The 57,671-nt window shown below is 34.3% G+C and carries 64 protein-coding genes and 2 riboswitches (1 of these 66 running past the window's edge); of the genes, 12 read left to right on the top strand and 52 right to left on the bottom strand.

The window, feature by feature from the left end; translation table 11 throughout:
- From pstB to Q0F04_RS02000, 4 genes are all read right to left on the bottom strand, one after another.
- Nucleotides 1–512, bottom strand: partial view of a phosphate ABC transporter ATP-binding protein PstB gene (pstB, locus tag Q0F04_RS02015; protein ID WP_118114322.1) — the 5' portion only. Its footprint begins 241 nt before the window's first position; 512 of the gene's 753 nt are visible here — the first part of the coding sequence; it begins with the start codon at nt 510–512; its stop codon lies off the left edge, out of view.
- An 11-nt stretch (nt 513–523) separates the two neighbouring features.
- Nucleotides 524–1,402 carry a phosphate ABC transporter permease PstA gene (pstA, locus tag Q0F04_RS02010; RefSeq protein ID WP_295749545.1) on the bottom strand — a complete coding sequence of 293 codons (879 nt, stop codon included), beginning with the start codon at nt 1,400–1,402 and terminating at the stop codon, nt 524–526.
- Between the two features lie 2 nt (nt 1,403–1,404).
- Nucleotides 1,405–2,298 (bottom strand): phosphate ABC transporter permease subunit PstC, encoded by an 894-nt coding sequence (pstC, locus tag Q0F04_RS02005; protein WP_295749542.1) that lies wholly within the window; start codon nt 2,296–2,298, stop codon nt 1,405–1,407.
- 63 nt (nt 2,299–2,361) lie between these two features.
- Nucleotides 2,362–3,240 carry a phosphate ABC transporter substrate-binding protein gene (locus tag Q0F04_RS02000; RefSeq protein ID WP_295749539.1) on the bottom strand — a complete coding sequence of 293 codons (879 nt, stop codon included), beginning with the start codon at nt 3,238–3,240 and terminating at the stop codon, nt 2,362–2,364.
- A gap of 219 nt (nt 3,241–3,459) precedes the next feature.
- Here Q0F04_RS02000 and serC point away from each other — a divergent pair, with 219 nt between their 5' ends.
- From serC to Q0F04_RS01985, 3 genes are read left to right on the top strand one after another with little or no spacing between them, the layout of a single operon-like run.
- Nucleotides 3,460–4,545 (top strand): 3-phosphoserine/phosphohydroxythreonine transaminase, encoded by a 1,086-nt coding sequence (serC, locus tag Q0F04_RS01995; protein ID WP_295749536.1) that lies wholly within the window; start codon nt 3,460–3,462, stop codon nt 4,543–4,545.
- Nucleotides 4,538–5,692 carry a 3-phosphoglycerate dehydrogenase family protein gene (locus tag Q0F04_RS01990; RefSeq protein WP_295749533.1) on the top strand — a complete coding sequence of 385 codons (1,155 nt, stop codon included), beginning with the start codon at nt 4,538–4,540 and terminating at the stop codon, nt 5,690–5,692. Before serC ends, Q0F04_RS01990 begins: the two co-directional genes overlap by 8 nt.
- Before the next feature lie 9 nt (nt 5,693–5,701).
- Nucleotides 5,702–6,478: a histidinol-phosphatase HisJ family protein gene (locus tag Q0F04_RS01985; protein ID WP_295749530.1), complete on the top strand. Its 777-nt coding sequence runs from the start codon at nt 5,702–5,704 to the stop codon at nt 6,476–6,478.
- Nucleotides 6,479–6,515: 37 nt separating this feature from the next.
- Here Q0F04_RS01985 and Q0F04_RS01980 read toward each other — a convergent pair whose 3' ends face one another.
- Both Q0F04_RS01980 and Q0F04_RS01975 read right to left on the bottom strand, forming a co-directional pair.
- Complete coding sequence (locus Q0F04_RS01980) at nt 6,516–7,436, bottom strand: DMT family transporter (RefSeq protein WP_295749527.1); 921 nt, start codon at nt 7,434–7,436, stop codon at nt 6,516–6,518.
- A gap of 13 nt (nt 7,437–7,449) precedes the next feature.
- Nucleotides 7,450–9,192, bottom strand: a complete 1,743-nt coding sequence (locus tag Q0F04_RS01975) for an ABC-F family ATP-binding cassette domain-containing protein (protein WP_295564943.1) — start codon at nt 9,190–9,192, stop codon at nt 7,450–7,452.
- 47 nt (nt 9,193–9,239) lie between these two features.
- Here Q0F04_RS01975 and iadA point away from each other — a divergent pair, with 47 nt between their 5' ends.
- Nucleotides 9,240–10,301: a beta-aspartyl-peptidase gene (iadA, locus tag Q0F04_RS01970; protein ID WP_295749524.1), complete on the top strand. Its 1,062-nt coding sequence runs from the start codon at nt 9,240–9,242 to the stop codon at nt 10,299–10,301.
- A 40-nt stretch (nt 10,302–10,341) separates the two neighbouring features.
- Here the strand turns inward: iadA and rplQ are convergent, their stop codons facing one another.
- The 31 genes from rplQ to Q0F04_RS01815 form a co-directional block, all read right to left on the bottom strand.
- Entirely contained in the window at nt 10,342–10,704 is a 363-nt protein-coding gene (gene rplQ, locus Q0F04_RS01965; RefSeq protein WP_117571636.1) for a 50S ribosomal protein L17, read from the bottom strand.
- Nucleotides 10,705–10,715: 11 nt separating this feature from the next.
- The gene (locus tag Q0F04_RS01960; RefSeq protein WP_295749520.1) at nt 10,716–11,672 is read right to left on the bottom strand and encodes a DNA-directed RNA polymerase subunit alpha; all 957 of its coding nucleotides are present in this window, start codon (nt 11,670–11,672) and stop codon (nt 10,716–10,718) included.
- A 24-nt stretch (nt 11,673–11,696) separates the two neighbouring features.
- Nucleotides 11,697–12,086, bottom strand: a complete 390-nt coding sequence (rpsK, locus tag Q0F04_RS01955; protein WP_003866326.1) for a 30S ribosomal protein S11 — start codon at nt 12,084–12,086, stop codon at nt 11,697–11,699.
- Between the two features lie 19 nt (nt 12,087–12,105).
- Nucleotides 12,106–12,471 carry a 30S ribosomal protein S13 gene (rpsM, locus tag Q0F04_RS01950; protein ID WP_117573903.1) on the bottom strand — a complete coding sequence of 122 codons (366 nt, stop codon included), beginning with the start codon at nt 12,469–12,471 and terminating at the stop codon, nt 12,106–12,108.
- 16 nt (nt 12,472–12,487) lie between these two features.
- Nucleotides 12,488–12,604: a 50S ribosomal protein L36 gene (gene rpmJ / locus Q0F04_RS01945; RefSeq protein WP_003866328.1), complete on the bottom strand. Its 117-nt coding sequence runs from the start codon at nt 12,602–12,604 to the stop codon at nt 12,488–12,490.
- 134 nt (nt 12,605–12,738) lie between these two features.
- Complete coding sequence (locus Q0F04_RS01940; protein WP_117572748.1) at nt 12,739–13,389, bottom strand: adenylate kinase; 651 nt, start codon at nt 13,387–13,389, stop codon at nt 12,739–12,741.
- 19 nt (nt 13,390–13,408) lie between these two features.
- Entirely contained in the window at nt 13,409–14,704 is a 1,296-nt protein-coding gene (secY, locus tag Q0F04_RS01935; RefSeq protein ID WP_295749517.1) for a preprotein translocase subunit SecY, read from the bottom strand.
- Between the two features lies 1 nt (nt 14,705).
- Nucleotides 14,706–15,143 carry a 50S ribosomal protein L15 gene (rplO, locus tag Q0F04_RS01930; protein ID WP_117572744.1) on the bottom strand — a complete coding sequence of 146 codons (438 nt, stop codon included), beginning with the start codon at nt 15,141–15,143 and terminating at the stop codon, nt 14,706–14,708.
- Nucleotides 15,144–15,158: 15 nt separating this feature from the next.
- Nucleotides 15,159–15,662, bottom strand: a complete 504-nt coding sequence (rpsE, locus tag Q0F04_RS01925; protein WP_186998863.1) for a 30S ribosomal protein S5 — start codon at nt 15,660–15,662, stop codon at nt 15,159–15,161.
- A 17-nt stretch (nt 15,663–15,679) separates the two neighbouring features.
- Nucleotides 15,680–16,036: a 50S ribosomal protein L18 gene (gene rplR / locus Q0F04_RS01920; protein ID WP_003864828.1), complete on the bottom strand. Its 357-nt coding sequence runs from the start codon at nt 16,034–16,036 to the stop codon at nt 15,680–15,682.
- A 21-nt stretch (nt 16,037–16,057) separates the two neighbouring features.
- Nucleotides 16,058–16,603, bottom strand: a complete 546-nt coding sequence (gene rplF / locus Q0F04_RS01915) for a 50S ribosomal protein L6 (RefSeq protein ID WP_117572741.1) — start codon at nt 16,601–16,603, stop codon at nt 16,058–16,060.
- Nucleotides 16,604–16,628: 25 nt separating this feature from the next.
- Nucleotides 16,629–17,024: a 30S ribosomal protein S8 gene (gene rpsH / locus Q0F04_RS01910; protein WP_117572739.1), complete on the bottom strand. Its 396-nt coding sequence runs from the start codon at nt 17,022–17,024 to the stop codon at nt 16,629–16,631.
- A 15-nt stretch (nt 17,025–17,039) separates the two neighbouring features.
- On the bottom strand, nt 17,040–17,225 hold the full coding sequence (locus tag Q0F04_RS01905; protein WP_003864831.1) for a type Z 30S ribosomal protein S14: 186 nt from the start codon (nt 17,223–17,225) through the stop codon (nt 17,040–17,042).
- Nucleotides 17,226–17,238: 13 nt separating this feature from the next.
- Nucleotides 17,239–17,778 carry a 50S ribosomal protein L5 gene (rplE, locus tag Q0F04_RS01900; RefSeq protein WP_003864832.1) on the bottom strand — a complete coding sequence of 180 codons (540 nt, stop codon included), beginning with the start codon at nt 17,776–17,778 and terminating at the stop codon, nt 17,239–17,241.
- Between the two features lie 11 nt (nt 17,779–17,789).
- Complete coding sequence (rplX, locus tag Q0F04_RS01895) at nt 17,790–18,110, bottom strand: 50S ribosomal protein L24 (RefSeq protein WP_117572737.1); 321 nt, start codon at nt 18,108–18,110, stop codon at nt 17,790–17,792.
- A 13-nt stretch (nt 18,111–18,123) separates the two neighbouring features.
- Nucleotides 18,124–18,492 carry a 50S ribosomal protein L14 gene (gene rplN, locus Q0F04_RS01890; protein ID WP_003864834.1) on the bottom strand — a complete coding sequence of 123 codons (369 nt, stop codon included), beginning with the start codon at nt 18,490–18,492 and terminating at the stop codon, nt 18,124–18,126.
- Between the two features lie 18 nt (nt 18,493–18,510).
- Nucleotides 18,511–18,768, bottom strand: coding sequence for a 30S ribosomal protein S17 (gene rpsQ, locus Q0F04_RS01885; RefSeq protein ID WP_117572735.1), 258 nt, complete (start codon nt 18,766–18,768; stop codon nt 18,511–18,513).
- Nucleotides 18,769–18,781: 13 nt separating this feature from the next.
- On the bottom strand, nt 18,782–18,982 hold the full coding sequence (gene rpmC / locus Q0F04_RS01880) for a 50S ribosomal protein L29 (protein WP_003864836.1): 201 nt from the start codon (nt 18,980–18,982) through the stop codon (nt 18,782–18,784).
- A complete protein-coding gene (gene rplP / locus Q0F04_RS01875; RefSeq protein ID WP_003864837.1) occupies nt 18,982–19,398 on the bottom strand; it encodes a 50S ribosomal protein L16 in 417 nt (138 codons plus the stop codon). Before rplP ends, rpmC begins: the two co-directional genes overlap by 1 nt.
- Complete coding sequence (gene rpsC, locus Q0F04_RS01870; RefSeq protein ID WP_118114944.1) at nt 19,398–20,210, bottom strand: 30S ribosomal protein S3; 813 nt, start codon at nt 20,208–20,210, stop codon at nt 19,398–19,400. Before rpsC ends, rplP begins: the two co-directional genes overlap by 1 nt.
- A gap of 10 nt (nt 20,211–20,220) precedes the next feature.
- Entirely contained in the window at nt 20,221–20,556 is a 336-nt protein-coding gene (rplV, locus tag Q0F04_RS01865) for a 50S ribosomal protein L22 (protein ID WP_117572731.1), read from the bottom strand.
- Between the two features lie 14 nt (nt 20,557–20,570).
- Nucleotides 20,571–20,846, bottom strand: a complete 276-nt coding sequence (gene rpsS / locus Q0F04_RS01860) for a 30S ribosomal protein S19 (RefSeq protein ID WP_117572729.1) — start codon at nt 20,844–20,846, stop codon at nt 20,571–20,573.
- An 18-nt stretch (nt 20,847–20,864) separates the two neighbouring features.
- Nucleotides 20,865–21,698, bottom strand: coding sequence for a 50S ribosomal protein L2 (gene rplB, locus Q0F04_RS01855; RefSeq protein WP_295749513.1), 834 nt, complete (start codon nt 21,696–21,698; stop codon nt 20,865–20,867).
- 58 nt (nt 21,699–21,756) lie between these two features.
- On the bottom strand, nt 21,757–22,050 hold the full coding sequence (gene rplW / locus Q0F04_RS01850; RefSeq protein WP_295749510.1) for a 50S ribosomal protein L23: 294 nt from the start codon (nt 22,048–22,050) through the stop codon (nt 21,757–21,759).
- The gene (rplD, locus tag Q0F04_RS01845; RefSeq protein ID WP_117572723.1) at nt 22,050–22,679 is read right to left on the bottom strand and encodes a 50S ribosomal protein L4; all 630 of its coding nucleotides are present in this window, start codon (nt 22,677–22,679) and stop codon (nt 22,050–22,052) included. Before rplD ends, rplW begins: the two co-directional genes overlap by 1 nt.
- Nucleotides 22,679–23,371 carry a 50S ribosomal protein L3 gene (gene rplC, locus Q0F04_RS01840; protein ID WP_040466218.1) on the bottom strand — a complete coding sequence of 231 codons (693 nt, stop codon included), beginning with the start codon at nt 23,369–23,371 and terminating at the stop codon, nt 22,679–22,681. Before rplC ends, rplD begins: the two co-directional genes overlap by 1 nt.
- 14 nt (nt 23,372–23,385) lie before the next feature.
- Nucleotides 23,386–23,697 carry a 30S ribosomal protein S10 gene (rpsJ, locus tag Q0F04_RS01835; RefSeq protein ID WP_003864845.1) on the bottom strand — a complete coding sequence of 104 codons (312 nt, stop codon included), beginning with the start codon at nt 23,695–23,697 and terminating at the stop codon, nt 23,386–23,388.
- A gap of 335 nt (nt 23,698–24,032) precedes the next feature.
- Nucleotides 24,033–24,896: a proline iminopeptidase gene (gene pepI, locus Q0F04_RS01830; protein WP_295749508.1), complete on the bottom strand. Its 864-nt coding sequence runs from the start codon at nt 24,894–24,896 to the stop codon at nt 24,033–24,035.
- A 15-nt stretch (nt 24,897–24,911) separates the two neighbouring features.
- Nucleotides 24,912–25,706 carry a glycoside hydrolase family 25 protein gene (locus Q0F04_RS01825; protein ID WP_295749505.1) on the bottom strand — a complete coding sequence of 265 codons (795 nt, stop codon included), beginning with the start codon at nt 25,704–25,706 and terminating at the stop codon, nt 24,912–24,914.
- Complete coding sequence (locus Q0F04_RS01820) at nt 25,703–26,590, bottom strand: Gfo/Idh/MocA family oxidoreductase (RefSeq protein ID WP_295749503.1); 888 nt, start codon at nt 26,588–26,590, stop codon at nt 25,703–25,705. The genes Q0F04_RS01825 and Q0F04_RS01820 overlap by 4 nt, the downstream gene beginning before the upstream one ends.
- Before the next feature lie 135 nt (nt 26,591–26,725).
- A complete protein-coding gene (locus Q0F04_RS01815) occupies nt 26,726–27,865 on the bottom strand; it encodes a GDSL-type esterase/lipase family protein (RefSeq protein ID WP_295749500.1) in 1,140 nt (379 codons plus the stop codon).
- Between the two features lie 140 nt (nt 27,866–28,005).
- Between Q0F04_RS01815 and Q0F04_RS01810 the strand changes: the two genes are divergently transcribed.
- Complete coding sequence (locus Q0F04_RS01810) at nt 28,006–28,770, top strand: class I SAM-dependent methyltransferase (RefSeq protein ID WP_295749497.1); 765 nt, start codon at nt 28,006–28,008, stop codon at nt 28,768–28,770.
- 21 nt (nt 28,771–28,791) lie between these two features.
- Here Q0F04_RS01810 and Q0F04_RS01805 read toward each other — a convergent pair whose 3' ends face one another.
- Together Q0F04_RS01805 and Q0F04_RS01800 are read right to left on the bottom strand one after the other, a co-directional pair.
- Nucleotides 28,792–29,094: an AzlD domain-containing protein gene (locus Q0F04_RS01805; protein WP_295749495.1), complete on the bottom strand. Its 303-nt coding sequence runs from the start codon at nt 29,092–29,094 to the stop codon at nt 28,792–28,794.
- On the bottom strand, nt 29,087–29,773 hold the full coding sequence (locus tag Q0F04_RS01800; protein WP_295749492.1) for an AzlC family ABC transporter permease: 687 nt from the start codon (nt 29,771–29,773) through the stop codon (nt 29,087–29,089). Before Q0F04_RS01800 ends, Q0F04_RS01805 begins: the two co-directional genes overlap by 8 nt.
- A gap of 91 nt (nt 29,774–29,864) precedes the next feature.
- On the opposite strand from Q0F04_RS01800, the gene Q0F04_RS01795 reads away from it, so the two are divergent.
- Entirely contained in the window at nt 29,865–30,764 is a 900-nt protein-coding gene (locus Q0F04_RS01795; protein WP_295749489.1) for a LysR family transcriptional regulator, read from the top strand.
- Between the two features lie 69 nt (nt 30,765–30,833).
- A riboswitch (M-box (ykoK) riboswitch) is annotated at nt 30,834–31,000 on the top strand.
- 121 nt (nt 31,001–31,121) lie between these two features.
- Nucleotides 31,122–32,462: a magnesium transporter gene (gene mgtE / locus Q0F04_RS01790; protein ID WP_295749486.1), complete on the top strand. Its 1,341-nt coding sequence runs from the start codon at nt 31,122–31,124 to the stop codon at nt 32,460–32,462.
- Between the two features lie 86 nt (nt 32,463–32,548).
- On the opposite strand, the gene pta is transcribed toward mgtE, so the two are convergent.
- Nucleotides 32,549–33,520: a phosphate acetyltransferase gene (gene pta, locus Q0F04_RS01785; protein WP_295749483.1), complete on the bottom strand. Its 972-nt coding sequence runs from the start codon at nt 33,518–33,520 to the stop codon at nt 32,549–32,551.
- A gap of 254 nt (nt 33,521–33,774) precedes the next feature.
- Between pta and Q0F04_RS01780 the strand changes: the two genes are divergently transcribed.
- Nucleotides 33,775–35,481 (top strand): ABC transporter substrate-binding protein, encoded by a 1,707-nt coding sequence (locus Q0F04_RS01780; protein ID WP_295749478.1) that lies wholly within the window; start codon nt 33,775–33,777, stop codon nt 35,479–35,481.
- Between the two features lie 54 nt (nt 35,482–35,535).
- Nucleotides 35,536–35,633: riboswitch (THF riboswitch) on the top strand.
- Between the two features lie 68 nt (nt 35,634–35,701).
- Nucleotides 35,702–36,253, top strand: a complete 552-nt coding sequence (locus Q0F04_RS01775) for a folate family ECF transporter S component (RefSeq protein ID WP_295749475.1) — start codon at nt 35,702–35,704, stop codon at nt 36,251–36,253.
- Between the two features lie 14 nt (nt 36,254–36,267).
- Here Q0F04_RS01775 and Q0F04_RS01770 read toward each other — a convergent pair whose 3' ends face one another.
- The 4 genes from Q0F04_RS01770 to Q0F04_RS01755 all read right to left on the bottom strand — a co-directional run bounded on the left by Q0F04_RS01770 (nt 36,268) and on the right by Q0F04_RS01755 (nt 40,471).
- Complete coding sequence (locus Q0F04_RS01770) at nt 36,268–36,885, bottom strand: flavin reductase (RefSeq protein WP_295749472.1); 618 nt, start codon at nt 36,883–36,885, stop codon at nt 36,268–36,270.
- 61 nt (nt 36,886–36,946) lie between these two features.
- Nucleotides 36,947–37,336 carry a MarR family transcriptional regulator gene (locus Q0F04_RS01765; protein WP_295749469.1) on the bottom strand — a complete coding sequence of 130 codons (390 nt, stop codon included), beginning with the start codon at nt 37,334–37,336 and terminating at the stop codon, nt 36,947–36,949.
- A 251-nt stretch (nt 37,337–37,587) separates the two neighbouring features.
- Nucleotides 37,588–39,120, bottom strand: a complete 1,533-nt coding sequence (locus Q0F04_RS01760; protein ID WP_295749466.1) for a hypothetical protein — start codon at nt 39,118–39,120, stop codon at nt 37,588–37,590.
- A gap of 190 nt (nt 39,121–39,310) precedes the next feature.
- On the bottom strand, nt 39,311–40,471 hold the full coding sequence (locus Q0F04_RS01755) for a Mur ligase family protein (RefSeq protein ID WP_295749464.1): 1,161 nt from the start codon (nt 40,469–40,471) through the stop codon (nt 39,311–39,313).
- Between the two features lie 36 nt (nt 40,472–40,507).
- Here Q0F04_RS01755 and Q0F04_RS01750 point away from each other — a divergent pair, with 36 nt between their 5' ends.
- Nucleotides 40,508–41,167, top strand: a complete 660-nt coding sequence (locus Q0F04_RS01750; protein WP_295749461.1) for a uracil-DNA glycosylase — start codon at nt 40,508–40,510, stop codon at nt 41,165–41,167.
- On the opposite strand, the gene Q0F04_RS01745 is transcribed toward Q0F04_RS01750, so the two are convergent.
- From Q0F04_RS01745 to Q0F04_RS01720, 6 genes are all read right to left on the bottom strand, one after another.
- On the bottom strand, nt 41,151–42,455 hold the full coding sequence (locus Q0F04_RS01745) for a TIGR02679 domain-containing protein (RefSeq protein ID WP_295749458.1): 1,305 nt from the start codon (nt 42,453–42,455) through the stop codon (nt 41,151–41,153). The two genes, Q0F04_RS01750 and Q0F04_RS01745, sit on opposite strands and share 17 nt — an antisense overlap.
- Entirely contained in the window at nt 42,452–46,435 is a 3,984-nt protein-coding gene (locus Q0F04_RS01740; protein WP_295749455.1) for an SbcC/MukB-like Walker B domain-containing protein, read from the bottom strand. Before Q0F04_RS01740 ends, Q0F04_RS01745 begins: the two co-directional genes overlap by 4 nt.
- A complete protein-coding gene (locus tag Q0F04_RS01735) occupies nt 46,422–47,555 on the bottom strand; it encodes a TIGR02678 family protein (protein WP_295749453.1) in 1,134 nt (377 codons plus the stop codon). Before Q0F04_RS01735 ends, Q0F04_RS01740 begins: the two co-directional genes overlap by 14 nt.
- Nucleotides 47,556–47,560: 5 nt before the next feature.
- Complete coding sequence (locus Q0F04_RS01730) at nt 47,561–49,033, bottom strand: TIGR02677 family protein (protein WP_295749450.1); 1,473 nt, start codon at nt 49,031–49,033, stop codon at nt 47,561–47,563.
- Between the two features lie 64 nt (nt 49,034–49,097).
- A complete protein-coding gene (locus tag Q0F04_RS01725) occupies nt 49,098–49,955 on the bottom strand; it encodes a DegV family protein (protein WP_295749447.1) in 858 nt (285 codons plus the stop codon).
- 2 nt (nt 49,956–49,957) lie between these two features.
- Nucleotides 49,958–50,818 (bottom strand): DegV family protein, encoded by an 861-nt coding sequence (locus Q0F04_RS01720; protein WP_295749444.1) that lies wholly within the window; start codon nt 50,816–50,818, stop codon nt 49,958–49,960.
- Nucleotides 50,819–50,909: 91 nt separating this feature from the next.
- Between Q0F04_RS01720 and Q0F04_RS01715 the strand changes: the two genes are divergently transcribed.
- Together Q0F04_RS01715 and Q0F04_RS01710 are read left to right on the top strand one after the other, a co-directional pair.
- Nucleotides 50,910–51,614 carry an ABC transporter ATP-binding protein gene (locus Q0F04_RS01715; protein ID WP_295749441.1) on the top strand — a complete coding sequence of 235 codons (705 nt, stop codon included), beginning with the start codon at nt 50,910–50,912 and terminating at the stop codon, nt 51,612–51,614.
- Nucleotide 51,615: 1 nt separating this feature from the next.
- A complete protein-coding gene (locus Q0F04_RS01710) occupies nt 51,616–54,873 on the top strand; it encodes an FtsX-like permease family protein (RefSeq protein WP_295749438.1) in 3,258 nt (1,085 codons plus the stop codon).
- Nucleotides 54,874–54,926: 53 nt separating this feature from the next.
- On the opposite strand, the gene pyk is transcribed toward Q0F04_RS01710, so the two are convergent.
- Both pyk and pfkA read right to left on the bottom strand, forming a co-directional pair.
- Complete coding sequence (gene pyk / locus Q0F04_RS01705) at nt 54,927–56,345, bottom strand: pyruvate kinase (RefSeq protein WP_295749562.1); 1,419 nt, start codon at nt 56,343–56,345, stop codon at nt 54,927–54,929.
- 20 nt (nt 56,346–56,365) lie between these two features.
- On the bottom strand, nt 56,366–57,328 hold the full coding sequence (pfkA, locus tag Q0F04_RS01700) for a 6-phosphofructokinase (protein ID WP_295560691.1): 963 nt from the start codon (nt 57,326–57,328) through the stop codon (nt 56,366–56,368).
- Nucleotides 57,329–57,671 lie beyond the last annotated feature (343 nt).

The following is a 57,671-nucleotide window of genomic DNA, read 5'->3' as shown; positions in this document are numbered from 1 at the left end:
TCCATCAACAAGACTTCCGGCTGCATAGCCAAGGCTCTTGCGATACATAAGCGTTGTTGTTGACCACCTGACATTCCTAAAGCTGATTTATGTAGACGATCTTTTACTTCATCCCAAATGGCAGCTTGTCTTAAACTTCTTTCAACAATTTCATCCAATTCACTTTTCTTTTTGATTCCAAAAATTCTTGGGCCATACGCAATATTGTCATAAATACTTTTTGGGAATGGATTAGGCTGTTGAAATACCATTCCCACTCTACGTCTTAATTCAATCGCATCCATATTTTTGTAGATATCCGTTCCATCTAGACAAATATCACCTGTGATTTTAGTACTTTCCACCAAGTCATTCATTCGATTCAATGTTTTTAAAAATGTTGATTTACCACATCCACTAGGACCGATGAATGCTGTAATTTCTTTTTCTTTGATATCCAAATTTATATTTTTTAAGGCATGAAAATCACCATAATATAAATTCAAATCATTCACTGTAAATTTATTATTCATACGTAACCTTTCTATTTCTCTAATCCAGCTTGTTTTTTGGAAATGTGTCTTGACCAGACATTGGCTCCAATACTAAATGCCAATACTAAAATCATCAACACAGCACTGGATAAATTAGCCAATGCTCGATCTTGTCCATTGGTTTGTAAGTTCCAGATTTGGATGGATAATGTTTCAGCTGGTCTAAGCACATTAATTGGCGATGTTGGAGATGTAAAACTAAAATTATTCCAACGCAAATCGCTTCCTGAACCAGTTGTATAAAGTAATACAGCAGCTTCACCAAATCCACGACCAGCCGCCAAGATAACTCCAGTCATAATACGAGATAGGCATGCTGGCAATAGTACATGGAATATAGTTTGCCACTTTGTTGCTCCAAGTCCCATACTTCCATGATAATAGCCTTCAGGCAAACCTTTTATCGCATCTTCTGTAGTTGTTGTAATCAAAGGTAAACTTAGAATTGATATAGACAGGGCTCCTGCCAATAAACTTTTTGATAGTCCTAATACAACTAAGAAAATCAAATATCCAAATAAACCTACAACAATACTTGGTAAAGAAGACAATGTTTCAATACAAGTTCTTAAAAAGCGTGTTACAAGACCTGGTTTTGCGTACATCGCCAAATAAATGCCGGCTAATATCCCAATTGGCACTGAAACAAGTAAAGATATGAATACTAAATAAATGGTATTGAAAACTTGATTTCCAATGCTGCCAGATCGAGTAAAGCCAAACATTTCTGGTTTAGCCCCTAACAAGCCCCCAATAATAACTTTACCGGCAAAGCCTACAAGAAGTAAAAAGAAGAATAAGGCGATACCATAGAAGACGATTGACATGAATTGATCAATCATTTTTGCTCTTTTAATTCTAGAATCCATCTCTATTCTCCTTTCGGTTTTGAAAACTTATGAATAATAGTAATAAACAATAACGAAATCAAGAACAACAATAAAGCCATTGTCCATAGGGCTGCCTTCATTTCTCCACCTTCCATCGCATTTCCCATTTGAGCTGCAATTTCTGTTGTTAATGTTTTTGAAGTAGAAAAAATACTCTTAGGCAAAGCTGTTGTTTGCCCAATAACCATCGCAACAGCTAATGCTTCTCCAAACGCTCTTGCAAGTCCTAATACAATTCCTGAAATGACTCCAGGTAATGCAGCAGGAATTACGACACGATATATCGTTTGCCAGCGTGTTGAGCCAAGTCCATATGCTGCCATTCGCGTTTCTTTTGAAACAGCTCGAATCGCATCACTGGCAACACTTGTAATAGATGGGAAAATCATAATGGATAAGACTAAACTTGCAGCTAGAATTGAGTGTCCTACCTGCAAATCAAATACTTTTTTTAAGAACGGAATCAATACCGTTAATCCAACCCATCCATAGACAACGCTAGGAATTCCGGCAAAAATTTCTACCATAGGACGATAGAATTTTTCACCAAACTTAGGTGAAATTTCTGTCATAAAAATAGATGATCCTAACGCAAATGGCGTGGCAATCAATAAGGCCAAGCCACAAACACATAGTGATCCAACAATGAAGATCAATGCACCTACATGTCCTTTGGAACTGGCATTATCCATGGGTGCAAAGTTTGCACTACCAAGAAATTCTCCTAGAGTATGATGAAATTTAAAAAATGTATCCGAACCTTTATAAATTAGAAAGGCTCCAATTAACAGAGTTACAAATATCACAAACAGACCGCCTATTGTAACGAGAATCTGCCAGAAATATTCTTTACAAAACATGCTTTTACGACTCATCAAATTCCTCCAAACTAAATGAATAACGGACATATATTTCAATGTCCGTTAAAGAACTAGTAATTAGTGATCTGTTTTTTCCATTTTACTAGAAACACCATAGCCTAATGATTCCATTTTCTTACCGAATTTTTCGCCCATGATGTAATCTAAGAATGCCTTTGTTGCTTTGTCTGGTTCTCCATTTGTATACATGTGTTCAAATGTCCAAACTTTGTAGTCACCACTGTAAGTATTTTCCAATGTTGATTCAACGCCATCAATTGCGATTGTATCCACATCTTTATTGTCTACTAAGTAAGATAATGCTACATAACCGATTGCACCTTTTGTATCTGTTACATTTTGTAACAATACACCTGAATCATCTGTTTCCATTGAAGCGTTGCTTGCTTCTTCATTTCCATCTAATGCATATTTTTGGAATGTAGCTCTTGTTCCTGATGAAGTTGGACGAGTTACTAAGACGATATCTTCATCTGGTCCACCAACCTCTTTCCAGTTTGTTGTTTTTCCTGTGAAGATGTCAATTAATTGTTGTTTTGTTAAATCTTTAACACCAACATCTTTATTTACGATTGGAGCCATTGTTACAACACAGACTTGGTGATCTACTAAATCTTTAGCTTGATCCTTGTCTAATTTTTCTTCAGCTGCAACATCAGAGTTTCCTAATGTAACTGTTTTATCAGCTACCTGTTTTAAACCTTCTCCTGAACCACCCGCATCAACTGTAATAGAAACATCTGGGTTTTCGTTTGAGAATTGTTCAGCTGCAACATCAACCAATGGTTTCAATGCACTTGAACCTGCTGCTGTAATTGTTCCACTTAAACTTTCACTTTTTGACTCACTGTCATTTGATGCAGTACTACCTGAACTACATCCTACCATAGCTGCAGATAATCCTACGACCATCGCACCTTTTAAAAACTTATTCATATTTTCCTTGTCCTCTTTTCTTTTGACACACATATCATAATGCATGTTTGTTAAACAAAAAGAATGGTTCTGTTAAGGTTTTGTTAAATGATTTGTTTCGGTTTTGAGCACACTTGAATTCATTTTATGAACAAATTTGTTGAAATTAAATGTAAATAAATGTATAATCATGAAACATATAGAAGGGAAAGGTGGAAATGTTTTCACCGAGGTAACGAAATGACACGTGTATATAACTTTAGTGCCGGTCCCGCATGCTTACCAGAATGGGTCTTAACCAAAGCTGCGAACGAAATGTTAGATGCTCATAATAGTGGAATGAGCGTTATGGAGATGTCCCACCGTTCCAGTGAATTCCAGGATATTATAGATACTTGTAAAGCAAGATTAAAAAGATTGATGAACATCCCTGATGAATATGAAATTTTATTCTTACAAGGAGGTGCTTCTTTACAATTCACTATGATTCCTTTAAATCTAGAAAAACATAACGTAGATTTGATCAATACCGGTCAATGGACAAAGAAAGCTTTAAAAGAACATGAAAAATTGGGAAAGGTAAATGTTGTCGCATCCAGTGCAGAGGATAACTTTACTTATATTCCAAAAATCAAACAAGAAGATTTAAGTGAAGATTCTGATTATGTATATATTTGCGAGAACAACACAATCTATGGAACTAAATATAAAGAGCTTCCTCCACATGAAGGAAAGTTATTAGTTGCAGATTTATCAAGTTGTATTTTAAGTGAAAGAACAGATGTTTCTAAATACGATTTAATTTTTGCCGGTGCCCAAAAGAATATGGGGCCTGCTGGTTTAACTGTCGTTATTATTAAAAAAGATTTGATTGGTTTGGCTGATGAAAAAACACCAAGCATGTTAAATTACAAGACATATGCGGACAATGATTCTATGTTTAATACGCCTCCTACTTATGCCATCTATATTTGTGGTTTGGTGCTTGAATGGTTAGAAACACAAATTGGTGGATTGGAAAATATGGAAAAGATCAATCGTCAAAAAGCTAAATTACTATATGACTATATCGATGCTTCTAAACTATATTCAAATCCTGTAACAAAGGAAGATCGTTCTTATACAAATGTTCCTTTTGTGACGGGTGACAAAGATTTAGACGCTAAATTTGTTAAGGAAGCAAAAGAAGCAGGAATTGTGAATATTAAAGGTCATAGAACGGTTGGTGGTATGCGTGCAAGTATTTATAATGCCATGCCACTTGAAGGTGTAGAAGCCTTAATTGCATTTATGAAGAAATTTGAAGAGGAGAATTATAATGCCTAAAATAAAACTCTATAACAATATTGCACAAATTGGTTTAGATCAATTTACGCCAGATTATGAAGTAAACGAAAACCTTGAAGATGAAGATGAAGATGCCATTCTAGTTCGTAGTGCCAATCTTCATGAGATTGATTATGGCGAAAACTTAAAAGCCATCGCTCGTGCAGGTGCTGGCGTCAACAACATTGATATTGATACTTGTACTAAAAAAGGGATTGCCGTATTCAATACTCCAGGCGCAAATAGTAATGCCGTAAAAGAACTTGTATTTGCGGGTATGTTACTAGCAAGTCGTGATATTTATCATGGTATTGAATGGATTCAAACGCAAAAAGAAAATGAGAACATCGTAAAAGATGTAGAAAAACAAAAAAAGAAATATGCTGGACATGAATTAACCGGTAAATCATTAGGAGTCATTGGTTGTGGTGCCATTGGTATCCAAGTTGCCAATCTAGCCTTACGCTTTGGTATGAAAGTTTATGGATATGATCCATACATGTCAGTTGATGCTGCATGGAACTTATCTCGTTATGTAAATCATGTCACAAATATTGATGATTTATATCGTCAATGTGATTTCATTACGATTCATGTGCCTTTAAATGATGCTACTAAAAATTTCATCAATAAAGATAGTTTTGACAAGATGAAAGATGGCGTCAAATTACTAAACTTTGCCCGTGGCGGCCTAGTAGATGAGGATGCACTATTAGATGCATTGGATGCAAATAAAGTAGCTGCCTATGTAACTGATTTTCCTAGTTTAAAAGTCATTCAAAATGATAAAGTTATCGCCATCCCTCATTTAGGTGCTTCAACCGAAGAAAGTGAAGAAAACTGTGCTGTAAAAGCTGCACAAGAATTGATGGATTATTTAGCTTATGGAAATATTTCAAATTCTGTCAATTTACCAAATGCGAAGATGGATATGAATTCTCCTTTTAGAATTACTTGTATTCATGAAAATAAGCCTAAAATGATTTCTCAAATCACAGATATTTTAAAGGATGCCAATATCGAAAACTTGATGAATAAATCAAAGAAAGATATTGCGTACACAATTATTGATTTAGATTCAGAAGTCGATACAACACCAATCGAAAAAATCAATGGTATAATTAGAGTATCTACTTATAAGAAATAGGATGGTACTATGATTGATGCACATACACATTTAGAAAATGGTGATTTAAGCACTGAATATGTTCATAAGTTTATTGATGCTGCCAAAGAAAAAGGAATTACTCAACTTCAAATATTAGATCACACACATAGATTCTTTGAATTTAAAGACTGTTATAAAAGAGTTTGTGAAGTATCTAAATTACAAGAAGAGTGGTTTCTAAAGAAACAAAAAAACTCCATAGATGATTATTTGAAATTAATTGAAGCATTAAAAAAAGAAACTTTTGACATAGATGTGCGTTTTGGTCTTGAAGTTTGTTATACGCCTGAAACAGAAAGTCTATTATCCTCCATCCTTAAAAACTACCATTTCGACTTTCTAGTAGGCAGTGTGCACTCTGTAAATGGCTATCTATATGACATGGATGCCTTTTCTAAAAAATTACTTTGGAACAAAAATGATCCTTCTGATATTTATAAATCCTATTATGACTCTATTGAAAAACTGATCCAATCCAATCTCTTTGATCAAGTGGGTCATCCAGATGTGATCAAATTGTATTCGATTGATCCAGGCTACGATTTACATCCTACCTACCATCATATCGCTCGTCTGGCAAAAGAATACAACATTAAAATGGAAGACAACACGAAAGCTCATTATTCATATCATCATCCTGATATTGGCTTAAATGCTGATTTTAGAAATATTCTAAAAGAAAATAATGTACAAATTGTTACTGCAAGTGATGCTCATTATCCAAGTGATGTAGGACGATGCTTTGAACTATTAGATCCTAGATAAGCCTAGGATCTTTTTTATGCAAAGAAAAAGACAGAAGTTAATCTGTCTGCGTCTCTTTATTCACTAAAAATACACTTAAACTTACTAGTAACAATGCAATTAAACTTGATAGTTGGAATGCCTGATTCGATTCATGTAAAACAACACTTGATAAAATCACACCGATGATAGGTGTTACACACATATAAACACCAATCTTGCTGACAGGATTTACAGATAATAATAATCCCCAAATCGTATAAGCAATAGCGGACACAAGGGCTAGATGAATCAATACAAGAAGGCCTAGATTAAATCCAAATGTAATGTGTCCTCCCATTAAACAACCTATTACAGCTAATAAAATACCTCCTAAAGAGAATTGATATCCACTTAGTAATACGGCGTTTTGATTTTGTGTAAACTTCTTAATAAAAGCAGCGGATATAGATCCGCATAATTGTGACATCAACACAAATCCTTCACCTATAAATGAAAACCTAGCACTAGCTCCACTAATATTCATAAACAGAATACCCAAGAATCCGATAAAACAGCCTAAAGCTTTTCGTACTGTTATTTTTTCATAATGAAATATTAAACTAGCTACTAATAAAGATATAAAAGCGCTAGTTCCTGAAATAATTGAACCATTTACGCCTGATGTATGTGAAAGTCCAATATAATAGAAAAAATATTGTCCAGCCGTTTGAAAGAGAGCTAGTGTACATATACCTTGAATATTTTCTTTTTTTGCCACTAATACTTTTTTCTGTAAGAAAGAACCAAATAGTATGACTAAAAGACCTGCTAGTGTAAAGCGAATGCCCGCAAACATCAATATACTTGGTACGCCTTCAATGTTGAATAATTTATATCCCCATTTAATAAAGGGTGCAGCACTTCCCCATAGTGTACAACATAACATGGCTAGTAAAAACACATGCAATGGCTTTTTAAAAAATTCCCTGTTCTCCATATCCAATAAAAACTTATCCTTCCTTTTTTTCCTCTAATTCCATCCAACGATTGGTTAAATTTTCAAGTTCTTCTTCTTTTTGTGTTCTTAAATCACTTAATTCTTTTAATTTCGCAAAATCACTTTGACACTCATTCATCTGATGGTCTAAATCTTCCATTTCCGTTTCTAATAATTCCATTTTTTCTGGCAATTGTTCTAGCTCTTTTTTCTCCATATAGGATAATAAAGATCTTTTCTTCTTTTCAATCGGCTTTTGAACAACAACTTTCTTATTCTCATCTTTTGATTTCACTAAATAATCACTATATCCACCACTATATTGTTTAAATGTTCCATCTTCTTGATGGACAAATACTTTATCCACAACACGATCCAAGAAATATCGGTCGTGACTTACGGTGATTATAGCTCCTTGAAAATTGTCTAGATAATCTTCTAAGACATCCAATGTTAAAATATCCAAATCATTGGTTGGCTCATCCAATAAAAGGATATTGGGTTCCTGCATCAAAACTCTTAATAGATAGAGTCTTCTTCTTTCTCCACCGGAAAGTCTTGATAGTGTAGTATAGTGCATATTTCTTGGAAATAAAAACCTTTCAAGCATTTGTGCTGCACTCAGTGTCATCCGATCATATTCAATAACCTTAGAAACTTCTTCAATATAATCAATAACACGCATATTTAAATCTACACCTTGATCTGCTTGTCTAAAGTATCCAATTTTAACTGTAGATCCATATTCGATTGTTCCGTAGGTTGGCTGTTTTAATCCTGCAATAACATCGAGTAATGTAGATTTTCCACAACCATTCTCACCTATGATTCCAATACGGTCTTGGCGTAATAATACATAATTAAAATCATGGAATAATACTTTTTCAGGATATGTGAAACCTAAATTTGTACATTCAATTGTTTTGTTTCCTAAACGCTGCATAGCAGCATTGATTTTCAAAGACTCTTCTTGTTGTTTAAAACGTTTCTGACGCAATTCTTCAAATCTTTGAAGTCGACTATTCGATTTTGTACCACGCGCCTGTACGCCCGCTCTAACCCACTCTAATTCCTTTTTATATAGGTTCTTGTGTTTTTGTGCAGCCACCTTTTCTTGTTCGATACGCGTCTCTTTATTTTCTAAATACACTTCATAATTCCCATTATGAATATATAGATCACCTTGGTCTAATTCAATCATTTTTGTGCAGACACGATCTAAAAAATAACGATCATGTGTAACCATAAAAATTGCACTTTTAGAACGAATTAAATAGTTTTCCAGCCATTCGACCATATCATTATCCAAATGGTTTGTCGGTTCATCCAAAAGCAACAAATCACAACTAGTACATAGTGCTAACGCTAGTGCAACTCTTTTTCTTTGACCACCTGACATATTTGACATCGCACTTTGATAATCTGTAATACCAAGTTTCGTTAGAATCGATTTTAATTCAAACTCTGCTACAGGATGTTCATTTTTAGAATTAACCAATTGAATTTCATCCCATACACAATCCGTTTTAAATTCTGGATTTTGAGGTAAATAATGAATCTTAATTCCATTCTTCTTAATAATGGTTCCTGAATCATAATTTTCAATTCCTGCAAGAATCTTTAACAATGTACTTTTCCCTGTACCATTGACTCCAATCAACGCAATTTTATCTGTATCTTCGATTGTAAAACTTGCATCTTTTAAAATGCATTTTTCATTTATATTCTTTTTTAAACTTTCTGTTGAAATTAACATAACATCACCTTGTGTTATATTATATAATAAATTTCGAGGTGACACGTATGAAACTTATAAAAAACATTCAAATCTATGCACCAGAAAATCTAGGTGTAAAAGATGTATTAATTTCAGATTCTAAAATCGAAAAAATTGATGAACATATCGAATATACTTACCCAATCGAAACAATTGATGGTACGGGATGTGTTTTAATACCAGGACTAATTGACCGACATGTTCATATTACTGGTGGTGGTGGTGAAGCTGGATTTATTTCTAGAGCTAGACCGATTGAAGTGAAAGAAATATTGGATGCAGGAATCACAACTGTTGTTGGACTATTAGGAACGGATGGTTATACGAGAAGTACAAAAGAATTATTTGCGAAAGCTAAAGAATTAACACAGAAAGGTGTACATACTTATATCCTAACAGGTAGCTATGCATATCCAAGTAATACACTAACAAATTCTATGGAAGATGATATTGTGTTTATTGATAGTATTCTTGGAGTGAAACTAGCTTTAAGTGATCATAGATCGAGTCATATAACTGAAGAAGAACTTACAAGATTAGCTTCTAGAATTCGTACAGCTAGCTTAATTGCAGGAAAACAAGCTAACTTAACAATTCATATGGGTGATGAAAAACAAGCCTTAGATCTAGTTTTTAACGTCTTAGAAAAAGCAGATATTCCTGTTTCGTTATTCCAGCCTACGCATTGTTCAAGAAATACTCATTTATTTGAACAAGCCATTCAATTTACAGAAATGGGCGGTACAATTGACATCACGTGTGACGGAAATGGTAAAACATTAAATTATATCCGACAAATCAAAAATACAGAAAAAGTAACCATTTCAAGTGATGCTCAAGGATCTTGGTCTACATACAATGAAGATGGATCTGTTAAAGAGATTGGTATTACACCAATTTCCAACTTAAAGAATGAATTTATTTATCTTAAAAATGAACTTGGGTATGAAAAAGCTTTACCATTCTTCACAAAGAATGTTGCGAATGTATTAGGATTCAAATCTATTGGACAAATCAAAGAAGGATTTGATTGTGATCTTGTCATTTGGAAAGAGGATAAAATTCAAAAAGTCATCACAAAAAAATAGGCACTGATTCAAAAATCAGTGCCTTTATTCATTAAATGAATTACTTAACGAATTGTACAATTGCCATTGGAGCTGCATCTCCACGACGGATACGTGTTTTAACTACACGAGTGTATCCACCATTACGATCTGCATATGCTGGTCCAATTTCATTGAATAATTTTTGAAGAGCTGTTGTTCCCTCTTCATCTACTTCTACATTACGAACATAAGCTGCTGCTTGTCTACGTGCATGTAAATCTCCACGTTTTGCTAATGTAACTAATGAGTCCATTACAGCGCTTAATTCTTTTGCTTTCATTTCTGTTGTTTCGATTTGTCCGTTTTCAATCAAAGATGTTGCCATGTTACGCAACAATGCTTTACGATGATCGGCTTTACGTCCCAATTTACGATTCCACATGGTATTTCCTCCTATCCGTTATTTTGTTTAAAAGACAATCCTAATTCTTTAATTTTGTCTTTAACTTCTTGTAATGATTTCTTTCCTAAATTACGAACGTGAATCATTTCCTCTTCTGTTTTTTGAGTTAATTCATCCACTGTCGCAATACCAGCACGTTTTAAACAGTTATAAGAACGAACTGATAATTCTAAGTCTTCAATCATTTTGTGAGTAGTGTGTGCTACAGGTTCTTCTGAAACTTCAACTTCTTTTTCTTTCACTTCAAGACTAGCTTCATCAACTGATGCTAAAATTGATAAGTGATCACGTAAGATTTTACCTGCCACAGCTAATGCTTCGCTTGGTTTAATTGTTTCGTCTGTAGTAATTTCTAACTCTAATGAATCATACATACTTCCATCTTCACCTTTAATTGGTGTTGATACATAGCTAACATTTTTAACTGGTGAATATAGAGAGTCTGTATAAATAATACCAAGAGGTTGTCCTTCATTTTGATACATTCTTTTATTTACATCAGAACGTACGAATCCACGGCCTAAACGAGCCTGAAGTTCCATATGCATAGAACCTCCTTCAGACAAAGTACAAATTGGTAAATCTTTGTTTAATACAATAACTCCTGTTGGACATTCGATATCACCAGCTACGACTGTTTTTGGTCCTTCCTGGTCGATACGAAGTGTATAAACTTCATTGTCATGAATATCAATATCTAAAATCAATTGTTTCAAATTTAAAATAATTGAAGCAACATCTTCTTTTACACCTTTAATACCTGTAAATTCGTGGTATACGCCGTCAATACGAATACTGAAGATCGCACCTCCAGGAATTGAAGATAATAATACACGGCGAAGTGCATTACCTAATGGTGTACCATAACGATATTCTAATGGTTCTAATAAGAATTTACCTACATTTGTTGTTTCTTCGATAGTCGAAATTGTATACTTTGTGCTCATTTGGACACCTCCTTAGTATGGTGACTATCCACGAGGTCGTTTTGGTGGACGACATCCGTTGTGTGGAATTGGTGTTACATCATTGATCATTGTAATTTCTAAACCAGCTACCTGTAATGCTCTGACAGCTGCTTCACGTCCAGGTCCAGGTCCTTTTACATCTACGGATACTGTCTTCATTCCGTGATCCATTGCTGCTTTTCCAGCTGCTTCTCCTGCTAACTGTGCTGCATATGGTGTTGATTTACGACTTCCCTTAAATCCTAATGCTCCTGCACTGCTCCATGCTACTGCATTTCCATTTTCGTCTGTGATTGTTACGATTGTATTATTGAAAGTCGAGTGAATGTGTGCACATCCTCGCGCAATATTCTTTTTAACACGTCTTTTACGTGTCTTCTGTACTTTTGCCATTCTTTACTCTCCTTCCCTACTACTTCTTCTTGTTAGCCACTGTCTTGGCTTTTCCTTTACGTGTTCTTGCGTTTGTCTTTGTTCTTTGTCCACGTACTGGCAATCCTTTTCTGTGACGCATTCCTCTGTAGCATCCAATTTCCATCAATCTCTTGATGTTTAATTGTACTTCTCTTCTTAAGTCTCCTTCGACTTTGATTGCATCGATTGTTTTACGAATTGCATTTAATTGTTCTTCAGTTAAATCTTTTACTCGAACATCTTCACTGATGCCTGCTTCTTCCAATACTTTCTTTGATGTTGTCAATCCAATACCATAGATGTATGTCAATGAAATGACAACTCGTTTATCGTTTGGAATATCTACTCCTGCTATACGAGCCATTTAGTTTCCTCCTACTTTAGTTTCCTTGTCTCTGTTTGTGTTTTGGGTTTTCACAAATTACCATCACACGTCCTTTGCGTCGAATTACTCGACACTTGTCGCAGATTGGTTTAACAGATGGTCTTACTTTCATCTTTCTTCCTCCTACGTAATGATTCACGTATTTTAATGGCCCTGCTAAAATGCGTATGTGTACATGCGGATTTTAACAGAAACGTGAATGTATAAATCGCAAGCAAAGTTGCGCTTATATATTATAAGCGCAACTTACTTGTTTTTCAAGGCTTCTTTTAATTCTGGCCAAATTTCTTCCATAGATTTTGACGCATCGATTCTAGAAACCATATTTTTTTCTTCATAATATGCAATTACTGGTTCAGTATTCTTAGCATATTCATCTAAACGAACCTTTAAGCTTTCTTCGTTGTCATCCTTACGTTGTGTTAATTCACCACCGCAAACATCACATACACCTTCAACTTTTGTTGGTTTTGAATAGATGTTGTAGATTTCTCCACAATTTTTACAAGTACGACGACCTGTAATACGACGAGTTAATTCGTCAAATGGAACATCCATATAAACAATTTTTTCAACTGCTAAATCAGTTCCATTCGTCATTTCTTCAAAAGCTTTTGCCTGAGCTAAAGTTCTTGGATATCCATCTAATAAATATCCGTTCTTTTTATCTTCCAAAGTGTTTAAGTAATCCTTAACCATTTTGTTTGTGATTTCATCAGGTACTAACAAACCTTTTTCAGAATATGCTTTTGCTTGTAGACCTAATTCAGTTCCACCAGCTATATTTGCACGGAAAATATCTCCTGTAGAAATATGATTCAAATTGAATTCTTCTTTGATCTTAGTAGAGAATGTACCCTTACCAGAACCAGGAGCTCCCATAATAAATATATTCATATCTATTCTCCTGAAGATCTTAGTCTTCGTAATATTTCTTGTAAGATTTTTGAGTAATCAATCCTTGTACTTGACGTACTGTTTCAATAGCAACACCAACAACGATAATCATTCCTGTACCACCCAAAGCCATTGAGCTTGGAAGATCAGGCCAAATTAATGGCATGACATGTGGCATAACAGCAATAAATGCTAGAGCAACAGATCCTAATACTGTAATTCTTGATAAAACTCGGTTAATATAATCTTTTGTTTCCGAACCTGGGCGAACACTAGGAATATAAGATCCGGATTTACCTAAGTTTTCAGCAACCTTTTCTGGATTGATTTGCATCTTCGTATAGAAGAATGTAAAGAACAAAATCAATAATACATAAATAACAAGTGAATACCAAGTTTGCAATCCTAACCATTTTTGCATTTCTTTAATGAAATCATTTGATGGGAAGAATGAAGCAATTTGAATTGGTGCCATCATCAATGAACTAGCAAAGATGACAGGAATAACACTTGCTGAATTGACTTTCAATGGCAAGTAGTTCGCTTCACTCGGTTTACTCAATGAAATTGAACTTGATGTATATTGAATTGGAATTCTTCTTTCCGCTGTATTGATCAACGTAACAAAGATAATAATTAATAAGTATATTAATATATACGCAGCAAATAACCAAGCTCCATAGGTAGGTGCAGACTCCCCTGAAATCAAGCTTGACCATGCACTAGAGAATTGTTGAGGCATACGCCCTACAATACCAGCCATAATTACCATGGAAATACCATTTCCAATGCCTTTCATGGAAATTTGGTCTCCAATCCACACTAAAAACATGCTTCCTGCTGCAAATATTGTTGCAATATATAAAATCTTACTGATTGTAACACCGCCGACAATCAAACCTGTATATGCTTTTGAAAAACCATATACTAATGAGAATGATTGCACAAAGGCAAACACGACCGCAAGATATCTTGTATACTTGTCTAATGTTTTACGACCATTAGCTCCTGCTTTACTCAATTCTGTTAAATGTGGAATAACATCCATACTTAATAACTGAATAATGATAGAAGCTGTAATATATGGAGTAACACCTAAAGCGAAGACAGAGAACTGTTCTAGTCCTCCACCTCCTAATAGATTTAACATCGCGAACAATGAGTTTTCTCCTAGACCATTAACTAAATCTGCTGTGTTTACATCAGGTACAGTAATGGCTGATCCCAAACGATAGACAAGAAAGGCAAATAGGGTGAATAGAATCCTATTGCGGATATCCTTATTCGTCCACATTGCCTTTATCTTGCCTGCCATATTATAGAACCTCTACTTTTCCGCCTGCTTTTTCAATTGCTTCTTTAGCTGACTTAGAGAATTTAACTGCTTCAACAGTTAATTTTTTAGTTAACTCACCGTTACCTAAAACTTTAAGTCCAGAAAGTTCTTTATTGATAATACCAGCTTCAATTAAAGCTGCTGCATTAACAGTTGCTCCATCTTCGAAACGATTTAATGTTTCAACGTTAACGATAGCATATTCTTTACGGTTGAAGTTAGTGAATCCACGTTTTGGTAAACGTCTTGCTAATGGTGTTTGACCACCTTCAAAACCTAAGCGAACTCCTCCACCTGATCTTGATTTTTGACCTTTTTGTCCACGACCGCTAGTTTTTCCGTTTCCGCTTCCAGGTCCACGACCTACACGGTTACGTTCTGTGCGAGTTTCGGCTAAATTCATTGTATGTAATTTCATCTGATTTACCTCCTATTACCCGCGAATTTCTTCTGGCTTCTTACCACGAAGCGCAGCAACGCTTTCTACAGTTCTTAAGTTCTGTAATGCATCAACTGTTGCACGAACAACGTTGATTTTTGTACGTGATCCTAAACATTTAGTTAAGATATCAGAGATACCTGCAAGTTCAAGGATTGCACGAGTTGCACCACCAGCGATAACACCAGTACCTTCGATAGCTGGACGCATGTAAACAGATCCTGCACCATATCTACCAGTGATTTCGTGAGGGATTGTAGTACCAATTACTGGTACTGTGAAGATGTTTTTCTTAGCATCTTCAACGGCTTTTTTGATTGCATCAGGAACTTCGTTAGCTTTTCCTGTACCAATACCTACACGGCCTTTACGATCTCCAACTACAACTAATGCAGCAAAACGGAAACGACGTCCACCTTTAACTACTTTAGTTACACGGTTGATTGAGATTACTTGTTCTTCAAATTCTTTTTGGTCTCTTTTTGGTTTTCTATCCATTGCCATTGTGCGACCTCCTAAAATTCCAAGCCAGCTTCACGAGCTGCTTCTGCTAAAGCTTGTACACGACCAGCATAAACATATCCACCACGGTCAAATACAACCTCTTTAATATTCTTTTCTAGTGCGCGCTTAGCAATTTCAGTTCCTACCAAACGAGCTGCTTCCACGTTTCCACCATTTTCTAATTTCATGTCAACACTTGAAGCACTGACCAATGTGTTTTGGTTAACATCATCAATGATTTGAACATGGATGTGTGCGTTACTTCTGAATACGCATAAACGTGGGCATTCTGGAGTTCCGCTAATTTTTGTACGTACACGTTTGTGACGACGTACACGAGTTTCATTACGTGATACTTTAGTAAACATTTTTGATCTCCTTTCCCACTACTATTTCTTACCTGCTGTTTTACCTTCCTTACGACGGATGTTTTCACCAACATAGCGAATACCTTTTCCTTTGTAAGGTTCTGGTTTACGAACAGCACGAACATTTGCTGCAAATTCTCCAACTTCTTGTTTATCGATACCTGCAACTTTGATAGTTGTAGCAGTTGGACAAGTTACTTCTAAGCCTTCTTTAACTGGCATCTCAACTTGGTGAGAATATCCAACGTTCATAGTTAATACGTTTCCTTTCATTGCTGTACGGAATCCGATACCAACTAATTCTAAGTCTTTAGTGAATCCTTCAGATACACCAACTACCATGTTGTGTAACAATGCACGAGTTGTTCCGTGTAATTGTTTTGTGTGTTTTTCGTCATTTGGACGTTTTACAGTGACAACATTTTCTTCTACGTGGATTTCCATCAAAGAAGAGAATGTACGTGTTAAAGAACCCTTAGGTCCTTTAACAGTCACCTCATTCCCAGCAGCTACTTCAACAGTAACTCCTGCAGGAACGGTAATCAGTTTATTCCCGATACGTGACATTACGTTTTATCCTCCTATATATTTATTACCAAACGTAAGCAATAACTTCTCCACCTAAGTGGTTCTTTCTTGCTTCTTTGTCAGTCATCATTCCATTGCTTGTAGAAATGATTGCAATACCTAATCCGTTTAATACGCTAGGTAAGTTTTCAACTTTAGCGTAAACACGAAGACCAGGTTTAGAAATACGACGTAAACCGCTAATAACTTTTTCATTGTTAGGTCCGTATTTCAATTCAATGTTCAAAGTTTTCTTAACATCGCCTTCAACGTTGAAGTCTACGATGAAACCTTCGTTTTTCAAAATTTGAGCAATTGCTTTCTTTTCATTGCTCGCTGGCATACTGACAGAGGCATGCTTTTGTTGCAAAGCATTGCGGATTCTAGTCAGCATATCCGCAATAGGATCAGTCATAATCATATGCAATATACCTCCTTACCAACTAGCCTTTTTAACTCCAGGAATTTGACCTTTGTAAGCCAATTCACGGAAGCAAATACGACATAATTTGTATTTTCTTAATACAGAGTGTGGACGACCACAACGTTCACAACGAGTGTACTCACGAACTTTAAATTTTTGAGGACGCTGTTGTTTGTTAATCATTGATTTCTTTGCCATTTAAAAGCTCCTCCTACTTTTTGAAAGGCATACCCATTTGAGTTAATAATGCCTTTGCTTCTTCGTTTGTTTTCGCTGATGTAACGATTACGATGTCCATACCACGAGTACGGTCTACTTTATCGAAATCAATTTCAGGGAAAATGATTTGTTCTTTAATACCTAATGTATAGTTTCCACGACCATCGAAGCTAGTATCGCTAACTCCACGGAAGTCACGTACACGAGGTAATGAAATGTTGAATAACTTATCTAAGAATTCATACATTTTTTCTTTACGTAAAGTAACTTTACATCCAATTGGCATACCTTCACGCAATTTGAAGTTCGCAATTGATTTTTTAGCTTTTGTTACAACTGGAGCTTGACCAGTGATAGCTGTCAATTCTTCAACAGCTTCGTCTAATAATTTAGCATTAGTGATAGCATCACCTACACCAATATTAATAACTACTTTTTCAACGTGAGGTACTTCCATGACAGATTTGTATTCGAAATCTTTCATCATTTGAGGGACAACTACGTTTTTATATTTTTCTTGTAAACGATTCATCTTCTACCCTCCTACTTCACTTCGTTACCGCTCTTTTTGAAGACGCGTGTTTTTACATTTTTACCATCTACAACTTCAACTTTTGTTGTAATACGGCTAGCAACTTTTGCTTTTTCATCATAAAGCATTACATTTGAAACGTGAATTTTAGCTTCTTTTTCAACGATTCCACCTTCTGGATTTGCTTGAGTTGGTTTCAAGTGTTTTTTAACCATGTTAACACCTTCAACGATAACTCTGTCTTCCTTAGGGAATACAGCTTTTACTTCACCGATTGTGCCTTTGTAAGCACCTGTAATAACTTTTACTTTATCACCTTTTTTAATTCTCACTTAGACACACCTCCTATAATACTTCTGGCGCAAGAGATACGATCTTCATGAAGTCTTTGTCACGTAATTCACGAGCAACTGGACCGAAGATACGAGTTCCCTTTGGCGTCTTGTCATCTTTAATGATTACACATGCGTTATCATCAAATTTGATGTAAGTTCCGTTTTCACGACGAACACCACGACGTGTACGTACGATTACGGCTTTAACTACATCACCTTTTTTTACGGATCCACCAGGAGTAGCCTGTTTAACAGCACATACAACGACATCACCGATGTTTGCAAATTTTCTTACGCTACCACCTAAACAACGGATAACTAAAACTTCTTTAGCTCCAGTGTTGTCAGCAACGCGCATACGACTTTCGTTTTGAATCATTGCTTTCTCCTCCTAGTATTAACCACGAGCCTTTTCAACGATTTCAACTAAACGGAAACGTTTTGTAGCAGATAATGGACGAGTTTCCATGATTACTACTTTATCTCCGATACGTGCTTCGTTGTTTTCATCGTGAGCTTTAAATTTCTTAGAATATTTAACACGTTTACCATATAATGGGTGTGTTTTTTTAGTTTCTACCATAACTGTGATAGTTTTGTCCATTTTATCAGACACAACTGTACCACGGTATACTTTACGAGCGTTTCTTTCCATAGATACGTCCTCCCTACTCTTGGCCAGCGTTTTCACGCTCTGTCAATACAGTTTTAATACGAGCAATTGTTTTCTTAACAGTTTTTAAACGTGCTGTATTTTCTAACTGTCCTGTGGCTTGCTGGAAACGAAGGTTAAAAAGTTCATCTTTAAGCGTATCGATTTCCTGAAGAAGCTCTTCATTTGTTTTTTCGCGGATTTCTTTAGCTAACATTACTTCACTTCTCCTTTTCTAGCAAAACGAGTCTTAACTGGTAATTTGTGAGCAGCAAGACGTAAAGCTTCACGAGCTACTTCTTCACTTACTCCACCAACTTCGAACATTACACGTCCTGGTTGAACTACTGCTACCCATCCTTCAGGAGCACCTTTACCAGAACCCATACGAACCTCTAGAGGTTTTTTAGTACGTGCCATGTGAGGGAAAATACGAATCCAAACATTTCCTCCACGTTTCATATAACGTGTCATAGCAATACGGGCTGCTTCAATTTGACGGTTACTTACATAGTTTCCTGATTCAGCAACCAATCCATATTCACCAAAGTCAATTGTACGACCTGCTTTTGAACGACCTTCGTAGCTCAAACGGTGAGGACGACGATACTTTGTACGTTTAGGCATTAACATTATTCGTTACCTCCTTTTTCTGCAGGTGCTGCAGCTTTTGCAGCATCTTTAGGGGCACGGTTTGAACGAGCATCTGGACGACGACGTCCTTTTCCTTTACGCATTGGGCGTTGTTTTGGAGCTTCTGGTTCTTTAACCATTTCACCAGGTAATACTTCACCACGGCAGATCCAAACTTTTACACCTAAACGACCATATTGAGTCGCTGCTTCTTCCCAAGCATAGTCAATATCACTACGAAGTGTATGTAAAGGAACAACTCCTTCTGAATATCCTTCAGTACGTGCCATATCAGCTCCACCAAGACGTCCAGATACAGCAGTTTTAATACCTTTTGCACCAGCACGCATAGTGTTTTGAATAGCTTTTTTCTGAGTTGCACGGAAAGATTTACGTCCTTCCAATTCGTTTGCAATCCAACGAGCTACTAAACGAGCATCTAAGTTAGGATTAGCAACTTCTACAACGTTAATTTGTACGTTCTTTGCAGAAGCGATTTTTGAAACTTGTTTTTTCAATCCTTCGATTGATTTACCATCTTGACCGATTACTACACCAGGGTGAGCAGTACGGATGATAACTGTCATACGACCCTTAGTACGTTCGATTTCGATACGAGAGATTTGAGGGTCTGCCTTACGTTTGTCGACAGCTTCGTTTGATAATTTAGCGTAGTATGCTTCAACCAATTCACGAATCTTAACATCTTCCATTAATAATGTTCCGAATTCTTTATCGTCAGCGTACCATCTTGATTGCCAGTCACGAATGACTCCGACACGCATTCCAATTGGACTTACTTTCTGTCCCATAGCTTACCTCCTACTCTTTTTCAGCCACTACAACTGTAATGTGGCTTGTACGTTTGTGAATAGCACTCGCACTACCTTTTGCACGAGGCATGAAGCGTTTCAAAGTAATTCCTTCGTCAGCCCAGCAAGCCTTCACATATAACTTGCTTTCATCTAAATCGTTATTGTTAACTGCGTTAGCAACAGCTGAGTGTAATACTTTACCAACAAGGTATCCACCTTTGTTAGGTAAGAATTTTAAAATAGCAGCTGCTTCTTCTACGTCTTTTCCACGGATCAAGTCTAAGACTAGTCTTGCTTTACGAGGTTGAATACGTAGAGTTTTTGCGGTAGCTTTTACTTCCATTTCTTCTCCTCCTACTATCTAGATTTCTTATCATCTGATCCATGACCAGTGTATTTACGTGTTGGAACGAATTCACCTAATTTGTGTCCAACCATGTCTTCTGTTACATAAACAGGAACATGTTCCTTACCGTTATAAACGGCAAATGTGTGTTCAACAAATTGAGGGAAGATTGTAGAACGACGGCTCCAAGTTTTAATGACTTCTTTTTTTTCGGCTTCGTTTAATGCAACAACCTTTTTCATCAAATGGTCATCACAGAAAGGTCCTTTTTTCAAACTACGACTCATTGTATCTTACCTCCTTGCCTACTTACCATTACGACGACGTACAATTAATTTTGTACTAGCCTTTTTGTTACGACGAGTTTTAACACCCAATGCTTTTTTACCCCAAGGAGTCATTGGTGATTTACGTCCGATAGGAGTACGTCCTTCACCACCACCATGAGGGTGATCATTAGGGTTCATTACAGAACCACGAACAGTTGGGCGAATACCTCTCCAACGGTTACGTCCTGCTTTACCATAGTTAACTAAGCTGTAATCTTCATTACCAACTGTACCTACAGTAGCACGGCAGTTAGCCAATACTTTACGAACTTCACCAGAAGCTAAACGTAAAGTTACATATTTTTCTTCAATACCTAAGATCTGAGCTGAACATCCAGCACTACGAGCCATCTGTCCACCTTTACCAGGTTTCAATTCAACGTTGTGAATGAATGTACCTTCAGGCATGTTTCTCATTTCGCAGCAGTTACCAATTTTAATATCTGTTTCTGCTCCTGATACAACTGTCATACCAACCTTCAAATCTTTTGGAGCGATGATATAACGTTTTTCACCATCAGCATAGTTTAACAATGCAATGTTTGCTGAACGGTTTGGATCGTATTCGATTGTAGCAACACGTGCAGGCACGTTGTCTTTGTTACGTTTAAAATCGATGATACGGTAAGTTCTTTTGTGACCAGAACCTTGGTGACGTGTAGTAATACGTCCTGTGTTGTTTCTTCCACCTTTAGATTTCAATGGAGCTAACAAGCTTTTTTCTGGTTTAGATGTTGTGATTTCATCTTTAGCCAAAGTTGTCATTCCACGACGTCCAGGTGTCATTGGTTTATACTTCTTAATTGGCATAAACTTAATTTTCCTCCTTATCGCAATATTTATTCAGGAAATAGCGTCTTCTCCCTGATTATTCTTCAGAACCGAACAATTCGATTGTTTGTCCTTCTTTAATTTTTACAATAGCTTTGTGTACAGCGCTTGTTTTTCCAACATAACGACCTACACGTTTTGTTTTTGGTTTGCAGTTCATTGTATTTACTTTTACAACTTCTACATTGAATGCAGCTTCAACAGCCTTAGCAATTTCGATTTTGCTAACACCCTTAATTACTTCAAAAGTTACTTTGTTATCTTCAGCCATCATCTTCATAGTTGCTTCAGTGATGATTGGGCGGATAATTACGTCTCTGTAATCTTTCATTATGCCAATGCCTCCTCAACTTGTTTTACGGCAGCGCTTGTCATAACAACTTTGTTTGCATTTACTAAATCGTAAGTGTTGATTGCAGAAGCAGACATTACTGTAGCTCCAGCAATATTACGTGCTGATAAGTAAACGTTTGTTGCATCTTCGCTATCTGCAACAACAAACAATGTTTTCTTAGGCGCTTGGATAGCTTCAATAATTGAAACAAATGTTTTTGTTTTTGGTTCAGCAATTTCAAATTTATCCAAAACGCTGAATGCTGTTTCTTGAACTTTTTCGCTTAATGCAGATTTAACTGCTAAACGGCGAACTTTTTTGTTAATGCGGTATGCATAGTTACGTGGAGTAGCTCCGAATACAGTTCCACCACCTCTAAATTGAGTAGCACGGATAGAACCTTGACGAGCACGTCCTGTACCTTTTTGACGGTAAGGCTTGCGTCCACCACCAGAAACTTCGCTACGACCCTTAGTGTCAGCAGTTCCTTGACGACGGCTTGCCATTTGCATTACTAATGCATCATACATAGCCTGTTGGTGTGGTTCAATTCCGAAAACAGCGTCGTTCAATTCGATTGAACCAACAACTGCACCAGCTTGGTTAATTACGTCGATAGTAGCCATTATTGAACCTCCTTATTTGCAGTATAGTCAACTAAAGTAACAGGTTCTTTATCTCCCTTGCTAGTTTTAGCAGTACGTACCATTACGCAACCTTTTCTAGGTCCAGGAACGTTACCTTTAATTAACATATAGTTGTTTTCTGTATCAACTTTAATAACTGTCAAGTTTTGGTTTGTAGTAGTATATCCACCTTCTTGACCAGCCATGATAGTACCCTTCATGATACGTCCTTGACGTGAAGTAATACCGTTTGTAGCTAATGAACCGATGTGACGAATGTTCTTAGATCCACCGTGAGTCTTTGGACCTTGGTGAGCATTGTTACGAACGATTGTACCATTGTAACCTTTACCTTTGCTTGTACCGATTACATCTACTGTTTCTCCTGCAGCAAAGATATCAACGTTAACTAAATCTCCAACGTTTACATCCATGTCACAGTCGCGCACTTCCTTAATGAAACGCTTTGGACTTGTATTTGCTTTTTTACAGTGTCCGATGTTTGCTTTAGTTGTGCGTTTTTCTTTGATTTCTTCAAATCCTAATTGAACTGCGTTGTAACCATCTGTTTCAACTGTTTTCTTTTGTAAAACAACGTTTGGTGTTACTTCAACTACAGTTACTGGAATCAATACACCATCTTCAGTGAAGACTTGTGTCATTCCTAATTTTCTTCCTAATAGTCCTTTCATCATTGACACCTCCATTAAAGTTTAATTTCGATGTCGACACCGCTAGGAAGTTCAAGTCTTTGTAAAGAATCAATCGTTTCCTTGTTTGGTGCAACAATCTCAATCAAACGCTTGTGCGTACGAATTTCAAATTGTTCACGTGAATCTTTGTATTTGTGAACCGCACGAAGAATTGTTACTACCTGTTTTTCAGTAGGTAATGGAACTGGTCCTACAACCTTTTTAGCTCCGTGTTTTGTCGCAGCTTCGACAATTTTCTTTGCACTATCATCTAAGATTCTGTGCTCATACGCCTTTAAGCGAATTCTCATAGTATTTTTTGCCATGTTTAACTCCTTTCGTTTATTCTAGATAAACATGCTCCATGCGAATTACCTGGCCACACCCATGACAACGGTTCTCAGTGGGTCAGCAACCTCGCACTTCATCGCAAGCTCCTGTATTCTAACACATATATTTCATGCATTCAACCCCTAATTTAAAAAAATTTAATAATTCTTTTAAAGCCCTTATTTATCGTGTTTTAACACGTTTTATTTTTTAATTTTTTTACTATTTCAAAAAAATAACTATGACAACCCTTGTCAGTGGGTCACAAATAATGTTTTAAACCATAAAATTACACCCATTTTTTTAAAACATGTAAAAAAAGCATCTGTTTTTAATCAACAGACGCTAACCAATCCTCTAAATTGCGACAATATGTATCATGATCATCCACAAAACACATATGACGACACCCTGGCATTAAATGCCATTTCGCATTTTTGATTCCATCATACATAGTTTTGGCAACAAGTGGTGTACATAAATCATTCGTTCCACTAATTATTAGGGCCGGAACCTCAATTTCATGCAATCGATTTGTATACTCGAAATCCTTCAAAGTTCCAAGCGGAGTATATTCATTAGGTCCCCAACCAATTAAATAAGCACGAGCCCCTGCTTTCTTTTCTCTTCTAACACATTCTGGCGTATCTTCATCAAATGGCCCGGCACAATGAAGCTGCATATAATGCTCATTAGCCAACTGATATTCACCCGAATCATAATCCTCACTTAAAATAGCTCGTTGCTCATCATCAGACATAAATGAAATCATACGATGTTGCTCTTTAGCCCAAAGTGAAGCTGAAGATAATGTACTCGAAAGAATCAAAGACTTCAATCTTGTGTTTTTCTTTTCAATCGCATAGGCAATTGCTAACATGCCGCCCCAAGATTGCCCCAACAAATGGCAAGATTCAATATTTAAATATTCCATCAACGCTTCAAGTTCTTCCATCCACGTATATTGATTCCATAATTCATCATGACCTTCCACAAATGAATTACCACAACCAAGTTGATCATACATAATTACTTTTCTTCCCGTCTTAGCAATACAATCTAACACTTCAAAATAATTATGCGTGGATCCAGGACCACCATGTAAACAAATCAATGGAGTCTTGTCTCCACCATCCACAATACGATAGTATGTTTTAAAGCCCTTAAACGGCATATATCCTTCAACTATATTCATCTTTATTACACTCACTTACTTCTTCTGTAGATATATATTCATATCTACAGCTCCTTCTATTCCATTAACTTGACCTTTATTTGAATATTGCCAAATATCAAATTTATCTTCCATCGGACAACTTGTTGTATAACTCGCTAGCCAAATCGGATATTTTGATATTTTTTCAAAATCATAATTTTGATATAACCACGTCATATTTCCATATATCATTGGCTGATATCCAGCTTCTTTGATCTTCTTACAAAAGCGAAGAGCCAGCTTCGTTCTTTGTTCTGCCGATAAATCATCAATTCTTCCACCCTGATCAAATTCTTCCATATCAAAGACAACTGGCATTTGAATTTTATATCCCTTAATTTTATTCAATACTAAATCCACTTCTTCATCAATTTCTTCAGACGAGATCGCACTCGAGAAAAAATAAACACCTACCTTAAGATGATTCTGAATGGCCTGTTCCATATTTGTATCGATATATTCATCTTCATGTAAGATTCCCTCTTGGGCACCACGATAACCAATTCTTAACATCGCAAACTCGATTCCATCAGCTTTTACAGCTGACCAATTCACAACACCATTATGACTTGATACATCAATTCCAGTGGATAACTTATAGGAAGAGTCTTTATATGTCATCAATCCATTTTCCATAGAAAATAAATCTAAATCATAATAGCTCTTTTCTTCTATTACCGGTTCTTCATTTGTGAACAACATACGAATTGCACAAAAACCTCCACTCACAATTAAAATAGGAATCAATATAAGAATCAAAATTCTACTTAATTTAACTTTTCTTCTCATACCCCAATGACCTTAAGAATTTCTAAACTTGTATTTCTTGACATTACAGGACTTTCAATCAAACCACTCTCTATACAAGTGCATGCATGTTCGATTTCACCGGTGAAATCTGATTTTTGTTCGACCTCAATCTTTTTATCATTCATTACAAGTTCTGTATTCTTCCAAAAATTCTTACAAGTAACACTACCCTTTGTACCATATATATGAGCCGTATTTTCCATATCCACATCCCAGCTTGTTGCGATATGTGCTACACACCCATTTTCATATTCAATCAAAGCTTCATCTTGAAATCGAGATACTTTCAATATTGAGCTATTTGCCATTCTATTCGCATAACAAATAGGGTAAACCCCAATATCAAACATACATCCAGATCCTGGTTGACTAAAATGCCAATCTGAAATTGTTTCTGTCAATCTTGTCGCATATTGAGCATCAATTGATTTCACTTCACCAATTTCATCATGAGAAATCATTTCAAATAATTTCTGATTTAAAGGTGTAAAAACCGTTTTATGTGCTTCCATTAAAAAACAGTTCTGCTGATGTGCATAATCAAAACATGCATTTAATTCTTCACTCGATACACACATTGGTTTTTCACACACCACATGCTTATGATTTGTCAAAGCCAACTGAATATGTTTGGCGTGTAAATAATTTGGCGTACAAATATATACCATATCTAAATTTGCATCCTTCAACATCTTTTCATAGCTATCGTAAGCTTTTTCTGCTTCATATTCCTCTTTAAAAGCATTTGCCTTTTCTATACTCGAAGAACACACAGCATATAGATTTGCATTGTAAGAGAACAAAATACCTTGTATTACACGACGACTAATACCACCTAAGCCATATACTCCAATTTGTATCATTATTTTCACCTTCTTTTTAAGATTACTTTAAGCTCTTCTCTATATATTATAGATAGAAATAAGCAGTTACCTCATTTACTCACTATACTTATCTCTTTCTGCCTATTTCTTTCACATATACGAATGTCCATGGAATTATTCCATGGACATTTTATTGTATGCGGTTTTTGCCATTTGCGCATATCCCTCATCACTTGGATGTAAGTGATCTCCACTATCAAATGCATCCTGCATTTTATGTCCATCGCAAATATCTTTATCAAAATCAATCACGCCATCAATTTCATCCGTTGTACGAATCCATTCGTTCACTTCGTTACGCAAATTTTCTCTGAAATATGCATATGTACGCCAACCTTCAATTGGAATCAGTGTTCCAATATAGACTTTCATCCCTAATGATTTCGCGTATTTAACATATTTTCTTAAGCCTTCAATCAATTCCTGACTCGAAGGAAGATCTTGCCATGGTCTAAATTCATTCTTTTCAACACCGACCGGATGAATAATATCATTGATTCCTTGTAAAATAATTAAAGTATCACTTCCAGCCACATGCATCTCGTGACCAAATCGATAATCTCCTTTTAATCCATATGCTTCATACTGAACGCAAGAATATTGTCTTAAAATACGTGTACCACTAACGGCTTTTCGAACTACAGACACCTTTTTATTATTTTCCCACATTAGCTTCTGTAAATAATCCGGCCAATCTTGAGAAGTAATGGAATCACCATAACAAGTAATAACTTTATATTCTGGTTCTGTCAAAACAGCCACTTCACTTAAGAAAAATACCCATGGTGTTTTCATACTGGATGCATGATCCATAATACCTGCATGAGAGAAATCCCCTTCTCCAAAATAGCCAGTACTTAATGGTCCTTGCGTATATACACCACAACGTAAGTGAGTGAATTCTTTTAAATAGAAACTGATTGCGATTGTTTCTTGTTCATGTACTTTAAAATCCAATGGATCACTATAACATTGTTCTCCCACATCAAGATGAAGTCCTTTTGACCCATTAAAAGTAATATCCACAATGGATGTTGGATCTAAATCACGTCCACTGATAACACGTCCAATTGTGATTGAGTCAAAGACCACACCTTCTTTTCCTGTAAAGTTATCTAAACAAATACGTATCTTATCCCCTTTGAATGTCGATTTCATAGGATAACGCAATGTGATATTCTTTGCGTATTGACTAGGTTTATGTGTCACAACAGACATTGCCTGTCCAAATATTGCTTTATATTCTTTTTCCATAAACAACCTCCAAATATATTAATTATTTACTCTAACATTTAAAACATATATGTGTTTTTATCCACAAATAATCATACATGAAACGTTGCAAAAATCCAAACATATACCTTATTATATTAAAGAAGTTGAGGAAATAATACATGAGTAAATTAGAAAATTATTACGGTAAATTTTGCGAAGATAAAAGATTACTATCAAGACATGGTCAAGTAGAATATACAACAAGCATGAAATATATCCATAAATATTTAAAGTCGGAAGATCGCATATTAGATATCGGAGCAGGAACCGGAAGATATAGCGTTGCACTTAGTAACGAAGGATATCAAGTCGATGCGATTGAACTTGTTAAATATAATCTTGGTGTTTTAAAAGCTAAAAAAAGCAATGTGAAAGCCTATCAAGGCACAGCTTTAGATTTATCAAGGTATCAAGACAACACCTTTGATATCACTCTATTATTTGGTCCCATGTACCACTTATTTAGTTATGAAGATAAACTAAAAGCATTATCAGAAGCTAAGCGCGTTACAAAAAAAGATGGGATTATTTTTGTGGCTTATGTTATGAATGAATATAGTGTCTTAGTCCATGGCTTTCGAGATGGACACATCAAAGAATCATTAACAGCTAAAAAACTTGATGAAACATTTCAAACACAAACAAATATAGATGATCTATATAGCTACATTCGCTTAGATACAATCAATCAATTAAATGAAGATGTGGGTTTAGAACGAATCCAAATTATTGCTGCAGATGGACCAAGCGATTATATGCGTCCTATCTTAAATAAGATGGATGATGAAACATTTGAATTATTCATCAAATATCATCTTGCAACATGTGAAAGACAAGAACTGATTGGTGCAAGCTCACATACTATAGATATATTAAAAAAATAATGTCACTTTGTGGCATTATTTTTATATGAAATATTCTGTAATCAAGACTATTAAACAACAGGCAATCGATACTTGAAATAAACTTTTATCTTTCCATGCCAAAACAATACCAATAATAAGTGCTGCTAGTCCTGCTAACTGAGAATTAGTTTCATATAATATAGTAGGAAAAGTCATCACAGCTAAAGTCACATAGGGAACATAATATAGAAAAGACTGAATATATATATTAGTAATGGGTTTGTTAAAAAGCGTTAATGGCAATACACGAATTAAATATGTTACAACTGCCATTGTAGCTACATACATCATTGGATTAGACATTTTCTTCCTTCTTTCTAGGTTTAATAATGGCTGCAGCCATTGAAATAATGATTGTTAACAAAATGGTTCTTGTTCCACCTGAAATCGGCATGTCTTTACAAATGTAGCTCAACAAGAAGCTCACAACAACAAGAACACCTACAACTCGATCTTTCTTTGCTTGAGGAATAATAATAGCTAAAAACATGCCATATAGTGCAACACTTAAACTTGCTACAATTTTTGTAGGAAGACTATTTCCGGCAACTATTCCCAATGCAGTTCCTAGTGCCCAGCATGGAAGTGCCACCAAATACGTACCATATATATATTTATGATTCACTTTCCCTTCATGATTGATTGCCAAACCAAATAATTCATCTGTTAAATCAAAACCAATACACATTCTATGAAACAGACTCGTTTTTTCTTCGATCTTTTGACTTAGCGCAAAGCTCATTAAAAAATAGCGTGCATTACTGACTAAAGTCATGATAATCATCTGAATGAAGGTGCCATGTGTACTAATCATTAAGAAAACAGCATATTCTCCCGCCGATGCATTTATAAATAGACTAGTCAAAAAGCCTTGTATTGGTGATAAGCCTACATTCTTTGCGATGATTCCAAGTGAAAAGGAAACCGCAAAATAACCCAATCCAACTGGAATACTGTCTTTGATTCCTTTTTTAAATTCCATAATCTCACTCCTGTTTTTATGCATTATAGGAATTGTGTTGTTATTTGTAAATCAAATATTTATAATACTTCCATAAGGAAATGTGATAGATATGAATCTGACAAAATATGATATATTTTTCAAAGTATTAGAAACAAAAACAATTAGTCAAGCGGCTAAAGAGCTTGGTTATTCGCAAAGTGCAGTTTCTCAAACAATAAAATCTTTAGAAGAAGAACTCGAAACTACTTTATTCATTCGACAAAAAAGTGGTGTCATTCTTAGTAAAGATGGACTAGCGTATCTTCCCTATTTAAAATCAGTTCAGGCAAGCCTTGATAATCTTCGTACTAAAAAACAAGAAATGAAAGGGTTGGACCAGGTCACATTAAGAATTGGTACTTTCACAAGTGTATCTCGACATCTTTTACCTTCTTTAATGGAAGAGTTTATTCAGATCTATCCAAATGTACAATTTGAATTGTATCAAAGTGAATACACAAATATTGAACAACAATTAATAGAAGGAAGTCTTGATTTAGGATTCACATGTATTGATGCAATTAAAGAGGTTCAATATAAGGAATTGTATTATGATGAAATGTTTGCGTTGGTGCCACAAAATCATGTGTTGTCTAAGCACAAAGTTTTAAGTATAAAACAAATCGCAAAGTATCCTTTTATTCAACTGGATGAGGGAGAGTATTCTTTACCAATAAAAACATTTCAAAATCTAGGATTACATGTACAGATTAAACACAAAGTATATGATGACTTTACTATTTTAGCTATGATACGACAGAATTTAGGTATTTCTATACTTTATCAAAACGCTTTGAGCGACTATGATGATTTGTGTTTGATTCCAATACAAGAAAATCTATTTCGTCATGTTGGCATTGCCTATAATAATTACGATACTTTGTCTTATGCAGGAAAGACATTTCTAGATTTTATTCTAAGAAAGACACCGGAAATACTTAAAGATAAAGATAGTTTTCATATTATTTAAATTTAACATACTTTTTATGTTATTTAGGTTGACTCTATTCAATATATATATTATTCTCTTCATGTAAATACAGAAATACGGTAGGTGAGGTTACCGCAGGGATTTGGATTTCCTAAGATTACTGCCGCAAAGTTGTGGAGACACGACTCGTTGGTCAGCAGGCAAAGTCGCAAAGGCTTGGCTTAATGTAATTTATATGCCCTGTGATACTAAAGCTTGAACGGTGATACTTAGATTAATAACGTCATTGTTTGGGCAATGGCGTTTTCTTTTGTTTATAAGGAGGTGAGGCTTGTATGTGTACGGATCCGGATGGGAATAGTTTGAATTATAATAAGAAAGCAGAGGTACATAATCATGATGAACAAAGAAGAATTCATTCAATTACTACAAGACAAAAAATACAAAGCTGCACAAAACATACTTTCCGAAATGAACGATATGGATACAGCCGCCTTTTTAGAAGAGTTAGACGCGAAAGAATGTGCTTTGGCATTCCGTTTGATTTCTAAAGAAAAAGCTGCCGATGTATTCTCATGCATGAGTTCGAAGATGCAGACATATCTGGTAGACATGTTTTCAGAAACTGAGTTAAAAGAATTGTTAGATGATCTTTATATGGATGATACTGTAGATATGTTAGAGGATCTACCTGCAAATTTAGTAACGCGTATTTTGAAAAACTTAGATTCAAATAAGCGTTCAACTATCAACAAACTTTTGAAATATCCTGAAGACAGTGCTGGTTCAATCATGACGACTGAATATGTCACATTGAAAAAAACAATGACTGTAAAACAGGCCATGAACCATATTAAGGATATTGGTATTCATAAGGAAACTATTTATACTTGTTATGTCACAGAAAGCAAAAAATTAATTGGTATTGTGACAGCTAAAAGCTTAATGACAAGTGATGATGATGAAAACATCACAAATCTAATGAATACGAACATTATTTCTGTACATACGCATACAGACCAGGAACAGGTTGCGCATTTATTTAGAAAATATGACTTAATTGCGATGCCCGTACTTGATAGTGATGGATGTCTTGTTGGTATCGTTACATTTGATGATGCCATGGACGTAATGGTGGATGAAACCAATGAAGATATTTCACGTATGGCTGCCATGGAGCCCAATGAAAAAACATATTTTGAAACTACAGTTTGGCAACAGGCAAAACACCGTATTTTATGGTTGCTTGTTTTAATGTTTTCTGCCACAATCACAGGAAGCATCATTACTCGATATGAGAATGCCTTCAGTGCTGTACCATTATTAGTATCCTTTATTCCTATGTTGATGGATACGGGTGGAAACTGTGGTTCTCAAAGTTCGACTTTAATTATTCGCGGTTTAGCTTTAGGCGAAATTCATTTTAAAGAGATTTTTAAAGTCATGTTTAAAGAATTTAGAATTTCTCTTGTTGTTGGATTTATTTTAGCTGCAGCCAATGGTTTACGTATTTTCATTCAATACCAAAACTTTAATATCGCAATTGTAGTTGCTCTTTCACTAATGGTTGTAGTTATTATTGCAAAATTAATTGGATGTATTCTTCCATTATTTGCAAATAAAATTGGTGTAGATCCAGCTATTATGGCCAGTCCATTGATCACAACAATTGTAGATACTTGCTCTATTCTAGTTTATTTCAATATTGCGGTTCATGTTTTTAATATCGTAGTTTAAGAGATGAGAGATCATCTCTTTTTTTGATGATATGAAAAAAAGAACCTCCATTGAGATTCTTTTATCAAAAAATATAATTATTTAAATTAGATATCCATATCTTTTTGAGCAGCTGTAACAATAGCCATCTTGTAGATTTCATCTGAAGTACATCCACGAGATAAGTCATTGATTGGAGCGTTCAATCCTTGTAAGATTGGTCCTACTGCTTCATATCCACCTAAACGAGCGGCAATTTTATATCCAATGTTTCCACTTGATAAGTTAGGGAAGATAAATGTATTTGCGTGTCCAGCAACTTTTGATTCTGGTGCTTTTAATTTAGCAACTTCTTCACTTACTGCACAGTCAAATTGCATTTCTCCATCGATATCGAAGTCAGCAATACGACGTAAACGATCACTTGCTTCAGTCATCTTAGCAACGCAGTCACCTTTTGCGCTACCCATTGTTGAGTATGATAATAATGCAACTTTTGGTTCTACACCAAATTGACGAGCAGATTTAGCTGTTTGCATTGTGATTTCTACTAAATCGTCTGTGTTAGGGTTGATGTTAATTGAGCAGTCACCCATGATCAATTGAGATTCGTCTTTAATTAAAATGAAGCAAGAAGAAACTAATTGGTTTCCTGGAGCTGTTTTTACTAATTGTAATGCTGGACGTACAGTATCTGCTGTAGAATATGTAGCACCACCTAATAATCCATCAGCATATCCCATTTGAACTAACATAGTTCCAAAATAGTTTGTGCTCTTCAATGCTTTACGAACTTTTTCTTCGTCCATTTTACCACGACGCAATTCAACCATTTTACGAACCATTTCATCCATATGTTCGAAGTTATTTGGATCGATTTGTTCGATTCCTTCAACATTTAAACTATTCTTTTGTGCACAACCAGCAATTTCTTCTGGAGTTCCTAATAATACTGGGCAAACGATATCATTGTTTTTCAAATCAATAGCTGCCTTTTGTACACGTGGATCCCATCCTTCAGTGAATACGATACGTACTCCCTTTCCTTGGACCTTTTTTTCTAATTCATCAATAATCATAACTTTAACTACCTCTTTTCTATCAAAGTATAGTCCAAAAATGCTTTATTTACCACAAAAACAATGTGAACTTTTTCTCATAGTTTATTTGTAAAATACGTACACTAAAAATAACATTCTGTTCGCCATTCATAAACATAGTATACTGATTGTAAATATTTTACATACAAATGTAAATTAATGTAAATTTAGCTTGCAATTTTCATTGTAAAGTTTTACACTAGTGACATCACAAGAAGGGATAGGTGCAAATTATGAAAACAAGTCACTATTTAAAAAAGGCCGGTGCCGTATGTATGGCAGCTGCAATGATGACTGGTTGTGCTAGCGGATCATCTGGTGCAAGCGGTAAAACATTGACAGTAGGTTTAAGTACAGGTTTCAATGGAATTTTCTCTCCATTGTATTATCAAACTGTATATGATGATTACGTTATTGAAATGGTTTATCAAAGTATGTTGAGCTATGATCGCGATAATCAATTACAACCAGAACTAGCTACTGAAAAACCAACAGTAAGTGAAGATGGTTCTACATTAACATTCAAATTGAAAAAAGGAGTTAAATTCTCTGATGGTTCTAAATTGGATGCAGACGATGTTGTATTAACATTTACAGCTATGGCTGACCCAAGCTATACTGGTCGTTTCTCAACATATGTTGATTACTTAGAAGGTTATAAAGAATATCACGATGGAGATGCCGAAACTCTAAGTGGTGTTGAAAAAATCGATGATTATACAGTTGCTTTCCACTTAGCAACACCAAGAATCGATGCAATCAGTCAGGTTGGTACATTCCCAATCATCTCTAATTCACAATTCAAGAAATACAAAAAAGGTGATACAAAGATGTTTGAAGACAAAGCCAGCGAACCAATTGGCTCTGGACCATATGTATTGAAGAATTTCCAAAAAGATTCAGCTGCAACATTTGTAAAGAATGAAGAATTTAAAGCTAAAGATGGTGAATACCAAATCGATAACGTTGTAATAAAGATTTGTGATACTTCAACAGAACTTCAGGAACTTCAAAAAGGAACTGTTGATTTATTACCACAAGCTGATAATGCCGATAAAGTTGGTACTGCAAGCTTAGACAAGAACTTAACTTACAACACTTATGGATCGAGCTCAATGCAATACTTTATTTACAACTGCGCTGCTGGAGCCACTGCAGATCCTGCTGTACGTCAAGCATTAACTTATGCGATTGACCGTCAAGCATTTGTTGATAGCTACTACTCATTCTCTAAAGGAAGCAAGGATGTTAAGAAGACTCAACCTGGTTTCGTTCCAGTATTAATGGCTAACCCAATTTCATCACAATTAGGTGATATCATTACTGGTAAAGAAAAAGATGACAAAATGACTTACTATGACTATGACATCGAAAAAGCTAAACAAATCTTAGATGATGCTGGTTGGACTGTAGGAAGTGATGGAATCCGTGAAAAAGATGGACAAAAATTAACTGTTCGTTTGGTTTCTACAAAAGGTAAAGACCAATTAGATACTATGCTTCCAATGCTAGAAAAAGCTTGGGGCGATGAATTAGGCGTTGACTTCAAGACAAACTTAAGTGAATTCAACACAATGCTTGCGACTGTTCAAGGTGATGATACTGTTAATGAATGGGAAGTATCTTACATGGGATGGCAATTTGGTTCAGGTGATGACACTGGTATCAACCTATTATGCCAAACTGGTCAAACAGATAACTCAGCTCGTTTATCAGATCCTGATTTAGATGCATTATTAGATACTGCATTACATACAACGGATCAAGCTGCAAGTACTGCTGCTTATAAAGAAGCTTACGAAAAAATTTCTGTTTTATGTCCATATGTAGCAATCAATGGTTTAAGTTACTATGATCTATACAACAAAAAGATCAAAAACTTAGATACAGCTCCATTGTATGACTTCGTTAAAGCATTAGACAAAGCTACAATCGAATAACAATTAAAGAGATCTGTTGACAGATCTCTTTTTAATACATATAATTCAACTACATACAGAGTAAAAATATGTGCGTTAAGTGTCTTTAACACGGGGAGTTGGTTAAGGAACGAAAAGTTATTCTTGCGGTACATATTTTGCATCCCGCTGTTGTGATCGAAAAAATTAAAGACTTTCTTTTTTTGTATCGCAATATGGAAAAAAGGAGGTCTTTTTATATATGAATAAATACTTTGTAATGTTAAAAGAAAATGCACGTTCCCTAAAAAATGTGCGCGTTATTGTTGGTGTGGCATTATTTTTTGCCCTAAATGTCATTCTTAACTTGTTTGGATCCATTCAAATCACAAACCAGTTAAAACTAGGCTTTGCTTCTATTGCAACGGCTGCTAGCTGCTTACTTTATGGACCTATTCCAAACTTAGTGCTTGCACCACTTTTAGACTTAGTTAATTACATGGTCAAACCTGTGGGTGCTTACTATCCAATCTTTATGATTTCAACTATGGCAAGTGCATGTATTTTCTCAGCATACTTCTATAACTGTGAGAAGATCACTTGGATTCGCGTTATCTTATGTCGTATTACATATGATGTCGTTGTTAGTTTGTTCTTAAACACACTATTTACATCTATGTTATGGGGAACTCCATTCTTAGTGATTGCGGGTCCTAAATTAATCAAAAACTTAATTTCACTGCCTTTCCAAGTTGTTATTTTGTATTTAGTCATGAAAACTTGTATTCAATTAAAGCCAAAGGTGAACCGTTAATCGGTCCACCTTTTTTACTGTAATTTAAACATTTCTTTTTTAGCTCCACAAACCGGACATACATAATCATCTGGTTCACTTTCAAAATCATCCCCATCATATACATATCCACAAACGCTGCATACCCACTTTTTTTCTTCTCTATAAGTAGGTGCTTTTGCCGGTGCACTTTGTTTTAATACATTATGATAATACACATAGGTCATTGGTTTACCAGAATCACCTTTCTTAGCATCAACGACTTTTGCCAAGAATACAAAGTGTGTTCCTGCATCCATCTGACTTTGTACTTCACACATCATGTACCCTAATGCACCATCTACAACAGGCAATTCTGTAAATAAATGATGATTCAAATTTTTCCACTTATCTTTATCTTTTCCTGTCTGAAAGCCTAAGTCTGTAATGACTTGTGAATCTATTGTTTCAGGCAAAATTGACAAAGAGAAGCATTTACTTTTTTCAATTAATGAACAAGTATAATTATCTTTGTTCATACTCAAGGCAATTAGCGGTCCTATCGTGGAAACCTGAAATACAGTATTCACAATACATCCGCATTCGCGCATGCCATCTTTTACACCCACGGCATACATACCATAAGAAAGATCATACAAAACTGTGTTGTCCATAAGAACACCTCCCTTGTTACTATTATTGTAGCAAGTTTGTCAGTTATATACCAGATAACTATTATCTTTCTTCAACACGCTTCTGTAATTTACTCATTGTCTGCTTCAAATTTTTCATTTCTTCTACAGACACATCATAAAATAATGTTTTATTAATTTTTCCAATCTCTTCATCTATGATTTTCAAAACAGGTTTGCACTCATCTGTTAGTTGTAAATGATGTATTCGAGTATCTTTGTCATCTTCACAAGTACAAATAAGTCCCTTTTTCTCCAAAGAATCAACACTTCTAGAAATCAAAGTCTTTGAAACTCCCAACACGACTTTTAATTCTGTACTCGTTGTAATGGTTGGATTATTCTTTAAAACAATCAAAATAGAAATCTCATTTGGTGAAAAATTAAATTCTTGAAAACTATCTTTTATTTTTTTGGCATAATAGTCCCTCATTTGATTGGATATACGCAAAAACTCCTCAATTTTGACGTACTCTCATCATTAAAATGACGAAATTCTCTTTCTCACATCGCGAGAAATGGAGCATCGCAAAGCTTTCATCATGGTTCTAGACCTTGCATATAGTCTTTGCATAGCTCTTGTTTTTCGAGCATTTCCAATCCATGCGGACTGTACTCTGTATACTCATACTGCATCCAGCAGGGCTTACGCCTTAGACCTGACTGGATGAGAGATTCTTTATGCTAGAATCCAAAGCATGATTTCATTGTGTGTTCACATTTTTTCATATTTAGAATCAATGTATCCTGCATCTTTACAAAATGTGGAAAGTCAAGATGACAGGCTTTAAAATCTGGTGCAGTCAATGTATCGTCAGTATGACAAAGTAGAAAAGCAGAATACAAATCTCTTTGTACTTTATGTCCTTCAATCGTTTTAAATCTTTCACTTAAAGTAGGTTTAATATACTCACCTGTATCATGGTGAAGCTGAGAAGCGCGATATTGATGAATATCAATTTCGTAGTATGGTATTCCATACTGTGTTGCCTTTGTTTTTAAATCGGCCTGCATAAGACCTGGAGAACGGTTCTTGATAGAGCGCCCATAACGTTTCTTACGTTTGTATTTACGCACCATTTTCAAAGAGCCGTCTTTTTGTTGAACTGCCGTTGCCTCATCTTTACGCTCTGTCTTTTTTGATTTCTTTTGAAGAGATTTAAAGTTCATTGGTTCAAGGATCAGTTCACTCGTGTTTTTCAAGAGCTTGTTGATGAAGGTATGGTGTGAAGTCTTAACGTAAGCAGATTGTTTTCGATAGAGAACTCGAACCTGACGTTTTAAACGTCTACATCGTCTTGTAGTTTTCCATGTATGTTTTCCCTTTTTAACTGTACCATTTTCATTATAGTTATCTGGATTATGCTTTCGCATAGATGCATCTATCAGATTCTGCTTATGACTAATCTCTTTTTCATAATTTACAGAATCTGGAGCTAGTTCTTCCAGATGGACCTCGTTGTTTGAGGCTGCAGCAATCGTAGAGGTTCCAAAGTCAATACCTGTACGATGTCCACCATCTTCTGACAACGTGATTCGTTTTGGTGCATCACCTCGAAGTGTGATCACTACATAATATTTGAATCCACTGTTGAATTCGATCCTCTTTAAAAATGAATAAACAACATCTTCTTTTAAATCAACAGATGAAATGATGTTCTGGATATATTCATCTTTTGGAACACGCACTTTAAAATAGTGCTTCATAAAGCAAATGGTATCCCATCTTGAAAAACGTACACCTGTTGCAGCACATTTTTGTTTGATACAATCAAAACTATTATATCTTCGATAATGAAGATGACGACCATCCTCAAAAAGAACTTTTTCCACTCCCTTATATACAGCTTCAGCTTCTGCCTGTGCCTGATGAGAGTTGATATAGTTCTTGTATTTCTTTTGTTCTTTGGATACAAACTTACACAAAGAAGTCTTCGTAAGATTATACTCTTTTTGTTTAATACACATGATATTTGACAACTCTTTTTTCTTCTTTTTTTCAGAAGCTGACAGTTCAGATGCTTTCTTTTTAGAAAATTCAGCTTCACCATAAGCTTTGCGTGCACCCATATATTCTTTATCATGAAATAAAGCATTCAAACGATTAGTAGCATAACGAACTATTTGATTATGCATCTGATTCGCATAGAAAAAAGACTTCGACAAAAAACGTTTCTCAGATCCACTTAGTTCCAATTGAAAGCGTACTGTATACATATCGAAGTCTCCTTTTTTTGCGATGTATTCTACGAATATATTATATCATGGTTCACGTATAGAAACAGCTGAAAACCAGTTACATACGTCATTCATCTCATGACTAAAGTCACGAGCGTTCTGACTTCAACAGTAAACATAATATCGCTCCAGTTCCAATGGACAATTGTAAGCGCTAAAATGAAGCGTGTCAAACATTGCACCACTTTTCTAATACTTCTCCTACATAATAAAGAGAACCACATAATAAGCTGTCTTCTTTTGTATCTAAAAGTCTTGAAATCAACTCATCCACTGTTATAATTGGATACCCTAATTTTTCAAGTGGATATAGACGAGCACTTGATATTTCTACCAATGTAATGTCTTCACTGATGGATTGAAGTAGTTCAATCATATGCGGTGCATCCTTCTCTTTTAATACCGAAAAATAAATCTTTCCTGTAAAATTCTTCAAAGAATGTGTCAACGCTGTTATTCCATGTACATTGTGTGCTCCATCTAATAAAACCAATGGATCTTTTCTAAGAACCATATATCGGCCTGCCCATCGAAAGTGATCAATGACTTCTTGTATTTCATTTTCTTCAAGCCAAATACCAAGCACATTCAACGTTTCTAATGCTAGAGATAAATTTTTAGCCTGATATAACGGTGGATTCAAATGAAATGTCATCCCATTCCATCTCAATACATCTGTTTCTTGACAATCAATAAAACATAGTGGCGTTTTCATATAATCTGCAACAAGTTCCATTACTTTTTGGCATTCCGGTTTATCTTCTGTTGTCAAAGCAGGAACATTTGGTTTAAATATACCTGATTTTTCATAAGCAATCTGTTCGAACGTATCCCCTAAATATTCCGTATGGTCAAGTCCTACATTAGTAATTAAGCAAGTTTTATAATCCAAAGCTGTTGTTGCATCTAAACGACCACCCATCCCAGCTTCAATAATGCAGTAATCGACTTTTTGTTCGATAAAATAGGCCAGTGACATCCATAGATCCATTTCAAACATAGTCATCTTATGTAACGAGAATAATTCTTCATATTGATCATAGATTCTTTCCCAATCAGCTAAAGAAATACATGTATCATTTACACGAATTCTTTCTGTATGATGAATCAAATGTGGAGATGTAAAAACTCCCACTTTATATCCTTTTTTCATCAACAAATCTCTTAGCCAAATTGAAGTACTACCCTTTCCATTTGTACCTGCTACCTGAATCTTTTTTATAGCTATGTGACTTGGCAACGCTTCTGTTAACCATTGTCTAAATACTAATAGGTCGTGATTTTTTCCACGACAATTTTCCATTTTATTAATTTTCTCTTGTACATTCATGATATTATTATATCACTAAAGAAAGAAGTGAATCACATGATTATGCATAATGACTGGGATCAATTGTTTGATCAAGAAATACAAAAAGATTATTTACTAAACTTACGCTATTTTTTAGCTGAGGAATATAAGACAAAAAACATTTATCCTGCAAAAGAAAATATTTTTGCGGCTTTTAAAACAACTTCATTAAAAGATACAAAAGTAGTTATTTTAGGACAAGATCCATATCATGGTCCAGGACAAGCTCAAGGATATTCTTTTAGTGTTCCCAGCAATTTCCCATTGCCACCATCTTTACAAAATATGTATAAAGAACTAGAAAACGAATATGGAGTACCTGTCCATCGCACAGGCGATTTAACCGATTGGGCTAAACAAGGAGTTCTATTAATGAATACTATCCTTACAGTTGAAGAGCATAAGCCTTTGTCTCATCAAAATATGGGATGGCAAAATTTTACAAATGAAGCTTTAAGATGGATCAATGAAAAGGATGGTCCTGTTGTATTTTTATTATGGGGATCTAAGGCCATTCAATCTAAAAAATTGCTGACAAACCCAAAACATTTAATTCTTACAAGCCCACATCCAAGTCCTCTAAGCGCTTATCGTGGTTTCTTTGGAAATAATCATTTTAAGCTTGCGAATGAATATCTAGTTAAAAACAATGAAACGCCTATCCAATGGATATAGGCGTTTTTTTAACATCGAATCTAAAGCTATTGTAATATTCCTCAATCATATTTTCTTGATATCCAACTCTGTTTTCATTTTCATAAATACATTTCCCAATCTGAATCAATGTCTCATCTTTTAAAGCATCCATCATATGCATTCTTTGATTGGTTGCCTGCTCTTTTGATTTAGAAATATCGTAATATTTTTCATCGTAACACCAAAGTCTGACATTGGGATATCTTTGTTTAATCTTATCGGCTATCAATAATCCTTCTGGATCCATATCTCCACTGTAATAAGTCTCAACATTCGAACTCACCAATATGTCTAAAAGAAGATAAGCTGAATAATTCAATTGTCCATTCGTACATACTAAGCCAATCTTTTCGATTTTTTCTTTCTTTATCATTTTCAGCAAGACTTGAAACACAGCTGGATTTTCTACAACATAAACTCTATCACAACATACAATATTGCGAATATGTAACAAATTATCCATATTCACATTTAAAGCTTCGTACGAATCATAAAATCCTGTCCAACCTAAATGTGGTTGACAGTTTTCATTCAATGCTTGGAGTCTTGCGATACTACAATAATTACTAATACCATCTTGATAGAGTCCTGCACGATATAGAATTTCATTTTGTTCTAAATTTGTTTTAGGAAAATCTACTTTTAGAAAATAAACAATTCCATGCATCAATAAATAATAGGCAAAGGTATTCTTATCAAAAGCATGTGGATTTTTTGTATGTAAGCTAGCAAAAATAGATATATTTTCTTTTTTGTCTTGCCACATTGGCAATTGATTTAAAGCCTTCATCACAACATGTACTGTATTTACACATTTTTGTTCATTTTCTTTTGAAGCTTGCACAATACGAACATAGACAGAATCATGGTCGGTATATATATGATGAATCCACTGTTGGCTTTTTCCTTCTTGTTCTAAAAGATGTTTAAATATATTTTGAATTCGCATCTGTTCTTGTTCTTGTCGATTTTTATTTGTCAAAATATCATGATTAAAGTACATTTTTAACACTTCGTTAAAATCACAATTCTCATATTTGGTATTTGATATTGCCTTTTGAAGTTGTTGAAAAGTAATATGTGCACAATCAACACCATAGTAATCTTTTCCCAATAAACCGCTTATACATGCGCGATTTGTTTCATCTAATACTAAATTAATACTTCCTTTGCAAGTGCCATATTTTTCATATTGCTTTTTCCACAGTTGCATAAATTCAGAAAATTCATTGTCATATAAATATTGGCAAAATTCTTCATTCATCATGCACCAACCAACCTTTTAACATGACCATCCCATTCATATCGTATCGTAGTTACATATTTAGCATCATTTTGACGATATAATTCATAGATTGCCAAGGCATCTACATTTGGATAATCGCCCCATAACACTTGAGAATTCATAATATAATCAAAGCCAAATTTTTTAATCAATCCAAACATGGAATCAATGTTTTTAGAATCCACTCCCGCAAATGCTTCATCCAATGCGATAATTAAAGGTGCATCATCACTGGCATAGGCAAATTTTGCAGCTACAGCCGAAAATAAAGGAACATACATAGCCATGGCCTTTTCACCACCGCTAAATACATAAAAACGATTGTTCGTCAGCTCTTTGCGTTTTTCATTTCCTATTTCATACATGATTGTAAAATCAAACCACGAACGATAATCCAATAAGTCTTTCATTGCTTGATGAAAACTCAAATTTGAATTTGGGTCTTCTGCATTTCTTCTAGCACATTTAATTTTAGAGCGGAAATGATTGGATAAGGCTTGAAAATCTGATTCTTTTAACAACTGCAAATCTTTTTCTAATAAGCGAACTAATGATTCTGAACTTAGTTCATCTTCATTTTCTGCTTTTTTCGATTTCCATTGTAATCCAAGTTTTAAAGTACTACTTGTATTCATTTCTTTCATATACTTATTCATAGTTTCAATCCATCGTTTACTGCTTCGAATATGAACTCGTATTTTACTTGAAATCGTATTCACTAATACATCTTCAATTAAATGTCGATCTTGACTGCTTACCAGTTCAGATTGTTTTTCAATGTCTATCTCAAGTTGTTTTAATAACGTTGTGAAATCAATTTGTTTTCCTTTATATCGAGCTTTGATATCCAAACGTGTCATTGTATCTTCTTGATCATCAAATAATGTAATGAAATGAAGATTATAATCTTGCAAGAAACCTCGGTTCATAAAAAATACACTTTGAAGATCATTTCCTAATGTATCTTTGTTTTTTAAATTGGGATATAAATTCACAATATGTTTATGAATGGATACAGGATTCTTTTCTTCAATGGAAACATATCCTAAATCCAATTCAGATTCATAATACTTATTATAACTTTCTGCTTTTGTATTTTGCATCTCTATTGAAGAAGTATTTTCTAAGATATCCTTTTCGCATTGTTCTTTAATATTTTGCCATCTTCCATCTTCTTGATATAGATTTGAAACAACTTTTGGAATTTCATCCAAACGATTCATAATCTTTGACATTCGTTCCTTAATTTTTTCATATCCCATCTCATTCAATTGTGCTTCTTTTACTGAAATCAATTGTTGTAGCTTATGAAGTTGAAACTCCAATTGTTTCTTCTCATAACGAATAGAGTCTAAATCTATTCTCAAATCTTCCAATTGTGATTCTAGAGATATAAATAAATCTATATTCACAACATACTTTTCATGTATAGATTCCATTTGAACAAGTTCATCTTTATATTCAATAAATAAATCTTTTCTTAATCTAAAGACATCTTCTGTGTTAGAAACCCCTAATTTTTCAGAAATATTCGTTATTTCTTTATTTAAATTTTGAATACATATTTGATATTGATTTCTTTGTTCAATATATTTTTTAATTTGTTCTATGGAATGTTCTTGCTTTAAAAGCATTCGATTTACATCCAATAAACTTGAATCTAAATCTGATTTTTTAGGATATCCTGTGTATTCTTTTTCCAAAGTTTTCACTTTATCCTGTTCAATTTTCAGACTACTCTCTAATTCTTGAATACCTTCCTTTTTTATATTTATATCTTCTTGCAGTTTTTCTAGTTGGCTTTTTCGATAAGCCTCTCTAGAAGCTTTACCGATAAAAATAGATTTTCTTGTTTGACTAATTACACTACAAATATTTCCTATTTCAAAACCATTGTCAAAGAATTTTACAGAACCTTCATGCAATCCAAAAGTATCGCATAGAGAAATATAATCAATTTTAGAATGTAGAATATAAACTTCTAGTTCTTCTATTTTGTTATGTGTAAACAAGAATGATTCTTTCATACCTTTTGGTAAATTAAAAATCTCTTCTTGATACATATCAGGAATAATCAAAGCCGTCATTAAACCACTGCTTAACAATTGTTCTTCTATCGTATTTTTTTCATCTTGATTTAAAGAATCATCAAAATCCAATAAAGTATACATAGGGATGAATGGAATTTTCTTTTCCTCTAGGTATTGTCTTGCCTCTTCTTGTTCTTTGGCAATATCTGGTTGAGGATCTTTTAAACAATTCCAATATTCATATTGTTCTTGAATCTTTTGCAGTTCCTTCGTTAATTGTTTAATTTCAATAGATAATTTTGAAATCGTCTCCGTTTGATTTTTTAAATACCAAATATAACGATTGTGAATATCTTGATCAATTTCATAATATCTTTCTGTATTTCCATAATCCGATATAATTTCAAAAAACTTTTTCATTGTCGATGCATCCATTTTTAAAATTTGATTGGAATCATTCCAAGCTAAAAATTTTTCATGATATTCTTCTTTTAACAAGCGAAATTGCTCTTGATATGCTTTTAATTCAGTTTCAATTTGTTCTAAGAGACTTTGTTCTTTTTCATAATCATCTTGTACATGATTTAATAATACTTTTTGATTATTGATTTTTTGAAACAAATCCAACCCTTGATTTAATACATTCAATTCTTTTTCAATTTTCGATTTTGTATAATTAAAATCATAAGCATGATTTAGATTCATTAAAAAATCTCGTTTTAAAGCTATATGCTCATCAAACTGCATATTTTCATTCAATTGATCTAATTGTTTGAAGTTTTTATGAATCTCATATTCTAAGGAATCATTATAATCTTTTTGCTTATCATACTTTAATTTACATGAAACATATGCATTATCTTTATTTGATTCTTGTTGCGACTTGTTCTTTAGAGCTTTTTCTTGTTGTGTCAAATCTTCTTTATACCGTTGTACATCACTAGCTAATTGAAGCAGATCTTGTTTGACCAAACCACTATATTCTTCTTCAAGTACGGATTTTTCGACATTTATATCGTCTAACTGTTTTTTGATTTCAAGAATCATTTCACTTGCGTGATTCTTTTGCTCATAAAAACCTTTCTGTTTCTTCGTTAATTCATCCAATTTATTTTTTTGTTCTATATACTGTAAACTTTTCTTATCTAATAAAGCATAATTATATTGTTCATATACATTTTGAATTGATTTAGCTGCCTGTTGACTTTGTTTTAATACTTCTAAACGATTTTGGACTTCATCCATATTGGATAATGCTTCTGTTAAAGGGCGTAAATCATCTTCACTTAAGGGTTGTAAAGATTCTGACAATAATTCATTGATTATTGTTGGCTTTAATGAGTTGCTTAATTTTGGAGAACGTAATTTAACTAACAAGTTGATACTTTCTTTATAATCATCTAGTGTTGGAAATTGAAAAAGAGCTTGATTCACTCGAGCCATATATTCTCGTTGTGTTTCAATAAATTGATGTTGAATTCGATTTTTTAAGCTTTGTTTCGATATTGCTAAATTATGCTCCATCAGCTGAATATCTTTACCAATGCGTTGATTATCTTCGATCACAAAATACCAAGTATCTAAAGGCTTGTTCTTTCGCGCTCTCATTCCCATACCAATTGTTTTATAAATATCGGAATCTTCTCTTTTGAATTCTAAATATAAATATGCAATTCGCTCATCTCGAGTTGAATTTTCATCAATTAAATAGGTTTCCATCTTTCGAGCTTTGGTACCAAACGCATCTAAACGTTCACTATTCTTATTTCCATCTAATAAAATAGGAATAAAACTTTGCATCGTAACCGATTTTCCACTTCCGTTGCTTCCTCTTAGGAGAATATGACCATTTTTAAAATAAAATTCTTCATTGGTATAATACCAAAAATCAATTAGGCCCATACGGTGCATATGCCATTTACTTGTTAACATTTCTTTTCACCTCAACATCAAATCCACCACCAATTTTTCCACAAATCGGATTGATTTTAATTCTATTTTCTTCTTCATCCACAAATCCATAATTTTTCATTGTATCTAACACGTTTTCACTCACTAAAGATTCACCCATATCTTGATATTTTTTAGGAAGAAACGCTAAATTGTCTTTAATCCATTTACGCATCCATTTTAATAAAAGTTCCTTTTCTATATAGGTGATTTCTTCCTCACTTACTTTTAACATTCCGTTCTTTATTTTTTTAGTAATTTGTTGCATACAAACTAAAACTAAATCTGAAATTGTATTTCGACTTGGAAAAATTGTTCCTACATTACAATCTTCATCCAGGACAATATAGCTACTTGAAACATGTAAATGTAAATCGCATGGCATAATACTTTGAAAATCCTTTTCGATTTGACGATAATAATGTCGAACATACACAAAATCCTCATCATTTTTATCTGTTCTATAGATGCCTGGTGACAACAACAATCGCCTATACACTCTTTGTCTTCTTACGACACCTCGATCTTCTTCCATAGAAAACCACTCTGATTTTTTTATATCTTCCAATGAATGAATATCCATTATATCATGGGCAAAATTACGTATTACATATCGAGAATATCCTGTATTTTCATATAAAGCTTCGGTATCCTTGTTCTTGATAAAACCTTCTTCAGTTCCATCATCCAGTTCAATAATATGGATAGATAGACAGTATTTTAATACACGCACTAATTGTCTTCGAGTATTAAAGTGTGTCCAATCAATCACTCCTTCTTGAAATTGCATTTGAATATATTCTGTTAATGAAGATAATACAAATTGTTCTTCGCGTTCTTTTGATTCCAAAAACAACAATACAAAACAAAACATCTGATATTCTTGAATAGATTGAAATTCTTGGATTCCCATCCATTCTTCAACATATCCTGGTATTTTTTCTAATTTAATTAGATACGGCGTAAGAATAATCATATAGCCAAACTTTTCTTGTACAAATTTACGAATTTCTTTTACCGAATCTCTGACTCTGTTATATAGTTCTGGATCTTCTTTTCGTAGAATCCATTTGCGTTTTAATAATTCTTGTAATGCATCCATGTCGGCTACCTCTTAAAACAAATACGATAACTAGGCATCACAAAAATTCCGTCTTCGCATTTGACTTCTATTGTTTTTAAATTAGAATCATCGATATAAAAATCGCGGCCATCATCTGTTTTTGCAGTCTTACTAATATCATTCAATCCTTTAGATAACCATGATAATAATATTTTTCTAGATTCACCATCTAATATATCTATTTTTTCAAAATCAACCACTCCATCTTGAATATAACTCTTTAATTTTTCGTTTTGCGCTTGTTTATGTTCTAATATTTCTAATCGTTGTTGCTCTTTTTCTAAATTATAATCTTGAGCTGGTTGTCTTTTTGTCTTTACTGTAGCTACTCGAGTTCTAGGTTCTAATGCGTAATATGTTATTTCTTCTTCATATACACCACTATCAATAGAATCTGTATTCCGATTATGAATGGCTTGCATATGTAGTGGTTTATCCACGCCAAAAAACAAGGCACTCATTTTATGGGCTTGACTTAAATCTTGACATTTACCAAATAAATCTGAAATATGTTTGTATTCTTCAGCTCGATTGGCACCTTGATTTTGTAATTCTCCAATTTGTTGGGCATAACGCGTGATTTTACGGATGATTTCATTCGTTATATCAGACATGCGATTTACTTCGCTAATTCCATTTTTTCCCACAAACCAACTGTATATACTGTCCCATCTCGCCATAAAATTGTCATATATGTCTTGTTTTTGAATTTTATCATCCATTCTTGGAATAGACATTTCATAATTCACAGCTTTTTCAATCAAAATAACAATGGTTTCGAATGGTATATTTTGAATATAATCCTCTAAGATCATTGCGTGTTCTTGTAAGCCTTTGACAAAATTTCTTAAATAAGAAATGATCTTTTCTTTAAATAATAAGAATGACTCTGTTTTCATCATTTCCTCTGCTTTTGCACTATTTAAAGTTCGAATATAATCTTGATAATTTTGGTTTAAACGAATAAAATCTGCATTTAAATCTTTCCACCACGTATGAATTTCTTCTATACTCGCATCTTGTAAAGTTTCAATACGTATAATTTGACTTTGAATTCTTTCAAGTAAAGTAGGCTCAAGAGATGCTCCTTCAACTTGTAAATTTTCTAGTTTTAAAGTCATTCGCTCAATTTCAATAGTATATTCAGATAATTGATAACGATATTTTCTGTTTTTAAACTCCTCAATTGACGTTACCTTAGATGTATCTTGAATCGCAATCAAATTTTTCCACTCCGTTAATGAAGATAGATCCGATTGACATTGATCTAGCGTATAATTTGGGAAAAGTCCTGTTTGAATCATAGCCTCAAATACATCTTCTTTATATAGCCAATATTGAATTTTCTCATATTGCTCATAAAAATATCGAATAATAACTCGATATCGATCTACATTTTCAGCTCGTAAATAATTGACTTCCGTAATTGGTTTTGTTAGTTTTTCATTGATTTTCATATTTAAATTTTACTACACTTTTATACAAACAAAAAGGAATTGAATGATTTCACTCACTCAATTCCTATTGCTCTTTCATTTCATTAAATACTTGTAAAGCTAGACATCCAAGTCCGGTATGAATTCCTACAGCACTTACTAAATCGATGACTTTGACTTTTGCACCTTCGATTTGATTTTCAATCTTTTGCGCATATTCTTTTGCAGCTTCTAACGCATCTACGTGTGCAACAATAAATGTATAACTCGAATCCACATTTAATTCTTTTAAATGCTTGATAACACGATCTTGAGCACGTGTCATTGTACGCACTTTATCTAATACATCCACTTTTCCGTTTGTACTTTTTCCAATATGCAAAATAGGTTTGATTTTTAACAAGCCTCCTAATGCAGCTGCCATTGGTGTCAATCGACCACCACGTTTCATATGATCTAAATCATCGCACAACAAGACTGTTTCACAACTATCTGCAATGCTTTGTAGTTTTTTAATAATTTCGTCAATTGAAACATTTGCTTCATACATTTTTTTAGCTGTCTCAATCATACATCCTTGTTCAACAGCCGTACAATAACAATCAACGCCTACAAATTTCATTTCTAATTGATTCGCAATCATTTCCATAGAATCCAATGTTCCGGATAATCCTCGACAAATAGGAACCGCAAAAATTGTGTCGTATCCTTCGTTTTTTAATTCTTCAAAACAATCTTGAATTTTACCTAAACTAGGTAAGGATGTTTTCAACACTTTTTTCTCATGTAATTTTTGAATCACCTCTGGATATGTGATTTCCACATACTCATCTTTTGATTCATCATCACAAGTAATTTGTAGAGGTAAACAATAAATTCCTTTTTCTTTCCAATAGTCTGGATGCTGGCCTGTTCCGGTATCCGTCACAAATGCAATCTTCATAACTAGACCCCTTTCACTTTTTTCACAAATTGAATTCCTACAGCACCTAATCCTGTATGAACCGCAATAACGGCATACATTGGATCGGTATGAATTTGAATATCTTCGCCAAACACATCGTGTAGCTCATCAATCACCAATTGTGTACCTTCTTGATTTTCTCCGTTTAAAACATAAAATTCATAATCTTGTGCATTCGCATCTTTTGAAATCACTTTAACAGCTTTTTTAATAGCTTTAGACATTGTACGTACTTTATCAAAAACATCTACCTTACCTTCCGTATTTTTAGATACTTCCAAGATTGGTTTAATTTTCAACATTCCTGCAAGCTTAGCTGCCATTGGAGTTAATCGTCCACCCTTAGCTAGATGATCTAAATCTTCTGGGATTAAAAAACCGCGTGAATGATCTACACTGTCTTTTAAACGTGAAATAATTTCCTCTGGGTGTATTTCTTGTTCAACTAGTTTTTGTGCGGATAACACCAAGTACTTTTCCACACCTAAAGTTGTATATATATCTAATGTATGAATTTTAACTCCATGCCATTTTCCTGATGCCTGAATGGCCTGGTTTGTTCCTGACAATCCATTTGATAAAGTTATCAAAATAACATCTGTAATACCATTGTTTTTATATGATTCTAATAAAGCCTCAATATCACCCAATGGTGGCATGCTTGTTTGAGGCATAAAGCCTCTTTCTAAGAATGAATTCAATTCTTCTACTGTTAAATTCACCCCATCTAAATATGTTTTATCTTCTATTTGAACCTGTAAAGGTAAAAAATCAATTCCTAACGTTTGTGCTTCTTGTTTGGTTAATCCACAACCACTTTCTGTCAATACTCGAACCTTCATTAAAACCCTCCATTTTTTGAAATCATCCTAATCCTAACATGAAATATTAATTTTCTCAAATGTCTGATATAATTAGTTTGAGGTGATTTGTATGAGCGCTTTCATTTCTTTTGAAAATGTGAAAAAGACTTATCATATGGGCGAAATCGACATACATGCATTAGATGATGTGAGTTTTGAAATACAACAAGGTGAATTTGTGATTATCGCAGGAGCCAGTGGTGCTGGTAAAAGTACTATTCTAAATCTTCTAGGTGGAATGGATACTGTTAGTGAAGGAAGAATCCTTGTAGACGGTCATGAAATCAGTTCTTATAAAGAAAAAGATATGACACTTTATAGAAGATATGATGTTGGATTTGTTTTTCAATTTTATAATCTAGTTCAAAATCTTACGCTTCGCGAAAATGTTGAACTTGCAACACAAATTTGTAAGAAACCACTTGATATAGATGAAACCATAGAACTTGTTGGACTAAAAGATAGAATGTCCAACTTCCCTAGCCAGCTTTCTGGTGGTGAGCAACAGCGTGTCGCAATCGCAAGAGCACTAGCTAAAAACCCAAAGCTTTTACTTTGTGATGAACCTACAGGTGCTTTGGATTACCAAACTGGTAAGCAAGTTCTTAAGGTTTTACAAGATACGTGTAGAACACAAAATAAAACTGTCATAGTTATTACCCACAACTTAGCATTAACACCAATGGGAGATAAGGTCATTAAGGTTCGTAGTGGAAAAATTGAAAGTATTACATGTAATGAACATCCTATGGATGTCAATGACATAGAGTATTGATATGCCTTCTTCTTATTTAAAGGATATTTTCCGTGAAATTAAAATCTCCCTCGGTCGTTTTCTATCTATCCTTTGTATTGTCGCAATTGGTGTGGCATTCTTTGCCGGCATTAAAGCGAGTGCTCCAGATATGAAAAACAGTGCCGATATGTATTTTGATAAATATAATGTTCAAGATATACAAATCTATTCATCGTTGGGACTTACCAAAAAAGATGTAAAGGCCATTAAAAAATTAAAAGGTGTCAAATCCGTACAGCCAAACTTTTCAATGGATACATTGTCTCAGATTGATTCAACACAAATGGTTATTAAAGTCATTTCTTATGAGATTGATCAAAAAATGAATAAAATCCGTGTAGTCGAAGGAAGAATGCCTGAAAGAGAAAATGAGTGTTTGGTTGAGGCTAGCTCTGCTACAAATAAATTATATGGTACTTTCCATATTGGAGATACAATCAAATTACAGAGTGGTACAGATGAAGCTTTATCTAAGTCCTTGAAAAACACAAAATATAAAATTGTTGGTACTTGTTATAACCCAAATTACTTATCTTATGAGAAAGGATCCAGTAATATTGGTTCAGGGACGGTAAACTCTTTTATATATGTACAAAATTCAAATGTATTAAAAGATTATTATACAGAAGTTGATGTTTGTGTTAAGGGTGCAAAAGAATTGGATTGCTATAGCGATGAATATTTTGATATTGTTGATCCAGTACTTAAAAGAATCAAGAAAATCGCAAATAAACAAATCGATGCACGCATTCAGTCTTATCAATCTAAATTAGATGAAAAAAAACAGGAAGCAACCAATGAATTGAATGATGCTGAAAACAAATTGAATGATGCACAAAACAAGATTGATTCGGGTCTAGCAGAGATTCAAAATAATGAAATTAAACTTCAAAATTCTAAAAATCAAATTGAGCAAGGGTGGAATGAATATTATGCAAATGTGCAACTGCTAGATAATATTCCTACTCTACAAAATGCGATTGCTCAGATTGAAGAAAGTGAACAAAAACTTCCTGAGTTATTATCTCAAAAAGAACAAGCTGAAAATGGTTTGAATCAAATTAATGCAGCAATGGATGATCTGAATACACAGCGTAAAATGATTCAGGATTCTATTGATTTGATAGACATCGCAATTGAAAAGGCTCAAAATACGCCGAGTACAGATGAATCGTCTGAAGCTATTAAAATCAAGGTGATTGAAAACCTGAACAATGGAAAAATATATCTACAAGGAAAGATTGCTGAAATTGATAATACCATCGCCAAAAAAGCGGAGTTAGAAGCGGCTATACCGCAACTACAATCTGCAATTGACCAAATTCAAGCCGGTGTCGCAAAAAAAGCGGAATTACAATCTCAGTTAAATCAGTTATTGAATGCAAAAGATCAATTAAATAGTGCTTATGTAAATCTAGTAAATGGTGAATCGCAATATGAGGATGGCGTATCCAAAATTGAAGATGCTAAAAATGAAATAAATTCAAACATTGAAAAGTTAGCGCTATCTAAAGCTGAGTTCAATGTTCGAAAGCATGACGCTTTAAGAGAAATAAACGAGGCTCAAGAAGAAATTGATAAAATGGAGGGAAAATGGATTGTTTTAGATCGTGACTCTCACTATTCTTATCGTGATTACGGTGCTTGTGCGGATCGTATGGATGGTATTGCGAAAGTATTCCCTGTATTCTTCTTCTTAGTAGCTGCTTTAGTTTGCATGACAACCATGACAAGAATGGTAGATGAACAAAGAAATGAAATGGGAACTTTAAAAGCTCTTGGTTATTCAAAAAGTCAAATTGCATTTAAGTATATAATCTATGCATTTAGTGCGAGTGTTTTAGGATCTATATTGGGATGTTCTTTAGGAATGTTCTTATTTCCAACTGTCATCTTTAATGCATGGAATACTTTATATAACATTGAAAAGATTCAATTTCTATTCCAGCCTGGTCTTATCATATTAGCTAGCGGCTCTGTAACTGGTATTACTTTACTAGCTACACTCTATTCAATTTATAGTGAATTAATAGAAATGCCTAGTCAGTTAATGCGTCCTAAGGCTGCAAAAGCTGGCAAAAAAATTCTATTAGAAAAAATTCCATTTATATGGAAACATTTGTCTTTCTTACAGAAGGTAACCGCAAGAAATATTTTCCGTTATAAAAAGAGATTCTTCATGACAATCATTGGTATTGCAGGATGCTCTGCATTATTGGTTGCTGGTTTTGGTATTAACGATAGCATTTCGGATATTGTAAATCAACAATATAATGTTATCTATCACTATGATGCCACAATTTCAGCCAAATCAAGTGACATGACATCTCAAATACATTCTTTAAAGGGTGTTAAGGATGTATTTGAAGAAGATCATCTTGCCGTAACTACAAAGATCGACAATAAAGATATTTCTACTACGGTTCATATTATTTCAAATGATGATAAGTTCAAAGATTTCTGTACACTATTTAATGGCAACAAAGAATTTAATCTTGACGACTCGTCAGTATTGATATCTCAGAAGATGGCTACAAAGCTAAATAAAAAAGCTGGAGATACGATCACATTTAAAGATGCCAATGATAAAGTTATTAAAGCAAAAATCAAAGGTGTATTTACAAATTATGTTGGGCATCATATATACGCAAGTGAATCGTTATACAAGAGTTGGAACACTAAGGCAAAGACTTCACATACTTATTTAATTAAATCTAAAAAAACAACCAAAAAATTTGAACGTGATTTAGGAAACAAAATCATGAATATAGATGGTGTGCAAAGCGTTACTTTCTATTCATCTCTACAAAAAAACTTCAAAGATATGATTAGTAGTATTTCTTATATTGTTGTTGTTCTTGTTATTTCAGCAGCATGTCTTGCGTTTGTAGTATTATATAATCTAAGCAATGTGAATATTTCCGAAAGAAAACGTGAAATTGCGACAATTAAAGTTCTTGGTTTTACAAGAAAAGAAGTTGATGCGTATATTAATCGTGAAACCATTCTACTAACGATTCTAGGTTCTCTAATTGGTTTAATCATTGGTATTGGTTTACATCACTTAATTATGAACTTAGCTGAAATGGATGATATTATGTTTGGTAGAACAATCAATTCAATATCTTATGTAATTAGTTTTGTGATGACAATTGGTTTCAATGCGATAATCAATTTGTGTATGCATAAAAAATTAAATAACATTCAAATGGTTGAATCATTAAAGGCTGTGGAATGATCCATAGCCTTTTTTTGCGTATTAAAAAAGCCCTCAATAGAGGGCTATAGAAACTAGATTTGAGCAATACGCATCATATTTGTGTTACCTGATCCTACTGGATATCCAGCAACAACAATGATGTGATCTCCTGTTTTAAATCCAGCTTGTAATGCTAGATTACGAGCTAAATCAATATCATTTTCTTTTGTATTTTGAATGTTTGAAACAACTGGAGTTACACCATTAACTGGTAATAAGCTACGTTGTGTTACTTCGTCAAATGTAACACCTAAAATAGGAGCACAAGGGCGGAATTTAGCTAAACGACGAACTGTATTTCCACTTTGTGTAAATGCAATAATACATTTAATATCAATTGCCAATGCAGTATCGGCTACTGAAATACCAATTGCATCATTTAAAGTACGTTTACTTGATTTAACGTTAGCTTTTAAACGATCTTTATAAGGAATCATTGGTTCAATAGCGTTCGCAATCTTAGTCATTGTTTGAACACATTCAACTGGGTAATGACCTGCAGCTGATTCACCAGATAACATGATACAATCTGTTCCATCCATAATAGCGTTAGCTACGTCACTTGCTTCTGCACGTGTTGGACGAGGATTTTCCTGCATAGATTCTAACATGTGTGTTGCAGTGATAGCAGGTTTACCAACTTCGTTTGCAACCGCAATCATACGTTTTTGATAAATAGGTACTAATTCTAAACTTACGTCTACACCTAAATCTCCACGAGCAACCATTACTCCATCTGCAACCTCTAAGATTTCGCGAATGTTATCAAAACCTTCCTGGTTTTCAATTTTAGGGAAAATTTGAATCATATCTTTATTTTCATCAATTAAAATTTGACGAATTGCTAATACATCATCTTTACGACGTGTAAAACTTGCTGCGATATAGTCAACATCCATTTTACATCCAAAACGAATGTCTGCTTCATCTTTTTCAGAAATAAATGGCATACTTAATTTAATGCCTGGTAAGTTACATCCTTTACGACTTTTTAAGAAGTGAGGGTTGTTTACAATACCATGGATACGATCAGGAGTTACTTCTGTAAAAGTAACTTTCATTTTACCATCATCCATTAAAATGTAATCACCAGCTTGTACGTCATTGAATACTTCTGGACAACGTAATGTGAATCTTTCGTGGTTTCCTAAAACTTCTTCTTTAACTAAATCAATTTCGTCACCTTCAGCAAATTCACATCCACCATTTTCAAAATCACCTAAACGAATTTCAGGACCTTTAGTATCTAATAAAATACCAATAGGTTTTCCTGTTTCTTTACTAACCTCACGAATACGTTTAACACGTTCTGCATGTTCTTCATAGTCTCCATGAGAGAAATTTAAACGTGCAATGTTCATTCCAGCTTCAACAAGTTTTGTTAAAACTTCTTTGCTCTCACTAGCTGGACCAATAGTACAAATAATTTTTGTTTTTTTGCTCATATGTATATCCTTCCTTCTAATATATCCTAAACCAAACGATCAAATAAATTCATTAGTGGTTTACGAGATTCTTGTGGCATGCTCAATGCTTCTTCAATTGGATAAGAAACAATCTTGTTATCACGAATTGAAATACATTGACCACCAATGCCTTGCATCAATAAATCTACGGCTTTTTCTCCCATTTGTGATGCTAACAAACGGTCAAACGGACATGGAGATCCTCCACGTTGAATATGGCCTAACACAGTTGCTCTTCCTGAAAAGCCCGTATTCAGACTAACCTTTTTTGCAAATTGATCTACATCAGTAATCTTTTCGCTAATTACAACAATCGCATGTTTTTTCTTCTTAATAATATCGATATCTCTTAAGCGATCTAAGACATCTTGTTCATCAAATCCTGTATCACTTGTTACTACAATTTCGGCTCCACAAGCAATACCTGACCATAAAGCTAAGTCTCCACAACGGTTTCCCATAACTTCAACAATAGAACAACGATGATGTGAATTAGAAGTATCTCTTAATTTATCGACACATTCAACTACAGTTTCTAATGCAGTTTGAAAACCAATCGTATAATCTGTACAAGTAATATCGTTATCGATTGTACCAGGTAATCCGATACAGTTAATGCCCATTTCAGTTAAAGATAGAGCACCACGATATGAACCGTCCCCACCAATAACAACAACAGCTTCAATACCTCTCTTCTTTAATTGAGCAATAGCTTTTTTTCTGACTTCGATGTCCTTGAACTCTGGTAAACGAGCTGAACCTAAAATAGTTCCTCCTCTATTTACGATATCTCCAACTGTTTCACGAGTTAATGGTTCAATATATCCTTCAACCATTCCCTTATATCCATTGTAAATACCAAATACTTCTAGACCACTATTTAATCCAACACGTGTTACCGCGCGTATTGCAGCATTCATTCCCGGTGAATCACCACCAGAAGTCAAAATACCAATTCTTTTAACCATAATATGTCCTCCATAGACTCATTATTAATCATCATAAATATACCACATAAATATTGTTTAAAAAAGAGTAAATTGACCTGAAAACGCTTTTAGGTAAAAAAGATTTATAACTTATTAAATGTTTGTGAAATATTTGACATTTTGTTAACAATTACTAAAAACATGTAATGTTATTTTAAGATATATCTAAATATTTGTGCGAAAAAAAAGCCAAGTCTAAGTAAATAAAGACTTGGCTTTTGAATATATAAGTATAAAAAAAGGATCCGGCAGCTAGCTATCTTCGCAGGGGCAAGCCCAACTATTGTCGCCGTGAAAGTGCTTAACTTCTGAGTTCGGGATG

This window comes from uncultured Holdemanella sp. (assembly GCF_934772795.1).
Classification (GTDB): Bacteria; Bacillota_I; Bacilli_A; order Erysipelotrichales; family Erysipelotrichaceae; genus Holdemanella.
Note: the sequence above shows the minus strand (reverse complement) of the source record. Positions and strands in the feature narration are given on the sequence as shown.

Coding starts and splice junctions, on each gene's coding strand:
- pstA (WP_295749545.1), bottom strand. CDS start 1,402: ATGGATTCTAGAATTAAAAGAGCAAAAATGATTGATCAATTCATGTCA.
- Q0F04_RS01760 (WP_295749466.1), bottom strand. CDS start 39,120: ATGTATACAGTACGCTTTCAATTGGAACTAAGTGGATCTGAGAAACGT.
- iadA (WP_295749524.1), top strand. CDS start 9,240: ATGAAACTTATAAAAAACATTCAAATCTATGCACCAGAAAATCTAGGT.
- Q0F04_RS01905 (WP_003864831.1), bottom strand. CDS start 17,225: ATGGCAAAGAAATCAATGATTAACAAACAACAGCGTCCTCAAAAATTT.
- rpsM (WP_117573903.1), bottom strand. CDS start 12,471: ATGGCTCGTATAGCAGGAGTAGATATTCCAAACGATAAACGAGTTGTC.
- rplN (WP_003864834.1), bottom strand. CDS start 18,492: ATGATTCAAAACGAAAGTCGTATGCGCGTTGCTGACAACACTGGAGCT.
- Q0F04_RS01770 (WP_295749472.1), bottom strand. CDS start 36,885: ATGGACAACACAGTTTTGTATGATCTTTCTTATGGTATGTATGCCGTG.
- rpsK (WP_003866326.1), bottom strand. CDS start 12,086: ATGGCAAAAGTACAGAAGACACGTAAAAGACGTGTTAAAAAGAATATT.
- Q0F04_RS01980 (WP_295749527.1), bottom strand. CDS start 7,436: ATGGAGAACAGGGAATTTTTTAAAAAGCCATTGCATGTGTTTTTACTA.
- rpmJ (WP_003866328.1), bottom strand. CDS start 12,604: ATGAAAGTAAGACCATCTGTTAAACCAATCTGCGACAAGTGTCGAGTA.
- rplE (WP_003864832.1), bottom strand. CDS start 17,778: ATGAATCGTTTACAAGAAAAATATAAAAACGTAGTTGTCCCTCAAATG.
- Q0F04_RS01825 (WP_295749505.1), bottom strand. CDS start 25,706: ATGAGAAGAAAAGTTAAATTAAGTAGAATTTTGATTCTTATATTGATT.
- Q0F04_RS01725 (WP_295749447.1), bottom strand. CDS start 49,955: ATGAAGATTGCATTTGTGACGGATACCGGAACAGGCCAGCATCCAGAC.
- serC (WP_295749536.1), top strand. CDS start 3,460: ATGACACGTGTATATAACTTTAGTGCCGGTCCCGCATGCTTACCAGAA.
- rpsJ (WP_003864845.1), bottom strand. CDS start 23,697: ATGGCAAAAAATACTATGAGAATTCGCTTAAAGGCGTATGAGCACAGA.
- Q0F04_RS01800 (WP_295749492.1), bottom strand. CDS start 29,773: ATGGAATTTAAAAAAGGAATCAAAGACAGTATTCCAGTTGGATTGGGT.
- pstC (WP_295749542.1), bottom strand. CDS start 2,298: ATGAGTCGTAAAAGCATGTTTTGTAAAGAATATTTCTGGCAGATTCTC.
- rplV (WP_117572731.1), bottom strand. CDS start 20,556: ATGGAAGTAAAAGCTACCGCAAAAACTCTACGTATTCAACCTCGTAAA.
- Q0F04_RS01710 (WP_295749438.1), top strand. CDS start 51,616: ATGCCTTCTTCTTATTTAAAGGATATTTTCCGTGAAATTAAAATCTCC.
- mgtE (WP_295749486.1), top strand. CDS start 31,122: ATGATGAACAAAGAAGAATTCATTCAATTACTACAAGACAAAAAATAC.
- Q0F04_RS01775 (WP_295749475.1), top strand. CDS start 35,702: ATGAATAAATACTTTGTAATGTTAAAAGAAAATGCACGTTCCCTAAAA.
- Q0F04_RS01810 (WP_295749497.1), top strand. CDS start 28,006: ATGAGTAAATTAGAAAATTATTACGGTAAATTTTGCGAAGATAAAAGA.
- rpsQ (WP_117572735.1), bottom strand. CDS start 18,768: ATGGAAAGAAACGCTCGTAAAGTATACCGTGGTACAGTTGTGTCTGAT.
- pepI (WP_295749508.1), bottom strand. CDS start 24,896: ATGAATATAGTTGAAGGATATATGCCGTTTAAGGGCTTTAAAACATAC.
- rplF (WP_117572741.1), bottom strand. CDS start 16,603: ATGTCACGTATCGGGAATAAACTGATTACCGTTCCTGCAGGAGTTACT.
- rplD (WP_117572723.1), bottom strand. CDS start 22,679: ATGGCTACTATCGACGTAATTAACCAAGCTGGTGCAGTTGTTGGTTCA.
- pta (WP_295749483.1), bottom strand. CDS start 33,520: ATGATTATTGATGAATTAGAAAAAAAGGTCCAAGGAAAGGGAGTACGT.
- Q0F04_RS01715 (WP_295749441.1), top strand. CDS start 50,910: ATGAGCGCTTTCATTTCTTTTGAAAATGTGAAAAAGACTTATCATATG.
- Q0F04_RS01940 (WP_117572748.1), bottom strand. CDS start 13,389: ATGAATATATTTATTATGGGAGCTCCTGGTTCTGGTAAGGGTACATTC.
- Q0F04_RS01720 (WP_295749444.1), bottom strand. CDS start 50,818: ATGAAGGTTCGAGTATTGACAGAAAGTGGTTGTGGATTAACCAAACAA.
- Q0F04_RS01985 (WP_295749530.1), top strand. CDS start 5,702: ATGATTGATGCACATACACATTTAGAAAATGGTGATTTAAGCACTGAA.
- rplB (WP_295749513.1), bottom strand. CDS start 21,698: ATGCCAATTAAGAAGTATAAACCAATGACACCTGGACGTCGTGGAATG.
- rplP (WP_003864837.1), bottom strand. CDS start 19,398: ATGTTAATGCCTAAACGTACAAAGTATCGTCGTCCTCACCGTTTGAGC.
- Q0F04_RS01740 (WP_295749455.1), bottom strand. CDS start 46,435: ATGTTAACAAGTAAATGGCATATGCACCGTATGGGCCTAATTGATTTT.
- rpsE (WP_186998863.1), bottom strand. CDS start 15,662: ATGGATAGAAAACCAAAAAGAGACCAAAAAGAATTTGAAGAACAAGTA.
- Q0F04_RS01820 (WP_295749503.1), bottom strand. CDS start 26,590: ATGATACAAATTGGAGTATATGGCTTAGGTGGTATTAGTCGTCGTGTA.
- Q0F04_RS01765 (WP_295749469.1), bottom strand. CDS start 37,336: ATGAGGGACTATTATGCCAAAAAAATAAAAGATAGTTTTCAAGAATTT.
- secY (WP_295749517.1), bottom strand. CDS start 14,704: ATGGCAGGCAAGATAAAGGCAATGTGGACGAATAAGGATATCCGCAAT.
- Q0F04_RS01805 (WP_295749495.1), bottom strand. CDS start 29,094: ATGTCTAATCCAATGATGTATGTAGCTACAATGGCAGTTGTAACATAT.
- Q0F04_RS02000 (WP_295749539.1), bottom strand. CDS start 3,240: ATGAATAAGTTTTTAAAAGGTGCGATGGTCGTAGGATTATCTGCAGCT.
- rpsC (WP_118114944.1), bottom strand. CDS start 20,210: ATGGGACAGAAAGTAAGTCCAATTGGAATGCGTGTCGGAGTCATTCGT.
- rplO (WP_117572744.1), bottom strand. CDS start 15,143: ATGAAATTACATACAATGAATTTAGCCGAAACTCGCACAGAACGTAAC.
- Q0F04_RS01755 (WP_295749464.1), bottom strand. CDS start 40,471: ATGAATGTACAAGAGAAAATTAATAAAATGGAAAATTGTCGTGGAAAA.
- rplR (WP_003864828.1), bottom strand. CDS start 16,036: ATGTTTACTAAAGTATCACGTAATGAAACTCGTGTACGTCGTCACAAA.
- Q0F04_RS01745 (WP_295749458.1), bottom strand. CDS start 42,455: ATGATGAATGAAGAATTTTGCCAATATTTATATGACAATGAATTTTCT.
- rpmC (WP_003864836.1), bottom strand. CDS start 18,982: ATGTTAGCTAAAGAAATCCGCGAAAAAACAAATGAAGAGCTTCTTCAG.
- Q0F04_RS01815 (WP_295749500.1), bottom strand. CDS start 27,865: ATGGAAAAAGAATATAAAGCAATATTTGGACAGGCAATGTCTGTTGTG.
- Q0F04_RS01780 (WP_295749478.1), top strand. CDS start 33,775: ATGAAAACAAGTCACTATTTAAAAAAGGCCGGTGCCGTATGTATGGCA.
- pfkA (WP_295560691.1), bottom strand. CDS start 57,328: ATGGTTAAAAGAATTGGTATTTTGACTTCTGGTGGTGATTCACCGGGA.
- Q0F04_RS01750 (WP_295749461.1), top strand. CDS start 40,508: ATGATTATGCATAATGACTGGGATCAATTGTTTGATCAAGAAATACAA.
- rplQ (WP_117571636.1), bottom strand. CDS start 10,704: ATGTGGAATCGTAAATTGGGACGTAAAGCCGATCATCGTAAAGCATTG.
- rpsH (WP_117572739.1), bottom strand. CDS start 17,024: ATGATTATGACTGATCCTATTGCGGATATGCTGACTAGAATCCGCAAT.
- Q0F04_RS01730 (WP_295749450.1), bottom strand. CDS start 49,033: ATGAAAATCAATGAAAAACTAACAAAACCAATTACGGAAGTCAATTAT.
- rplC (WP_040466218.1), bottom strand. CDS start 23,371: ATGAAAGGACTATTAGGAAGAAAATTAGGAATGACACAAGTCTTCACT.
- Q0F04_RS01795 (WP_295749489.1), top strand. CDS start 29,865: ATGAATCTGACAAAATATGATATATTTTTCAAAGTATTAGAAACAAAA.
- Q0F04_RS01735 (WP_295749453.1), bottom strand. CDS start 47,555: ATGGATGCATTACAAGAATTATTAAAACGCAAATGGATTCTACGAAAA.
- Q0F04_RS01960 (WP_295749520.1), bottom strand. CDS start 11,672: ATGAGCACAAAGTATACAATTTCGACTATCGAAGAAACAACAAATGTA.
- Q0F04_RS01975 (WP_295564943.1), bottom strand. CDS start 9,192: ATGTTAATTTCAACAGAAAGTTTAAAAAAGAATATAAATGAAAAATGC.
- rpsS (WP_117572729.1), bottom strand. CDS start 20,846: ATGAGTCGTAGTTTGAAAAAAGGACCTTTCTGTGATGACCATTTGATG.
- rplW (WP_295749510.1), bottom strand. CDS start 22,050: ATGAAAGATTACAGAGACGTAATTATCCGCCCAATCATCACTGAAGCA.
- Q0F04_RS01990 (WP_295749533.1), top strand. CDS start 4,538: ATGCCTAAAATAAAACTCTATAACAATATTGCACAAATTGGTTTAGAT.